We start from the raw sequence: 55,138 nt of genomic DNA, 5'->3' as shown, positions 1-55,138 counted from the left end.
GCACCGGGCGGTTGGCCGGGAGGGCCGACGGCTCCCCGGTGACCAGGGAGAAGGCCGAGCCATGCTTCCAGCACTCGATCTCCCGGGTGGCGCACAGGACCTCCCCCTCGGACAGGGAGACGCGCTGGTGCGAGCAGGTGTCGCCGATGGCGTAGAGGTCGTCGCCGATGCGGACCAGGGCGACGGGGTGCCCCTCGGCCACGACCCGCAGGGCGCCGCCGTCAGGCACGTCGCCGGCCGTGGCCACCCGGGCCCGGGTGGTGGTGGCTCCGTCGCTCACGACCCGCTCCCGATCTGGACCTGGCGGTCGAGGCGCTCCTCGATGGCGGCCTGGATCACGGCCAGCACCGGGGCCGGGGCCGGCATGCGGGCCAGGACGTCGGCGAAGAAGCCCGACACCACCAGCCGCTCGGCCACCTCGGGGGGCACGCCCCGGCTCTCCAGGTAGAAGCGCTGGTCCTCGTCGATGGGCCCCACCGTCGAGGCGTGGCTGCAGCGCACGTCGTTGTTCTGGATCTCCAGGTTGGGCACCGACTCGGCCCAGGCCTCGTCCGACAGCTTCAGGTTGCGGTTGGTCTGGTAGGCGTTGGTGCCCCGGCCCTCGGGTCGCACGGTGATGAGCCCGGTGTAGATGGACCGGCTCTTGCCCCCCACCGCCCCCTTGAACAGGAGGTCGGAGGTGGTGTCGGGGGCCCGGTGGTCCTGGAAGGTGCGGAAGTCGAGGGTCTGGGTGTCCTCGCCGAAGTAGGCGGCCAGCAGGTCGCCGGACGCGCCCCGACCCTCCAGGCGGCAGTCGGTGCGGACCCGGGTGTAGTCGCCGCCCAGGGCCACCAGGGCGGCCACCAGGTGGCCCTCCTGTCCGACCCGGCCGACCAGGTTGGCCATCTGCCACACGGCGGGGCCGTGCTCCTGGGCACTGGTGTGGGCCAGCCGGGCCCCGGGGGCCACGTCCAGCTCCACCAGGGGCAGGACCAGCGCGGTGCCGGCCACCGAGGTCTGGTGCTCGACCAGCGAGACCGAGGCCCCGTCCTCGACCACGACCACGACGCGGGGGGCCGACAGGCCCGACTCGGTGGCGGCCACGGTGCGGATCAGGATCGGGGCCGCCACCTGCGCCCCCCGGCGCACCCGGATGGTGACCACGGCCGGGGCCAGGGCCAGGGTCAGCTCGGCCAGGGCGTCGTGGGCCGGGCCCATGACGGTGCCGACGGCCGGGGCGGCATCGGTGTCGACGGTGACGGCGTCGTCGCGGACAACCACCTCGCCCACCCACCCGTCGACCACGGTGACCTCGGCGGCCCACGGCCCCTCGTCCTCGGGCAGGGCCGGCGGGGGGCCGGGGACGTGGCTCGGCGGGGCCAGCACCGGGGCGAAGCGGTCCAGGTCGAGCTCGTCGACCCGGCTGTAGCGCCACTCCTCGGCCTCCGGCGTGGGCAGGCCGAGGGCCTCGGCCCGACCGGCCGCCGCCACGCGGGCTCCGGTGTCCCCGGGGAGGGCGGCGAGGTCGTCGGGGGTGGGGCTCAGGGGATGGTCTCCGGTCGTGCGGGGCCAGGGTGGCCGACGTCCCAGGCTACCGGGAGCCGCCCGGCGGCCCCCATCCCGGCGACCGCGGCCGCTGGCGCCCTCAGCCCTTGTCGCGCCGGAGGAACCGGCGCACCCGGCCCTTGCGGTCGGCCTTGGCCCGGTCGCGTTGCACGGCGGCCACGGCGTCGGGCACGGCGGCGTTCACGATGTCCTCGGCCGCGTCGAGCAGGGCGGCGATCTCGGCCCCCCGCTCGTCCAGGCCCGGCGGCTCGTCGGGCGTGGCCGGCGTGACCAGCGACCCGTGGGACCAGTTCACGTCGGCCAACCGGGGCTGGAAGGCGGGGCAGTCGGCCGGGCATCGCCACGGGGCCTCGGGGGCCAGGTCGAGGTCGCACTTCCGCACCGTCTCGCCGTTCCGGTACGTCCGCGACTCGAAGAACTTGCAGTCCTGGCGCATGGGCACCGGCCCATTCTGCCCGCCTCGCCGCCCGGGGGGACGGTCGGCGCCCGGTCCGGGGCCGGGACGTCAGGTCGGGCTCCGGCGGCGGGCCAGGAGCACGAGGCCGAGGGCGGCGAGGGCCACGACCCCGCCCGCCCCGACCAGCACCGGCCCGAAGGTGTCCCAGGTGCTGGGCTCGATCACGTCCCCCTCGGGACCGCCGATGGGCGGCCACGTGGTGGGGGTCGCCTGGGACGCCGTGCCCTCGTCGCCGTCCCCGTCGTGGGGCGGCGGGGTGGGGGCCCGGCCCTCCCCCAGCTCGGCCGGCACCGGCGAGCCGGTGGGCAGGGCGGTGGTGGCGCTGCACAGCGACGTGTTGATCCGCTCCCCGTCCTCCTGGCTGCCGTAGACCAGGTAGCGGCCGGGGGCGAAGGCGTAGCCGCAGGAGGAGGTGTCCTCCACCCCCATCACGATGACCTCGGCGGCCACGTCGCCCTTGTAGACCCGGTCCACCTCCACCGTGTGGTCGAGGTTGCCGGCGCCGCTGGGGTCGTCGGCGGGCACCGGCCGGGAGGCCACCACGGTGCCGGTGAAGACCACCTCGGCCCGGGCCACCTCCTCGGCCGGGGTGGACTCGGCGCAGGAGCAGGCCCCGGCCAGGGACGGCGGTCGCCCCAGCACCAGGGCGGCGGCCAGGACGACGAGGACGATGAGGCGACGCATGCCCGGTGAGATGTCGCCCGGCGTCCCCTGGTTCCCGCCCCCGGCGGGGCCCCCTACCCGACCGAGCCCTCCACGTCCTCCGACCCCACCCACCGCCCTGAGGGGGTCGGCTGGGCTCGCTGGCGCTCGCTCAGCCGACGCTGCCTTCCATCTGGAGCTCGATGAGGCGGGACCACTCGACGGCGTACTCCATGGGCAGGGTGCGGGTGACGGGCTCGATGAAGCCGTTCACCACCATGCCCATGGCCTGCTCCTGGGTGAGGCCGCGGCTCATCAGGTAGAAGAGCTGCTCGTCGGCCACCCGGGACACGGTGGCCTCGTGGCCGATGCGGGCGTCGCGGGCCCCCACCTCCATGTAGGGGTAGGTGTCCGACACCGACTCGGGGTCGAGGATGAGGGCGTCGCACTGCACGTGGCTCTTGCAGCCGTAGGCGTCGTCCTCCACCCGGACCAGGCCCCGGTACGAGGTGCGGCCCCCGTGGGACGAGATGGACTTGGACACGATCTTGGAGCTGGTCTCGGGGGCGGCGTGGACCATCTTGGCCCCGGTGTCCTGGTGCTGGCCGGCGCCGGCGTAGGCCACCGAGAGCACCTCGCCGGTGGCCTTGGGGCCCACCAGCCACACCGCCGGGTACTTCATGGTCAGGCGGCTGCCGATGTTGCCGTCGATCCACTCCATGTGGCCCTCGGCCTCGACCTTGGCCCGCTTGGTGACCAGGTTGAAGACGTTGTTCGACCAGTTCTGGATGGTGGTGTAGGTGACCCGGGCCGACGGCTTGACCACGATCTCGACCACGGCCGAGTGCAGCGAGTCCGACGTGTAGGTGGGGGCCGAGCAGCCCTCGATGTAGTGCACCTTGGAGCCCTCGTCGGCGATGATGAGGGTCCGCTCGAACTGGCCCATGTTCTCGGCGTTGATGCGGAAGTAGGCCTGCAGCGGCATCGAGACCTCGACGCCGGGGGGCACGTAGATGAAGCTCCCGCCCGACCACACCGCCGAGTTCAGGCTGGCGAACTTGTTGTCGTTCTTGGGGATGACGGTGCCGAAGTACTGCTTGACGATCTCCGGGTGCTCCCGCAGGGCGGTGTCCATGTCGCAGAAGATGACCCCCTGCTCCTCCAGATCCTCACGGTTCCGGTGGAAGACGACCTCGGACTCGTACTGGGCGGTGACACCGGCCAGGTACTTGCGCTCGGCCTCGGGGATGCCCAGCTTCTCGTAGGTGTTCTTGATGGCGTCCGGCAGCTCCTCCCACCGGTCCACCTGCCCCTCGGTGGGCTTGATGTAGTAGTAGATCTGGTCGAAGTAGATCTGCGACATGTCGCCGCCCCAGTTGGGCATGGGCCGGCGCTGGAAGCGGCGGAAGCTGTCCAGGCGGTACTGGAGCATCCAGTCGGGCTCGCCCTTCATCCACGACATCTCGCGGATGATGTCCTCGTTCAGGCCCCGGCGGGGCTTGAACACGTAGTCCTCTTCGTCGGCCCAGCCGAGCTTGTAGCGACCGAGGTCGAGATCCTGGACGGCCATGGCGGCGATGCCTCCTGCCGGTTCGCGGCGTGTCGGGCGGATTTCTCCTATGACGATGGTAGCAATCCCCCTCCCCGACCCCTCGGGTCGGGCCCGGGATCTTGGCCGAACCTCGCGCGCCTCCCGCCCCTTTTCACTACTGAGTATTGACTACTCAGTAGTTAGGGAGCAGGATGCGGGCATGTCGGTCCCGGACGGCCTCCTCGTCCTCCTGCGGGAGGACGCCAAGCACGGCTACCAGCTGGCCTCCGACTTCGCCGACCGCACCGCCGGCCGGTGGACCCTCAACACCGGACAGGTGTACACGACGCTCGACCGGCTGGCCCGGGACGGCTTCGTGGAGGAGGACGGCACCGACCCCACCGACGAGCGTCGCCGCCGGGTCCGCCTGACCCCCGCCGGCCGGGACCGGGCCGAGGCCTGGCTGACCACCACCCCCGACACCACCGCCACCCGCGACGAGCTGGTCCTCCGCATCCTGCTCAGCGCGGCCGCCGACCCCCGGGCCGCCCTGGACCTGGTGACCGGGCAGCGGGCCGAGCTGGTGGCCCGCCTCCAGGCCCGCCGCCGCGACCAGCGGGCCGCCGGGTCCGACCTGCTCCCCCGCATGGCCGCCGACGCCGGTGCGGTGCGGATCGAGGCCGAGCTGCGCTGGCTCGACCTGTGCGAGGAGCGCCTGCACGCCCACCTGCGGGAGAGCCGCCCCCCCACCCCCGCCCCACTGCCCGACCCCTCGGAGGATCGATGACCACCCCCACGCCTCGGCTCCGCCTGCACGGCGTCACCGCCGACCGGCCCGCCCACCCTTTCCCCCGACGGGTGGTCGACGACGTCTCCCTCACCGTGGCCCCCGGCCAGCTGGTGGCCCTCATGGGCCCGTCGGGCTCGGGCAAGACCAGCCTGCTCCAGGTGGCCTCCGGCCTCCTGGCCCCCACCGCCGGGACGGTGGAGGTGGACGGCGCCCTGGCCGACGCCAGCGACCGGAAGGCCTGGGCCCGGCGCCGCCGCCGGACCATCGGCATCGTCCACCAGCGCCTCGACCTGCTGCCCGGCCTGACCGTGCTCGACAACGTGGCCCTGCCCCTGCTGCTCGACCGCCGGCCGGTGCGCGAGGCCCACCACCGCGCCCGGGCCAGCCTGGACCGGGTGGGCCTGGGCCACCTGGCCGACCACTCGCCCACCACCCTCTCCGGCGGCGAGCGCCAGCGGGTGGCGGTGGCCCGGGCCGTGGTCGGCGAGCGGCGCCTGGTGCTGGCCGACGAGCCCACCGCCGCTCTCGACACCGCCGCCGCCGAGGGCGTGGTCGAGCTGCTGGCCGAGCTGGCCGCGGCCGGCACCTCGGTGCTGATGGCCACCCACGACAGCCGCCTGGCCAGCTGGGCCGACCGGGTGGTGGTGCTGCGCGACGGCCGGGCCGTCGACGCCGTCACCCCCGCCCCCGGGAGCGCGCCGTGATCCGCCTGGCCCTGGCCCTCACCCGGGCCGACCTGCGGGCCGCCCCCGGTCGGGCCGTCACCGTGGCCGTCCTGCTGGGCGCCGCCGCCCTCCTCCCCCACCTGCTGACCGTCGAGCCCGCACTGGGGGTGGTCCTGGCCGCCGGCGTGGCCGCGGCGGCCACCGCCGGGGCCGTGGCCCAGGGGCACCGCCGTCACCAGGTGCTCGACCTCAACGGCGGGCCCCGCTCCCTCGAGGCCGCCGTCGCCGCCCTGTCGGTGGCCGGGCCGGGCCTGATCGGCGCCCTGGCCGCCACCGCCGTGGGCCGCCTCCGGGGCACGCCCCCCGACCTGGCGACGGCCCTCCTCCTGGCCGCGCTGGTCCCCGTGGCGGTGGCGCCGGTCGCCGCCGTCGCCGCCCAGCCCCTCGACCGACCCCGCCGGAGCCGGCGGCGCACGCTGCTCCTGATCCTGGTCGTGGTCGTCCTGACCCCCACCGTCATCGTGCCCCTGGCCGCCGGAGCCGCCCTGGTGGGGCGGCAGCTGGCCCGCTGCGGTCGGGCCGCCCGGCTGGTCGGGAGCCTGGCCGCGGCCGGCGTGGCCGGGGGCATCGCCCTGACGCTGGGCACGGCCGAGTCGTGGTTCGACCTCTCCATCCTCCTGTTCCTGGGCGCCGTGCCCCTGGGGCTGTCCGTGGCCTGGCTGGGCCACGGGGTGCTCGACCTGGTCGAGCCGGTGGTGCGCCGCCTGGGGCCCACGGCCCGCCTGGCCGTCGTGCCCCTGGCCGAGCGTCGGCACCTGCTGGCCCCCGTGGCCGCAGCGGTGGCCCTGGTCACCACCCTGGCCGCCTTCGAGGGGGTGGTGGGCGCCAGCTTCGGGGCCCGCGAGGCCGACCGCCGGGCCAGCTCCCAGGGTGTGGGCCGGGCCGGAACCGGGCCGGATCAGGCCATCGCCGTGGTGAGCGGGGGCTCGGCCCTCGCCGTCCACCGAGCCGCGGCCGGCGAGGCGGCCCGGACCGGCCTGCGGGTGGCGGTCATCGATCGTCTCGGGCCCGGGGGCACCCAGATCGGCGGGGACCGCATCGATCTGGGTGCGCCGCCCTTCCTGGGCCAGCGCTACGACATCAGCCCCACCTGGCGCCTGACCGGCGTGTCGGCCCCGTCATGGGTCGGCGTGGTCGAGCCGGCCGACCTCGCCGTTCTGGGCCTGGGCCACCTGGCCCCCGCCCTGGCCCGGGGCGACGTGGTGGTGCTGCCCACCGGGCGGGCCCGCCCCGCCACCGCCGACCTGCGGGGGCCGGACGGGTCCCGGACGCTGCCGGCGGTGGCCGCCCCCGGCCGCGAGCGGGCCCTGTCCCTCCCCGCCGCCCTGGTCTCGCCGGCCCGGGCCGCCGAGCTCGGCCCCGACGTGCGGGGCGGGCGGGTGGTGGTGGGGCCGGGGCCGGTCCCGGCCGGCCCCGAGGCCCTGGTCGGGGCGGCCGGCCGCATCCGCGACGCGGTGGCCGCCACCGATGCCCCGGCCGCCGCCGACGACGACGGGACGGCGCTGCTGGCCGCGGTGATCGAGGCCGGCGAGCCGGTGGTGACCGGCGACGAGGTGGTGTACGCCGATCGCGGTGGGCCGCTGAACGAGGTGCCCTTCCTGGCCCGGACCCGGGACGAGGCCCGCGGCCAGGCCCTGGCCCTCGGAGCCCTGGCCCTCCTGGTGAGCCTGGCCGGCGCCCTCCTGGCCCTGGAGGGGAGCCGGTCCGACGACGCCACGCTGGAGGCGCAGGGCGCGCCGGCCCGGGTCCGGGCCGTGACCGCCGCCGTCCAGGCCGCGGTGCTCACCGGCACCGCCGCCACCCTGGCCGCGGTGCTGGGCGTCGGGCTGCCGGCCGTGGGCTTCGCCCTCTACAACAGCCGCCCCCGGGCGGCCACGACCCTGGACATCCCCCTGGTCGTGCCCTGGGAGCTGGGGGCGGTCCTGGTCGCCCTGCCGGTGGTGGCCGCCGCCCTGGCCGCGCTGGCCACCGTGGCCCGACGCCCGCCCGATCCGGCCACCCTCGACGACCTGGCCTGGTAGCCCCGGCCCTCAACGGGTCAGGCGTCGTCGGTCGGGGGAGCCTCGTCGGGGAAGCGGACGGTGACGGTCCGCTCCTCGGTGGCCCGCAGGACGGTGATCGCCACCTCGTCCTGCTCGGCGGTGGCGTCCAGGGCGTCCCACAGGGCGTCGACCGAGGGGACGGGGGTGGCGTCCACCGCGGTCAGCAGATCACCCTCGGCCAGCCCGGCCTCGGCGGCCGGGGAGCCGGCCACCACCTCGCGGATCAGGAGGCCGGCGGCCTCGGGCAGGCCGACCCGGCGGCGGAGCCGGGCGGCGTGGGGCCCGGGCACGATGACCACGCCCAGGCGGCGGGTGCGGAGGTGACGCCCCTCGACCAGGGCGTCGACCCGGGAGCGGAGGTCGGCATCGGCCGGGAGGGCCAGGTAGAACCCCTCCCCCAGGCGGTGGGTGTTGAGGCCCACCAGGCGGCCCTCGGCGTCGACCAGCGGCCCCCCCGAGGAGCCCCGGGCCAGGGGGGCGGTGTGCTCGACGGCCCCCGCCACCCGTCGGCCCCGGGGCCCCCGGAAGGCCAGGCCGACGGCGGACACGAAGCCGGTGGTGGCCCGGTCGCCGCCCCGGTGGCGGGCCACCGCCACCACCGCGTCGCCCACCGCCAGCGGGACCTCGGCCCAGGCCAGCGGGGCGACGTCGCCGGTGGGCACGTCGAGCACCACGATGTCGTGGTCGGGATCGGAGCCGACCAGGGCCCCCTGGACCTGGCTCCCGTCGGCCAAGGTGACCTGGGTGGTGCGGTCCCGGAGGTTGTGGGCGCTGGTCAGCACCCGGTCGGGGGCCACCACGACGCCGACGCCGCGGGGGTGGCGGCCGATGGCGACGGTGGCCGGGGCGGCGGCGTCCCGGGCGGTGCGGGTGGCCTGGGCCAACTCGACGAGGGCGGACATGGGGACCTCCAGGACAGACGAGTGACTTGCGAAGTGCAAGTGACTGTACCCGGCCGATCGCCACCTGCCACCGCGCCCGGAGGGCCTCGGCGACCCCGGGGCGGGGGCCGGTGCTCAGACCTCGTAGGCGGCGGTGGCCTCGTCCCCGTCGACCGGGCGATCACAGGTGGGGCACCAGGGTCGCAGCTCCACCGCCGTCCCGCACCGGGAGTGGAACGGCGCCGCCCCCCGGCCCCCCCGCCGGCGGGCACCCCACTCGGCCAGGGAGCCCAGAGCCGCGCCCAGCTCCCGCCCGGCCCCGGTCAGGTCGTACTCCAGCCGGACCGGGCGCTCCTGGTAGGGCCGGGCCACCACCAGGCCGTCGTCGGCCATCTGGCGCAGGCGGGCGGTGAGGATGTTGGGGGCCACACCCAGGCCGTCGGCCAGGTCACCGAAGCGACGGGGACCCTCCAGCAGGGCGGCCACGATGAGCAGGACCCACCGGTCCCCCACCCGCTCGACGGCCCGCACCAACCCGGGCTCGGGGGCGCCCACCCCAGGAGCGGGCACGGATCGGCGGGGGGGCACGGACGCCAGTCTCGCCGCTCGATGCCGAGATCCACCGGACCGCGGGGTCCGCCGACCCTCCGTCCCCTGCGTCGTCACCGTCCGAGGGGCGAAGGGATGGGTCGTCAGGCCAGGCGGTGGTAGCCGGGGACCTCGGCGTGGGGGGTGTCCAGGTACACCTTGGCCTCGGGGTGGCCGCTGAAGCGGCCGTGGCTCCACCGCACCTCCACGTGGCCCCGGACCGACACGTCCTCGCCCGCCTCCCGGTCGGTCACGTTGGCCTGCCAGCGGACCACGGCCTGGCCGGCCGGCTCGGGCCACACCTCGAAGGCGGTCAGGCGGTAGCGCTGGAGCCAGTCCCAGGCGGTGTCGATGCGCAGCCGCATGGGCAGCGAGGCCGCCGAGGACGACGACGCCCCCAGCACGAAGTACGGGGCGCCCCCCAGGCGGAGCAGGCGCCACAGCAGGCGCTCCCGCTGGGCGCGGTCGCCCAGCCCGGCCCGCCAGCGGTCGGCCGACCGCTCGGCCACCACCCGGGCCAGGGCCCCGTAGGCCTCCGGCGCCCCCTCCGGCCACCCGGCCCGCAGCACCGGCTTGAGCACGTCCCGGTGGCCCCGGGCCAGGTCGGCCACCCGCTCGGGCAGGTCGCCCCACCCCTCGACCCCTCCGATGGCGCCCCCCCGGAGGACGGCGGCGTAGAGGGCCTGGTGCTCGTCGGGGGCGACGGCGGTGAACCAGTCACCGGGGCGGGCCGGGGCCCCGGTCAGGCCGGCGTCGAACAGGCCGGCCGGGGAGACGTTGTGCAGCACCTTGGACAGGTACTTGCACGACACCAGGTACACCCGGTCCACCCGCAGGTCGGCCGGCACGTCGGAGGGGAGGGGCAACCGGTCGGGCCCCTTCCACTCGATGCGGGCCGCCACCCGGCTGCGCAACCCCTCCTCGGCCCGCAGGAAGGCCAGGCCGTTGTCCCAGGCCCGGCGGAAGTCCACGTCGTGGCCGGGCTCGTACCGCGCCACGGCCAGCCGATCCCACACCGCCTCCCCCACGCCGACCAGCTCCGGCGGCCGGGCGGCCAGGGCCCAGTCGAGGTCGCCCAGGCCGAGCATGGCCAGCCCGGTGACGATCTCGGTGACCTCGGTGCGCAACGACGGCATGGGCCCGCAGCGTGGCACGCCGCCGACGACACCGGAGACGCCTGCTCGGTCCTGGGGCCCGGCGCTGCGCCCGCCGTGCCCTCCGCCGGCAGGACCGGGGTCAGCCCGCGGCGCCGTCCCAGCGATCGAGGTCGGCCGGCCGCCAGAAGCCCTCCAGAGGGGCACGGAGCCGGTGGCCGAAGCCCCCGGCGGCGTAGCGCTTCAGACGCTTGAAGTCCTCTTCCTCCAACATGGCCACCGCGTCGTAGAAGGCGTTGGGTCCGGCGGCCCGCAGGGCCCGGTCACCCTCGCTCTTCTCGACCGGGAGGTGGGAGGTCAACAGCACCAGGTTGGCGTGGCGGTGCTCCTCGCTGCGGGCCAGGACGTTGGCCCGACCGAGCGCCTTCCACATGGTGTCGGTGCGACGCAGCCCCCCCCGGGGGCTGGAGAAGGCCCCGGAGACGTCGAAGAACCAGGTCTCGCCCCCTCCCTCACCGTCCCCCCCGCTGTCGGTGGCCACCACGTTCATGGTCATCCCCAAGCCCCGCAGGCGGACGTTGGTGTCGACCACCTTGAAGCCGGCGTGCGTGACCACCTCCAGGGCCAACGCCTGGGCCGCCTTGCCCTCGGCGTTGGCCCGACGCGGGAAGTCGAGGCCGGCGTCGACCACCGGCGCCGTGACCTCGACCGGAGGGGGCGCCGAGACCTCGGCGTCCATCTCCTCGGCCTCTTGCTGCCGCTGTCGCTCCTCCTTGACCCGGGCCCGAGCGATGTCGAGGTAGTCCGGGTCCAGGTCGTAGCCCACGAAGCGGCGCCGCTTCCGGACGGCGGCCACCGCGGTGGAGCCCGACCCCATGAACGGGTCGAGGACGAGGTCGCCCTCGTAGGTGTAGAGCTCGACCAGCCACTCCGGCAGCTCGACGGGGAAGGGCGCCGGGTGGCCCACCCGGGAGGCGCGCTCCGGAGGGATGTGCCACAGGTCGTTGGTGGCAGCCATGAACCGGTCGGCGTTGATGCTGGCCACGTGCGGGAGCCCCCGTGCCGCCCGCACCTTGGGGGTGAGGGCCCGGTCGAAGCGGCCCTTGCTGGCCACGATGACCCGCTCGGTGGCATCGCGCAGCGAGGGGTTGGAGGGGGAGCGGTAGGACCCCCAGGCGCAGCTGCCGCTGGAGCCCTCCTGCTTCTGCCAGATGATCTCGCCCCGCAGGAGCAGCCGAAGCCGGTCCTGCAGGATGGTGGTGACGTCGCCGGCCAGGCTGCGGAAGGGCTTGCGGCCCAGGTTGGCCACGTTCACGGCGATGCGCCCGCCGGGCTCGAGGGTGCGGACGCACTCGGCGAAGACGTCCTCCAGCATGGCCAGGTACTCGCGGTAGGAGCCCGGCACCTCGCCCTGGCCCAGCACCTCCTCGTACTGCTTGCCGGCGAAGTAGGGCGGGGACGTCACCACCAGGGCCACCGAGCCGGTGGGGACCTGGGCCATGTCCTTGGCGTTCCCGGCGATCAAGGCCTCCTCGCCGATGTGCTCGTCGACCACGGTGGGGTCCAACACCGTCTCGTCGCGGCTCACGTCAGGGGCGGCGAAGCGGGCGTAGAAGGCACTGGCGTCGTGGCTCTCCCGCCGTCCGACCCCGAAGGCCGAGGTTGCCGTGGCGCGGCGCTCGCGGGGTGCTCCCTGGCTCACGACCGCCACCCTACCGGGGGGGTCTGACAGCCTCCGGGCCCACCGTTCGGTACCGGCCCCACCGTCCCCGCCCTCCGGCCCGTCAGGACGCCTCGACCGCCACCTCCTTCTCGGTCCAGAACCCGGGCAGGGGGGAGTTGACCGTCCCCGAGGCGTAGCGGGCCAGGCGGCGGCGACCCTCGGGCGAGAACACCTCGACCACGTCGAAGAGGGCCGACGGTCCGGCGGCCCGCAGGATCACGTCCACCGGCGACTTGGGCTCCGGCAGCTGGGGCACGAAGAGGATGGGGGGCTCCCCGGTGGCCCCGGCGATGACCGCCCCCCGGCCCACTGCGGCCAGGGCCGCGTCCACCCAGTCCAGCCCGGTGGGCACCACGGTGAAGGCGCCCGACATCTCGAACAGCCAGCGCCGGCCCGAGGCGTCGCGGGCCGCGGCCGGGGCGACCAGGCTGACCTTGGCCACCTTGGCCTCCTCCCGGATGCCGGTGAAGCCCACCTCGGCCAGCACCTCGGCCAGCAGCTTGCGCATGGCGCTGCCCCGCACCCGGGCCTCGTGGAAGGCCAGGGTGACCGGGTCGTCCACCCGGCCGGCGTGGGCGGCCTGCTCGGCCTCGACCCGCCGGCGGGCGGTGGCCACGTGACCCGGGTCGACGTCGTAGCCGGCGAAGCGACGCCCCGAGCGCACCGCCGCCACCGCGGTGGTGCCCGAGCCCATGAACGGGTCCAGGACCAGGTCATCCGCGTAGGTGTACAGCTCGACCAGGCGCTGGGGCAGCGCCACCGGGAAGGGGGACGGGTGGTCGACCTCGGAGGCGGCCTCGGGGGGGATCTCCCAGAAGTCCAGGGTGGCCTCCTGGAACTCGTCGCTGGTCAGGGTGATGGCGTGGGGCAGTCCCGCCGCCTTGCGGGAGGCGGCGTCGACGGCCCGGTCGAAGCGGCCCTTGCCGGCCAGGATGACCCGCTCGGTGACGTCGCGCAGGACGGGGTTCTTGGGGCTGCGGTACGACCCCCAGGCGCAGTTGCTGCCTGCCCCCCGGGCCTTCATCCAGATGACCTCCCCCCGGATGAGCAGGCCCAGGTCGTCCTGGAGCAGGCCGATGACGTCGGCCGAGAGGGACCGGTAGGGCTTGCGGCCCAGGTTGGCCACGTTGACCGCCATGCGCCCCCCGGGCTCCAGGACCCGGACGCACTCGGCGAACACGTCGCGCAGCATGTCCATGTAGGCCACGTAGCCGTCCAGGACGGCCGGGTCGCCGGGTTCGGTGATCTCGTAGGGCCCCACGAAGGCCGGAGGGGCGGTGACCACCAGGGCCACCGAGCCGTCCTTGATGTCGCCCATGTCCCGGGCGTCGCCGTGGGCCAGGGGCTCGGGCGGGCTGTGGCGGACGACGGTGTCGTCGTCGCTCAGGATCGGGGCGTTGTAGCGGTCGAGGTAGGCCGCGGCGCCGCGGCCCGCGACGACGGCCGGAGCCGTCGTGGGATGACCTGCCGAGTCAACCACGCCCCGGAGGCTACCGGCCGCGGCGTGCGATGTCTCCGGCCGTCAACGGATCACGGCGGTGGCTGCCAGTGGAGCCACTCGGCGTGGGGGTGGGCCCAGCCCCACACCGTCCCTTCCCGCTCCACGCCCCGGCGCCAGCGCCGGGCCCCCAGCACGGTGGTCCCGACCGGGTCGGCGTCGTCATCGGGGATGGGGGGCAGGCCGGGGGCGCAGCCGGGCGGCTCGGCGGTGAGCCACGACACCGGCCGCCCGTCGGCGGCCAGGTCGGCCAGGGCCCCGGCCACCTCCGCGCGCCGCTCCCGGGCCACGTAGGTCAGGGCCCAGGAGCTCATGACCACCAGGTGCACCTCCTCGGGCGCCGTCCCGGCGGTGGCGGCGGCGATGGCCCGGGCGGCCCGGCCCACCGGGCCCACGTCGTCCACCATGTCGCCGGCCACCAGGTCAGGCGGGTCGGTGGTCACCAGCTCCACCGCGGCCCGGAACCGCTCCAGCCGACCCGGCACGTCGGGCCACAGGCACGCCTCCAGCCAGCGTCGGGCGTCCCGGTCGGCGAAGGCCACCGGGGACCGGTCGAGGCCCACCCTCTCCACCACCCGGGGCAGGCGCAGGTCGACCAGCCCCGCCCCGCCGGCTCGCACCTCGGCCCGGCACCGCACCGGTGAGGACGGGTCGCCCAGCACCACCGGCCCCTCCCCCGGCGGGGCCAGCTCCACCCGGTAGCGGTCCAGGCCCAGCAGGAGCCCGGCGCTGCACCCCAGCTCCACCAGGGCCACCGGGGCATCCGGGAGGTCGGCGCACGCCTCGGCCAGCAAGGGGGCCAGGTAGGCGGCCCGGTTGACCTCGTTGGTCTGGGTGGAACGGGTGGCGATCACCTCCCGCAGCTCGGAGGCGTGGGCCAGGGCGGTGGCCCGGACCTCGGGCCACGGGTCGCCGGCGGGGACCGGCCCGCCGGTCACGCTCGGGTACCAGCGGGCCGCCGCCAGCTCGGGCCGGCGCAGCACCAGGTCGTGCAGGGCGGCCAGCAGCAGCACCGGCCGGGCCTGGCCCGGCGCCGCCCGGGCCAGCAGGGCGGCCACCTCGTCGTCGGCCGCCGCTCCCTCGCAGATGCGTCGGTACAGGGCCAGTTCCGGGTACGAGCGGGCGAACTCGGCCAGGCGCCCCTGGACCCGGGTGACCTCGTCGGCCGGGGGCGGGCCCTCCACCGCCGGCCTACTCGATGCCGACGTAGTAGGGGTACAGCGGCTGGCCCCCGTGGTGGACCTCCTGCTCGAGGTCGGGGTGGGCCTCGGCCAGCCACTCGGTCACCCGGCGGGTGCTGGCCGCCGAGGCCCCCTCGCCCTCGATGAGGGTGATGATCTCGTGCTCCTCGGTGAGCAGGGCCCCCAGGAGGGTGCAGACCGCGTCGGCCAGCTCGGCCTCCACGGCCCGGATGCCATCGCGGGCGATGCCCAGCCAGTCGCCCTCCCGGATGGGGCCCAGGTCGCAGGAGCTGGCCCGCACCGCCCGGGTCACCTCCCCGGCCACCACGGCGTCGGCCGCCGCCCCCATCTGGGTGGCGTTGGCCTCCGCCGAGGCCTCGGGGTCGTAGGCCACCAGGGCGGCCAGCCCCTCGGACACGCTGCGGGTGGGCACCACTCTCACCGCCTTGGCCGTGAGGCCCGCGACCTGCTCGGCCACGGCGACGATGTTCTTGTTGTTGGGCAGCAGCACCACCTCGTCGGCCGCGGTGGCCTCCACCGCGGCCACCAACTGCTGGGTCGACGGGTTCATGGACTGCCCCCCGGCCACCACCTGCTGCACGTGCAGGGCCCGGAACAGCCGGCCCACGCCGTCGCCGGTGGCCACGGCCACCACCGCGGTGGGCACCGGCTCGGGCGGGGCCTCGGGCGCCCCCGGCTCGGCCGCCCCCTCCCGGACCCAGCGCTCCTCCTCCACCTGCTCCATGAGGTCGGTGACCCGGATCTTGCAGGGCCGGCCGATGTCGACGGCGGCCTCGATGGCGGCGCCGATGTCGTCGGTGTGGATGTGGCAGTTCCACAGGCCGTCGCCCCCCACGATCACGATGGAGTCCCCGACGGTGGACCACACCTTCTTGAACTCGGGGACGGTCTCGTCCGGGGCCTCCAGCAGGTACATGACCTCGTAGCGGAGGTCGCCCACGTCGTGGCCGTCGTGGTCGCCGGCATCGGCGTGCTGGCGCAGGGCATCGAGGTCGGGCCCGGCGCCGTCGTCGTCGGGCGGCTCGGGCAGGGGCCGGCCGTCGACGACGTGCAGCAGGGCGTCGAGCAGGAGCAGCAGGCCCGTGCCCCCGGAGTCGACCACCCCGGCCTCGGCCAGCACCGGCAGCATCTCCGGAGTGCGCCGCAGGGCGTCGTGGCCCTGGGCTCGGGCCGCCTCGCCCACCGCGGCCAGGGGGGCGGCCGGCTCGGCCTCGACGGCCGCCTCGGCCGCCTCGGCCGCCTCCCGGACCACGGTCAGGATGGTGCCCTCGACCGGGCGGGGCACGGCGGCGTAGGCGCCGTCGGACGCGGCCCGCAGCGCCCGGGCCAGGGTGGGCCCGTCCAGGCCGCCGGCCTCGTCCACGGTGACGGCCACGCCCCGGAGGATGCCGGAGAGCAGGACCCCACTGTTGCCGCGTGCCCCCATGAGCGAGCCGTGGCTGATGGCCTTGCAGGTGGAGGCCAGGTCGTCGCCCGCGCTGTCCAGCTCGGCCACCACCGACTCCAGGGTGAGAGCCATGTTGGTGCCGGTGTCGCCGTCGGGGACGGGGTAGACGTTCAACCGGTTGACCAGGGCCTGGTGGCTCCTCAGGGCGTCGCGGAAGGCGGCCACCACGCGCCGGATCTCGTCGGCCCCGAGCCGATCGGTCGTCATGCCGGCGCATGCTACCGAGCGGTCGAAGGGCGCCCCGTGGTCCGCCGGCCGGGCCACGGCTTGGCGGGTGCGGGGGCCACGTCGTAGCGTTGCCCGGTCCCCGGACGTGACGAGCAGAGGTTCAGGTAGCCATGGCATCGACGTGTGAAGTCTGCGGCAAGAAGCCGTCGTTCGGCATGAGCGTCAGCCACTCGCACCGGCGCACCAAGCGGCGCTGGAACCCGAACGTGCAGCGCATCCGGGCCGTGGTCGGTGGCACCACCCGCCGGATCGACGTCTGCACCGGGTGCATCCGGGCCGGCAAGGTCCAGAAGGCGTCCCGGGCCCGCCGGCCGGTCGAGGCCTGAGCGACGTCGCAGCGCGCCGGCGTGCGCTGCCCTCCCATGGAAGCCTCGCCCGACCCCGCCGGTAGGCTGCGACCAGCCGTCCCCGCGTGAAACACGAGAGGTAGCCCCCGCGTGCAAGGCGTGATCAAGTCCTACGACCCCGGCACCGGTGACGGCGTCATCGTCCGCGACACCGACCTGTCGGAGTACGACCTGGCCCCCGGGGCGCTCGACGGCTCCGTCTTCCGCATGCTCCGCCAGGGCCAGCGCGTCGTGTTCGATGCCGACCCGGCGGGAAGGGCGACCCGGCTCCGTCTCGGCTCGGAGCGCGACATGGGCACCCCGGGCTTCCCGCCCGCCGACCAGACCCTGCCCGGCCCGATCGAGCCGGCCTGACCGGCGCCTCCAAACCGACCCTTCCCGGAGACACAGATGACCGCCACCACCGGTAACCAGAAGCTGAAGGACTGGGTCGCGGAGTGGAGGGAGATCCTCCAGCCCGCCGAGGTCCACTGGTGCGACGGATCGGGTGAGGAGTACGACCGGCTGTGCGCCGAGCTGGTGGCCGGGGGCACGTTCCAGACCCTGAGCGAGGCCAAGCGGCCCAACAGCTACCTGGCCCTGTCCGACCCCGGCGACGTGGCCCGGGTCGAGGACCGCACCTTCATCTGCTGCGAGGCCGAGATCGACGCCGGGCCCACCAACAACTGGCGGGCGCCGGAGCGGATGAAGGAGGAGCTGCTGGCCCTCTACCGCGGATCGATGCGGGGCCGCACCCTCTACGTGGTGCCGTTCTCGATGGGCCCGCTGGGCTCGCCCATCGCCCACATCGGGGTGCAGCTCACCGACTCGCCCTACGTGGCGGTGAGCATGCGGATCATGACCCGCATGGGCCAGGGCGCCCTGGACGTGCTGGGCGAGGACGGCGAGTTCGTGCCCTGCGTCCACTCGGTGGGCTACCCGCTGGTCGACACGCAGGGGAACGAGCGGCCGGACGTGCCCTGGCCCTGCGACGCCGAGAACAAGTACATCAGCCACTTCCCCGAGACCCGGGAGATCTGGAGCTACGGCTCGGGCTACGGCGGCAACGCCCTCCTGGGCAAGAAGTGCTTCGCCCTGCGCATCGCCTCGACCATGGCCCGCGACGAGGGCTGGATGGCCGAGCACATGCTCATCGTCGGGATCACCAACCCCGAGGGCGTCAAGCGCTACGTGGCCGCCGCCTTCCCCTCGGCCTGCGGCAAGACCAACATGGCCATGCTCATCCCCACCCTGCCCGGCTGGACGTGCGAGACGGTGGGCGACGACATCGCCTGGATGAAGTTCGGCGACGACGGCCGCCTGTACGCCATCAACCCCGAGGCCGGCTTCTTCGGCGTGGCCCCCGGCACCGGCGAGAAGACCAACCCCAACGCCCTGGCCACCCTGCACGCCAACTGCATCTTCACCAACGTGGGCGCCACCGACGACGGCGACATCTGGTGGGAGGGGCTCACCGAGGAGACCCCGGCCCACCTCACCGACTGGAAGGGCAACGAGTGGACGCCGGCCTCGGACACCCCGGCCGCCCACCCCAACGCCCGCTTCACCGCCCCCGCGGCCCAGTGCCCGTCCATCGCTCCCGAGTGGGAGGACCCGGCCGGCGTGCCCATCTCGGCCATCCTCTTCGGTGGGCGCCGGGCCACCAACGTCCCCCTCGTCACCGAGGCCTTCGACTGGCGCCACGGCACGTTCCTGGGCTCGATCATGAGCTCGGAGAAGACGGCCGCCGCCGCCGGCACCATCGGCGAGGTCCGCTTCGACCCCTTCGCCATGCTCCCGTTCATGGGCTACAACGCCGGTGACTACATGAAGCACTGGCTGGACATCGGCCAGGCCACCGAGGCCGACAAGCTGCCCCGGCTCTACTGGGTCAACTGGTTCCGCAAGGGCGACGACGGCTCGTTCCTGTGGCCCGGCTTCGGCGAGAACAGCCGGGTCCTCAAGTGGGTGTTCGAGCGGCTGGACGGCACGGCCGAGGCCGTCGACACGGCCATCGGCCGGGTGCCCACCCCGGCCGCCCTGGACACCGACGGGCTCGACGTGGACGAGGCCACCGTCACCGAGCTGCTGAAGGTCGACAACGAGGCCTGGCGGGGCGAGATCCCCCTCATCGAGGAGCACTTCGCCTTCATCGGCGAGCGCCTCCCCGAGGACCTCTCCGACGAGCTCCGCGAGCTGGAGAAGCGCCTGGCCGACTGAGGTCGCCGGACCGCCCGGCCCCTGGGCGGATCGGCGGGTCGGGTGGATCAGCGCATCGGGCGGACCTGGTCGGGCCGCAGCAGGCCCCGGTCCTGGAGCTGGACCACCACCTGGCAGACCTCGGCCAGGTAGGCGGTGCGGCTCAGCTCCCCGGCCCCCCGGCGGGCCCGGACGTCGTGGAGCACGGCCGCGGCCAGCGTCGTGGTCAACCGGTCGAAGATCCGGTCGGCCAGGGACGGGACGGCCCCCAGCAGCGGGAGGAGGCTCAGCACCTCGTCCAGCTCGGCGTCCAGCTCGGGCGGCAACCCGGGGGCATCGCTCATGGGGGGACGGTTCGACGCGCCGGGACGCCGTCCTGCCAGCCGGCGGGCCGAGCCGGCCGCCCACTACCATCGCCCCACCCCGCGACCGGTGCTCCGGCCCCGCCGCCCGGGACCGCCACCCCCGAGGAGGACCCTCCGATGGCCGTCAGCGCGTACATCCTCATCCAGACCGAGGTGGGCAAGGCGGCCCAGGTCGCGGAGGAGGTGGGGGGGATCCAGGGCGTGGTCTCGGCCGAGGACGTGACCGGGCCCTACGACGTGATCGCCCGGGCCGAGGCCGACACCGTCGACGAGCTGGGGAAGATGGTGGTGTCCCGGGTCCAGATGATCGCCGGCATCACCCGCACCCTGACCTGCCCGGTGGTCCACCTCTGACCGTTCGGCCGGTGGCCGGCCGGCCGGTGGGCCTCGGCCCGTCGGCTCAGCGGTGCAGGACCATGGCCCGGATGCCCATGCCCATCAGGAACAGGCCGCCCAGCCCGTAGAGCAGGTGGGTCCGGTCCCGGAGCTGGTTCCGGTACGAGTAGATGATCGCCACCGCGAACAGCGAGGCGAAGCCGTACAGGGTGTGGAACGAGGTGGGCTCGATGTCCTCGGCGTTCTGGTAGGCCACGCCCAGGGCCACCTGGACGAACAGGGCCACCTCCACCGCGATGGTGAACCACCACAGGGGCCGGACCCGGAGCGCCGGGCGCCAGTGGGCGCCCAGGGCCCACAGCCCGGCCGCGCCGTTGCCCACGACCACCACCCAGGCCAGGCCCACGTGGGCCGAGCCGAGGGCGGACCCCAGGACCAAGCGCTAACCCCCCGCCGGCCCGGACCCGCCGGCCGGGGCGAAGGCCCACACCTCGCTGGCCACCGAGACGGGCTGCGGGGCGTCGCCGCCCGAGCGCTCCTGGGCCGAGCGGTGGCCGTGCCCGAAGGCCGGGGAGGCCATCCACGCCTCGAACGACTCCTGGTCGCGCCAGCGGGTCACCACCAGCCACTGGTCGCGCCCGTCGGTGGGCTGGAGCAGCTCGAAGCCCTCGAAGCCCTCCTGGCCGTCGACGGCCCCGGCCCGGGCCGCGAAGCGCTGGGCCAGCTCGTCGCCGCTGTCGGGCGGCACGGTGATGGCGTTGATGATGACGATGCTCACGAGGCCTCCTCGGGGGGCGAGGACCCGACGGTAGACGCGCCGGACCCGGCGGCCGGCAGCCAGACGGTGAAGGTGGAGCCGCCCCGGCCGTTGGCGGCCATCCGGACCTGGCCGCCGTGGTCCTCGGCGATGTGGCGGACGATGGCCAGGCCCAGGCCGCTGCGCCCCTCGGCCCGCGACGGCCGCCCACCGGCCCGCCAGAAGCGCTCGAAGATCAGGTCCCGCTCCACCTCCGGGACGCCGGGCCCGGCGTCGTCGACGGCGATCCAGGCCCAGGCGCCCTGGGCGCCGCTGGCCACCCGCACCGCGGTGCCCTCGGGGGCCAGGCGCACGGCGTTGGCCACCAGGTTGGCCACCACCTGGCGCAGGGCCACCCGGTCGCCGTCGACGTCGCTCGGCGCCGCCACCTGGGCCTCCAGGCGCAGGTGGCGGGCCGCGGCGCTGGCCTCGAACTCGGCCACGGTGTCGTCGACCACGCCGGCCAGGGCCACCCGGGTCCGCTCGCGGGCCGGGGCACCCTCCCGGGCGTAGGTCAGCAGGTCGTTGACCAGGACGGTCATGCGAGCCACCGAGCGGTCGACCACCTCGGCCGTGGCCCGCAGGTCCTCGGGGGTGGCGTCGGGGTCGGCCAGGGCCACGTCCAGGTTGGTGCGGATGACGGCCAGCGGGTTGCGCAGCTCGTGCGAGGCCTCCTGGATGAAGCGGCGCTGCTGCCGGAAGGCCTCGTCGAGGCGGCCCAGCATGTCGTCGAAGGTGTCGGCCAGGTCCTTCAGCTCGTCCGCCGGGCCCCGCAGGTTGATGCGGCGGGACAGGTCGGTGGCCTGGATGTCGCGGGCCACGGCGGTGATGCGGTCGATGGGGGCCAGGACCCGCCCGGCCACCAGCCAGCCCACCCCCAGGCTGGCCACGAACAACAGGCCCAGGGCCGAGAAGGTGTAGGTCCGCAGCAGCTGGAGGGCCCGGCGGTTCACGCTCTCCTCGATGGTCCGGGTGTCGACCGGGACGGTGCCCTCCTGCACGATGGCCCCGCCGTTGGGCAGCGGCTGCACGTACACCACCGGCACGTCCCGGGAGATGGGGCTGTCGTCGAGCCGGGCCGCCAGGGCCAGGTAGATGCCCGCCACCAGGGTGGCGGCCAGGCCGAAGAGCACGAGGGAGTACAGGGCGGTGAGGCGGAAGCGGATGGAGCCCATCCAGTCGGGCAGCCGGACGGCCATCCGCTCGATGCGGGGCGTGGTCAGGCGGCCCGAGGTCGTCGGGGGGCCCGCGCCGTCGGTGCCGGCCACCGCCCCCCGGGTCACGGCGACGACGCCCCGGGCCCGGCGTCGCCCTCGTGCTCGACCAGGCGGTAGCCCCGGCCCACCACCGTCTCGATCAGGGCCGGCTCGTCACCCACGTGCAGCTTGCGGCGCAGGGTCCCGACGGTGACCCGCACGGTGTTGGTGAACGGGTCGGCGTGCTCGTCCCACACGTGCTCCAGCAGCCGCTCCTGGGACAGGACGTGGCCGGGGTGGGCCATGAAGTAGCGCAGGAGGGCGAACTCCTTGGCCGTGAGGTCCAGGCGGCGGTCACCGCGCCACGCCTCGAAGCGGGCCGCGTCCAGGCGCAGCGGCCCCACCCGGAGCTCGGAGCCGGTGCGCCCGGCATCGCGCCGGAGCAGGGAGCGGACCCGGGCCGAGACCTCGGCGAACGAGAACGGCTTGACCAGGTAGTCGTCGGCCCCCTCGTCCAGGCCGGCCACCCGGTCGTCGACCGAGTCCCGGGCCGTCAGCATCAGCACCCGGGGCGCCGGGACGTCGGGGTCGGGCACCAGGGTCGTGTCGGTGCGCAGGCGGCGGCACAGGGTGAGCCCGTCGGTGTCGGGCAGGTTCAGGTCCAGGCAGACCAGGTCGTAGGCGGTGAGCTGGAGCCGGGACACGGCCTCGGACCCGTCGTTGGCCACGTCCACCGCGTAGCCCTCGCGGCGCAGGCCCCGGGCCAGGGCCTCGGCCAGGTCGACCTCGTCCTCCACCACCAGGAGCCGCATGGACCGCAGGGTACGGCGTCGGGGGGGTGACCTCCCCTCGGGTGCCGGCCGGGCCGGGGTGGCCGCCCTCTAGCCTGGCTCCACCCCGCCCCGCCACGCCCACCGCCGGCGACGGGCACCGACCCGGAGGACCGATGTCCGACACCCCCGCCGACCCGTCCAGCTCGCCCGTCCCGCCGTCGCCGGCCGAGGCGGCCCGGCTCCTCGACCGGGTGCAGTCGGAGGTCCGCCGGGTGATCGTGGGCCAGGACCGGGCCCTGGAGCGCCTGGTGGTGTGCCTGCTGGCCCAGGGCCACGTCCTGCTGGAGGGGGTGCCGGGCCTGGCCAAGACCCTGGCCGCCGAGACCCTGTCCCGCACCGTGGGCGGCAGCTTCGCCCGCATCCAGTTCACCCCCGACCTCCTGCCCGCGGACGTGATGGGCACCCGCATCTTCCGGGCCAGCAAGGAGGAGTTCGACATCGAGCTGGGCCCGGTGTTCGTCAACTTCCTGCTGGCGGACGAGATCAACCGGGCCCCGGCCAAGGTCCAGTCCGCCCTGCTGGAGGTCATGGCCGAGCGCCAGGTGTCCATCGGCGGCCAGACCTTCCCGGTGCCGGAGCCGTTCCTGGTCCTGGCCACCCAGAACCCCATCGAGTCCGAGGGCGTCTACCCGCTGCCGGAGGCCCAGCGCGACCGGTTCCTGATGAAGGTCGTGGTCGACTACCCGACCGCCGGCGAGGAGGTCGACATCGTCTACCGCATGGGGGTGCGGCCCCCCGAGGCCGAGGAGGTCCTCTCGGTCCAGGACCTTCTGGGCCTGCAACGGGCCGTCGACTCGGTGCGGATCGACCGACCGGTGGTGGACTACGCGGTGACGGTGGTGCTGGCCACCCGCTACCCGGCCAACTACGCCCTGTCCGACATCGAGCCCCTCGTCACCTACGGCGGCTCGCCCCGGGCCAGCCTGGGCCTGGTCCGGGCCGGGCGGGCCCTGGCCCTCCTGCGGGGCCGCGACCACGTCGTCCCCCAGGACGTGTTCGACATCGCGCCCGACGTCCTCCGCCACCGACTGGTGCTGTCCTACGAGGCCCTGGCCGAGGGCGTCACGCCGGACCAGGTGCTGGCCCGGGTCCTCTCCACCGTGCCCGCCCCCCGCCAGGGGACGGCCCCGCTCCAGGCGGCACCGTCCGGCCCGCCGCCCGACCCGCGCCTCGGGGCCTACGGGGCCGCCACCGGCACCTACGGCCCCGGCCCGTCCGGCCCCGGCTCGACGCCGTGGGGCCCGTCCGACCCGACCCGCCCGAGCTGACGGCGCCGGTGACCGCTCCCACGTCCGCCCACGCCCCGCCCCGGGTCCGGGGCAGCGATCCGGCCGAGGTGCTGCGCCGCCTCGACCTGGTGGTGCGCCGCCGCCTCGACGGCCTGCTCCACGGCGAGTACACCGGCCTGGTGCCGGGGCACGGCTCCGAGCAGGGGGAGACCCGGGTCTACGCCCCCGGCGACGACGTGCGCCGCATCGACTGGAACGTCACCGCCCGGATGCTCGAGCCCCACGTCCGGGAGACCATCGCCGATCGCGAGCTGGAGTGCTGGATCCTGGCCGACGACTCCCCCAGCCTCGACTTCGGCACCGCGTGGTGCGAGAAGCGCGACCTGGCCGTCTCGGCCGCGGCAGCCGTCGGGTTCCTCACCCACCGCACCGGCAACCGCCTCGGCGCGGTGCTGGCCGGGCCGGACGGGGCCCGGATCGTGCCCGCCCGGGGGGGCAAGGACCACCTCCTGGCCGTGCTCCACCGCCTGGTCACCGCGGCCCGCCACCCGTCGGGCTCCACCGACCTGGACCAGGCCCTGCGCACCCTGGCCGGCGTGGCCCGGCGCCGGGGCCTGGCCGTGGTGGTGTCGGACTTCCTGGCCCCGCCCGAGGTGTGGGAGCGGCGCCTGGCCCAGGTCGCGGTGCGCCACGAGACCCTGTGCATCGAGGTGGTCGACCCCCGCGAGGTCGAGCTGCCGTCGGTGGGCGTGCTCTCGCTGGTCGATCCCCGCACCGGCGAGGCCCTGGAGATCCAGACCGCCAACCCCAAGGTCCGGGAGCGCTACGCGGCGGCCGCCGCCGCCCAGCGGGCCGCCATCGCCGATGCCATCCGGCGGGCCGGGGCCGACCACCTCCAGCTCCGCACCGACCGGGACTGGCTGCTCGACATCGTCGGCTTCGTGGCCCAGCGCCGCGACCGCGTCCGGGGCGTGGCCCCCCGCACCTCCGCATGACCCCTGCCCCCGAGACCCCCATGCTCGCCATCACCTACCTCGCCCCGAGCCGCCTGTGGTTCCTGCTCGGCGTGGCCGCCCTGGCCGCCGTCTACCTGGTCCTCCAGTCGCGGCGGCGCACCTACGCGGTGCGCTTCACCAACCTCGACCTGCTGCAGAGCGTCGCTCCCCGGTCGCCGGGGTGGCGCCGCCACCTGCCGGCCGTGGTCCTGCTGCTGGCCCTCTCGGCCCTGGTGGTGGCCCTGGCCCGCCCGGCCCGGGAGGAGAAGGTGCCGCGCGAGCGGGCCACCGTCATCCTGGCCATCGACACGTCGCTGTCGATGATGGCCGAGGACGTCCCCCCCGACCGGCTGACCGCGGCCCAGAGCGCGGCCCGCACCTTCCTCGAGATCCTGCCCCCCAAGATCAACGTGGGCCTGGTCAGCTTCAACGGGGTGGCCACCATCGAGGTGCCGCCCACCACCGACCGGGCCCGGGTGGTGGACGCCATCGACCGGCTGGAACTGGAGGAGCGGACCGCCATCGGGGAAGGGATCTTCGCCTCCCTCCAGGCCGTCGAGCAGGCCCCCCGGGCCGCCGGGGACGACCCCGACGAGCCGGTGCCGGCCCGCATCGTCCTCATGTCCGACGGCAAGACCACCTACGGCCGGCCCGACACCGCGGGGGCCAACGCCGCCCGTGAGGCCGACGTGCCGGTGAACACCATCGCCTTCGGCACCGACCAGGGCTACATCGTCCTGCCCGGGGAGGTGGAGCGCATCCCCGTCGACGTCGACCGCGAGGCCTTGGAGGCCATCGCCGACGCCACCGACGGGAAGGCCTACACGGCCGCCACCGAGGGCGAGCTGCGCGAGGTCTACCGCAACATCGGCTCGTCGGTGGGCTTCAGCATCGAGTTCCGGGAGATCGGCCTGTGGTTCGTGGGCGTGGGCCTGGCCCTGCTGTTCGCCAGCTCCGCCCTCTCCCTCCTCTGGTTCAGCCGCCTGCCCTAGCGGCCGGGCACCGACGCCGCAGGCCGGTTCAGCCGGCCGGCCCCCACGACAGCGCGCCAGACCAGCGCGGTGACCAGGATGCCGGCGAGGGCGCCCAGCCGCGGAGCGGGCCACGTCGCCGGCCGTGACCGGTGCCCGCCGGGCCGGAAGCTGCGCAGCCAGGCCAGGGCCGAGGGGGTGAGGGTCACGGGCGGAGATGACACGGAGGTGAGCCCCTTCTGGCGATCTGGGAACACGGCGCCACCGGGGTGGCCGGGGCCGTCATACTTGACCGGGTGATGCGCCGCACGAAGATCATCGCCACCATGGGGCCGGCCTCGGAGTCCGAGGCGGTGCTGAAGGACATGGTGGAAGCGGGGGCCGACGTCATCCGCATCAACCTCTCCCACGGCTCCCTGGACGAGGCCATCGAGCGCTACCGGCGCCTGCGCCGGATCGAGGAGTCGATCGGGCGGCCCCTCGGCATCCTGGTCGACCTGCCCGGCCCCAAGGTGCGGGCCGGCAGCTTCCCCGAGGGCGGGGCCCTCCTCCGCGACGGCGAGGACCTCCGCCTCGTCCCCGGCGAGGAGAGCAGCACCGCGGCGCTGGTCCACGTCGACCACGAGGGCCTCCTGCGGGACATCCATGCCGGTGACCGCCTCACCTTCGGCGACGGCGGGGTGGTGATCGAGGTGACCGACGCCGAGGGCGACGCCCTCCGGGCCCGGGTGCTGCACGGCGGGCTCCTCCAGGGCCGGCCCGGGGTCCACATCCCCTCCGAGCGGCTCCGCATGGCCACGCCCACCGACCACGACCTGCACCTCCTCGACGCCTTCGTCACCGAGGGGGCCGACATGGTGGCCGTCTCGTTCGTGCGCTCGGCCCACGACATCCGCCGGGTCGGCACCGAGCCCCACCCGGCGGGGCCGATGGTCATCGCCAAGATCGAGACCCGCGCCGCGGTCGAGAACCTCGACGGCATCATCGAGGCCGCCGGGGCGGTCATGGTGGCCCGGGGCGACCTGGGGGCCGAGATGCCCCTGGAGGAGCTGCCCCACCTCCAGAAGCGCATCCTCCACCGCTGCATCGCCCTGGGCCGGCCGGCCATCACCGCCACCCAGATGCTGGAGTCGATGGTGTCGGCCCCGTCCCCCACCCGGGCCGAGACCTCCGACATCGCCAACGCCGTCTTCGACGGGTCCTCGGCGGTGATGCTCTCGGGCGAGACGGCCATCGGCCACGATCCGGCCCTGGCCGTGGCCACCATGGCCCGCATCGCCCGCCGGGCCGACGAGGAGTTCGACTACGACGGGTGGGCGGCCAAGGTCAACCGCCTCAACCGCGACCTGAGTGGCTCGGTCGACGACGTGGTCACCAACTCCATGACCAACGCGGCGTGGCGGGCGGCCTCGGAGAGCGAGGCGACGTCCATCATCTGCATCACCCGCACCGGGTTCACCGTGCGCTCCATCGCCCGCTACCGGCCCCGCATGCCCATCCTGGGCTTCTCCACCGACCCCCGCACCCTGCGCCAGCTCACCCTGTCCTGGGGGGCCACGCCCATCGAGCAGCCCGGCCCCTACGACCCCGCCCGCCAGGTGGGCACAGCCATCGAGATGGCCAAGGGCCGGGGCCTGCTCCGCACCGGCGACCTGGTGGCCGTCCTGTCCGGGTCGCCGGACTACAAGGGCGTCGCCACCGACTCCCTGCGCCTCGTCCACATCTGACCCGTCGCCCGTGCTCCTCGCCGATCGCACCGTCCTCGTCACCGGCGTCCCCACCCCCTCGTCCATCGCCTTCGCCTGCGCCCGCCGGGCCCAGGAGCAGGGCGCCCGGGTGGTGCTGACCTCCTTCGTCGGCGGATGATCGCCAGCGACCGGACGACAGCGGGGGCCCGGCCCCGGGAGCGGGCGGCCGCGGTGTCCACCTGGGCCGGCCAGCACCGGGGGGAGATCGCCCTCGCCCTGGTCGTGGTGGCCCTGGGGCTGGGCCTCCGGGCCTGGGTGGGGGCGGGGCCGACCGGCACCCTGAACCTGGACGAGGCCACCGTCGCCCTCCAGGCCGAGCAGATCCGCTCCGGGCAGCTCTCGGTCTTCTTCCCCAACCAGGGCTACGGCGGGACGTTGGAGCCGATGCTGGTGGCCCTCTCCTTCCTGGTGCTGGGGGCCACCCCCCTGGCCGTGCAGGTGGTGCCGGTGGCCTGCGGCCTGGCCACCGCCGTGGTGTGCGTGCGGGTCGCGGCCCGCCTGGGGCTGGGGCCGGTGGGGCAGGCCGCCACCGGCATCCTGGCCTGGTGCTGGCCCGCCTACGCGGTGGCCTTCTCCATCGAGGAGCGGGGCTTCTACGGCGTGGCCCCCCTGATCGGCATGGTCCAGGTGCTCCTGGTGCTGCGCCTGTCCGGCGACGGGCGCGACCGGTCCGTCGAGCGCCGCGACCTCCTGGCCCTCGGCCTGGCCCTGGGCCTGGGCTGGTGGCAGACCCCCCTCTCGGTCCTGGTGGCGGTGCCGGCCGGGGCCTGGCTGGTGGCCCGCCGGCCCCGGGTGGTGCTCCGGAGCGGTTGGGCGGCCGGGGCGGCGGTGGTCGGGGCCGCCCCGTGGCTGGCCTGGAACCTGGCCCACGACTGGGCGTCCTTCGATCGCGCACCGGGCCTCGGGCTGACGTGGTGGGACCGGGTGGTCGACTTCTGGGAGCGCCTCTCCACGGCCACCGGCCTGGCCACCCCCTTCGACCCCGACCGGGCCCTGGTGGGCTGGTCGTGGGCCGGCGCCGTCCTGGTGGTGGCGGTCCTGGCCGTGGCCACGGCGCGCACGCTCGACCGGGCCCCGGGCCTGCTGGCCGTGCTGGTGGTGGGGCACAGCCTCCTGTACGGGATGAACAGCCTGGTCGACGCGGTGGGCCCCGACATCCGCTACCAGTCGCTGGTGCTGCCCGTCCTGGCCGTGGCCGGCGGGGCGGTCGTGCCCGAGGTGACCGGCCGGGGGGCCCGGACCGCGCTGCTGGGGGGGCTGGCCGCCGGAGCCGTGGCCCTCGCCGTCTGGGGGATCACCGGGTTGGGGGCCTACGCCGAGAGCGACGACGTCTCCCTCCTGTTGGGCTCGCAGGACCTGGAGCGGGTCGCCGCCCTGCTCGACGAGCGGGAGGTGGGCACCGCCGTCACCGACGTGGCCGGCGCCCAGATCACCTTCCTGACCGACGGGCGGGTCCGGGCCTCGTCCTTCGCCGTGCCCCGCTTCCCCGACCTGGAGCGGGCGGCGCGGCGCGACCGCACCTCCACCTACGTGCTCGACGACCGCCAGCTCGGCAACCACGACCGGCTGCGGGCCCACCTGGAGGCCCGGGGGGTGGGGTACGAGGAGGTGGTGATCGGGCTGTGGCACGTGGTCTTCGTCGACGGCCGGGTCCTGCCCGAGGAGGTCCCCATCGCCACCTTCGGCGACCTCGGCGGGTGACGGCCCGGCAGGGCCAGGGCACCATCGCGACGCGACCTAGGGTCCATCGATGGACCCCGTCGCCGCTGCCGCCGCCACCGCCCCGGTGGTCGGCAACCTGTCCACCCACTTCATGATGGACCTCGCCACCTACCAGCGGGGAGCGGAGCTGGGCTTCACCGGGGCCGACTTCTACACCGTGGGCCGGGGCGGGGCGCTCGGCGACGTCCACGCCGACGTGGTGGCGTCGGCCTTCGTGTTCTTCGCCCCGGCCGCGGTGGCCGAGACCTGGGACCGGGGCCGGGCCGTGATGGCCCCCACCGAGGCCGCCGACCACTTCCTGGCCGTGGGCCACGACTGGGCCGAGGGCCACCTGGGCGACGACGCCGACCTGCCCCGCCTGGCCGACCTGGTGGGTCGGCTCACCGCGGCCGCCAACCCCGCCAGCGCCCCTCTGTTCGCGGCGTGGCGGGCCCGGCCCGAGCCGGGGGCCGACCGGCCCCGGGCCCTGGCCTTCCACCGCCTCAACGTGCTGCGCGAGCTGCGCGGCGCCCTCCACGGGGCGGCCGTGCTGGCCCACGGACTCGGCCCCCACGAGGCGGTCACCCTGCGCAGCCCCCACATGCTGGGCATCTTCGGCTGGGACGGGCCCCACCCCGACGCCGGCAAGCGGGGGGAGCGGCCCGAGTGGGCGGCGGCCGAGGCGGCCACCGACCGGGCCCTGGGCCGGGCCTACGCAGCCCTCGGCGAGGCCGAGCGGGTCGAGCTGTGCGACCTGGCGGCCACCCTCTACGCCCCGCTCCAGGGCTGACCTCCTCGGCCCGCCACCGGCGGCGGGCAGGGGCCGGCGGGCCTCAGCGGGGCGCCAGGTCGCGGGCCGCCTGGACCGGGTCGAGGCCGAAGGGCAGCACGGCCAGGGCCGGGCAGGTGACGCCGTTGGCCACGTAGCGGCCGATGTGCTCCCGGCACGCCTCCGGGGAGCCGTGGACGATCAGCGCGTCGACCACCTCGTCGGGGATGGCCTCCAGGGCGGCCTTGCGGTCGCCGCCCTTCCAGGCGTCCCACATGGGGGCCAGCACCTCACCCCGGCCCAGCCACTGGTGGAAGGCGGCGTAGACCGGGACGTTCAGGTAGGCGGCGATGGCGTAGCGGCCCATGGCCCGCACCGTCTCGGTGTCGGTGGTGGGGGCGACGAAGATGCGGGCCACCACCTCCTTGCCCTCGCCCCCGGCGTGGACGTGCGGGGTGACGGTGGGGACGTCCTCGGCCGCCAGCCAGTTGATGATGGCCCCGTCGCCCTCCCGGCCGGCCAGGCGGAGCATCCCCTCCCGCAGGGCGGCCACCAGGATGCGGGGCTGGTGCTCGGGCACGACGCCCAGCTTGAAGCCGTCGACGGCGAAGGTGTCGTAGCGCTCCTTGACCTTGCCGCCGGCCAGGGCGGTGCGCAGGAAGCGCACGGTGTCGCGCACCTTCTTGTAGGGCTCGTCGAAGGCCAGGTCGTTCCACCGCTCGACGATCACGTCCGACGAGGTGCCGATGCCGAAGGCCACCCGCCCGGGCGCGGCGTCGGCCAGGGAGGCCACGCACTGGGCCAGGGTGGCCGGCCCCCGGGTGTAGGCGGGGACGATGGCGCTGCCCAGGCGCAGCGTCGGGGCCCACACCGAGGCCAGGGCCAGGGGGGTGAAGGCGTCGGCCCCGTTGGCCTCCGACGACCACACGTCGGTGTAGCCCAGGTCGGCCAGCTCGGCCACGGCGTCCCGCTGGGCGTGCAGGGGGATGCCGTCGAAGGGGATCGTCATGCCGTAGCGCTGCATGCCGGCGACCGTACCGGCCCCCGGCGCGGTCAGCGCAGGGCCGGGTGCTGACGGGCCAGGAGCGGCACCAGCACCTTCTTGGGGGCCAGGCGCCCGGCGTAGGCGCCGACGGCGTTGGCGGCGCCGGGGATGACCACGGCCCGGCCCCGGTCCAGGCCGGCCACCGCGGCCTTGGCCACGTCCTCGGCCGTCTCCCACATGAAGCGGGGCAGGGCGGCGTCGGACTCCTCGCGGGAGAGGCCGGCCGTCTCCCCGAACTCGGTCCGGACCGGGCCCGGGCACAGCGAGGTGGCCGACACGCCGGTGCCCTTCAGCTCGGCGTGGAGGGCGTCGGTGTAGGAGAGCACGAAGGCCTTGGAGGCGGCGTAGCCGGCCTGGCCGGGCAGGGGCTGGAAGGCCCCGGTGGAGGCCACGTTGAGCACCGCGCCCCGACCCCGGTCCACCATCGGGCCCACGAAGCGGACGCACAGGTCGACCACGGCCTCCACGTTCACCCGCAGCATGCGCAGCTCGGCCTCGGCCTGCGCCGCTCGCACCGGGCCCATGGTGGAGAACCCGGCGTTGTTGACCAGCACGTCCACGGTGAGGTCCCGCTCGGCCACCGCGTCGGGCAGGGTGGCCCGGCTGCCGGCGTCGGCCAGGTCGACGGCCACCACCTCGGCCCGGACGCCGTGGGCCTCGGCCAGCTCGTCGGCCAGGGCCTTCAGGCGCTCCTCCCGCCGGGCCACCAGGGTGACGCCGTGGCCCCGCCGGGCCAGCTCCCGGGCGATCTCGACCCCGATGCCGGACGAGGCGCCGGTGACGAGGGCGGTGGAGGCGGCGGACGGTGCGGGCAGGGCCATCGCCGCAGCGTAGAGCGCCCGCCGCCGGCCCTGTCAGTCCCAGGCGCGAGCGATGATCGACTGGCTGGCGGTGGCCAGCAACGTGCCGTCCTGGGCCCACAGGTGGACCAACCCGTGCCCGAAGCCCCGCTCCACGGCGTGGACCCGGATGTCGAGCAGCACCCACTCGGTGGGGACCAGGCGCACCACCCGGAGCGTGTTGTCCAGGCTGTTGCCCCCGACCGGGCGGCCCAGGGCCTGGCTGGTGCCGAAGGGGACGTAGTCACCCAGGACGGCGAGCTTGGCCGCGGTGGTCTCGGGCAGGTCCGCCATGCGGGCCCACAGCGCCGAGCGGCCGTCGTCGCGGGGGGTGCCGTCGAACTCCTCGAACTGGCGGCCGCGGGCCAGGCGCAGCTCGATCCGGCGCATGATCGTGTCGCGGTCGGCGTCGAAGCGCGACGGCCGGAACGGGCAGTCCTCCGGCCCCGGCACGTCGGGCATGGCCTGGAACTGGCCCCGGTGCTCCAGGTCCCGGTGGCCCAGGGCGGCGTTGACGGTGAGGATCTCGGTGTCGCCCACCTGCGCCACGGCCCGGGCCTGGCTGACCGTCTTCCCGCTGACCGGGACGGTGACGTCGATGTCCATGACCGAGGGCGGGTTGGCGTAGGCCAGGTACTGGGCCGTGGCCCAGATCACCGGCCGGCCCGTGGTCCGCTCCAGGGCCTCGATGGCCGCCCCCAGCCCGCAGCCCCCGAACAGGAAGCCGTGGCCGGTGCAGAGGTGGGGCGCCACCGGCAGGCGCCAGCGGTGGGGGTCGTCGGTGGCCTCGAGCCCGAGGAACGGCAGCGGCTCCATGACCGGCGACGCTATTGCCGGGCCGGGGCGTGCTCCCAGCGCAACCCGCCCGACCCGGTGCGGGGGTACCGTCGGGCCATGGACCTCGGGCTCTCGGGCAGGACGGCAGCAGTGGCGGCGGCATCGGCGGGCCTCGGCCTGGCCGCGGCCCGGGCCCTGGCCGACGCCGGGGTGGCGGTGGCCGTGTGCGGGCGGGACCGGGCTCGCATCGAGGCGGCGGCCGGCGCCCTGGGCGACGAGGCGGTGCCGATCGTGGCCGACGTGAGCACGCCGGACGGAGCCGCCGCCTTCGTCGAGCAGGCGATCGCCGCCCTCGGCCATGTCGACGTCCTGGTGCCCAACGCCGGGGGCCCGCCGGCCGGGACCTTCGCCACCACGCCGCTGGAGGCCTACATCCCGGCCCTGGAGCTCAACCTGCTCTCGACGGTGGCCATGTGCCAGACCGCGGTGCCGGCCATGGCCGAGCGGGGCTGGGGCCGGGTGGTGGCCATCACCTCGGCGTCGGTCCGCCAGCCCATCCCCACCCTCATCCTGTCCAACACCGCCCGGGCCGGCGCGACCGGCTTCCTCAAGACCCTGGCCCTGGAGGTGGCGCCCCGGGGGGTGACGGTGAACTCGGTCCAGCCGGGCATCCACGCCACCGCCCGCTTCCGCCAGCTCCACGGCAACGACCCCGACGACGTGGCCGCGGTGGCCGACAACATCCCGGCCCGCACGGTGGGCCGACCCGAGGACTTCGGCGAGGTGGTGGCCTTCCTGTGCTCGGACTCGGCTCGGTTCATCACCGGGGCCGCCCTGCCCGTCGACGGGGGGGCCAGCCGGGGGCTGCAGTGACGGCCGGGTACGGTCGGCGGCCGTGCTGACCCACGTGGTGATGATTCGGTTCGTCGACGACGCCACCGACGGGCAGGTGGCGGCCCTCGTCGAGGGGTTGCGGGCCCTGCCCGACCAGATCCCCGAGATCCGGTCCTACACGGTGGGTCGGGACATGGGCCTGGTCGACGGGAACTGCGACCTGGCCGTCGTCGGCCAGTTCGCCTCGGCCGCGGACCTCCGGACCTACCTCGACCACCCGGCCCACGTCGCCCTGGTGGCCGACCTGTTGGAGCCCGTCTCGGCCAGCCGGACCCGGATCCAGTTCCCGTCCCCCGACCGCGAGCCCTGACGTAGTCTCCGTCGCCATGGTCGACACGCCGTGGTTGGGGGATGCCTGTTCGCTGGTCGAGGCCTTCCGGTCGGGGGAGCGCTCGCCGGTCGAGGAGCTGGAGGCCGCGCTGGCCGCCGTCGAGGCCTCGGACCTGAACGCCTTCTCGTTCGTGGACGCCGACGGGGCCCGGGCCGCCGCCACCGGGGCCGACACCTCGCTCCCCTTCGGGGGGGTGCCGGTGGGCATCAAGGAGCTGGACAACGTGGAGGGTTGGCCCTCCACCGAGGCCTCACTGGTGTTCGCCGACCGGCGGGCCACCTACACCGGCACGATGCTCTCCCGGTTGCGGGACCGGGGCGGGGCCACGTTCGTGGGCCAGACCACGGCCAGCGAGTTCGGCGGGCTCAACGTCTCGGTGACCAAGGAGAACGGCGTCACCCACAACCCCTGGCAGCACGGGCGCACGGCCGGGGGCTCGTCGGGCGGGTCGTCGGCCGCGGTGGCCGGGGGGCTGGTGAGCATCGCCAGCGGCGGCGACGGCGGGGGCTCGATCCGCATACCGGCCGGTTTCAACGGCCTGCTGGGCATGAAGGGCACCGCCGGGCGCATCCCCCGCGGTCCCCGCACCCTGATCCACCCCATGACCGTGGTGACCGGCTGCCAGGCCCGCTCGGTGCGCGACGTGGCCCGTTGGTACGACGTGTGCTCCGGCTACGACTCCCGGGACCCGTACTCGCTGCCCCGCATCGACGGTTGGGAGCGGGACCTCGGCACCCACGACCTGCGGGGCCTGCGGGTGGCCATCTCCCCCACCCTCGGCTCGGCGGTGGTGGCCGACGGCGTGCAGCAGCGGGTGGTGGCGGCCGGTGAGGCCCTGGCCCGGGACGCCGGCCTGGAGATCGTCGACGTCGAGGTGAAGATGCCGGCCCTGGACCTGGCCTGGGCCCTGGGCAACCTGGTGGGGCTGAAGATGGAGCTGGGCGAGCTGTGGCCGGGCTGCAAGGACGAGCTGACCACGGAGATCGCCTTCGGGCTGGAGATGGCCGAGGCCCTGGTCGACCTGGACAGCTCGGCCCGCAGCGAGGCGGCCCGCACCATGGCCAACGAGGCCATGGCCGACGTCTTCGACCGGGTGGACCTGGTGATCTGCGCCACCAACCCGGACGTCGCCTTCCCAGCCGAGGTGACCGCCAACACCCGGGTCGACGGCCGCAAGGTGGAGCTGGGCAACAACGGGGCGCTGACCATCCCGGCCAACGTCAGCGGCAACCCGGCCGTCTCGATCCCCGTCGAGACCATGGACGACCTGCCGGTGGGCATGCAGATCATGGGCCGGCACCACGCCGATGCCCTCCTCCTCGACCTGGCCGCCATCGTGGAGCGCGAGCGCCCCTGGCCCCTGGTCGCCCCCCTGGCCCCGACCTGACCGACACCCGGCCGCGGACCAGCGCGATCACGGCGCCCGAGGGCGGGTCGGGCCGGCCGCGGCGGTCCCGTCGGGACGAGATGGGGCGAGGCGATGGCGGTGTCGGGCCGCCGGCCCGCCGCCGACCTCGGCCCCGCCATCCTCCTCGGAGGGGCGTGACCTCTCGCTCGCACCGGACGAGCGGCCATCGCCGGGCTGAGTGAGCTCCGCTGGTGGGGGGAGCCCGAGGAGGGCTCGGGTGCGGGTGGTGGTTTGGGGGCGGATGGGTTGGCGGGTGCTGGTCATGGTGCGGCCGGTGGGGCTGGTGAAGGTGACTTGGTCGTCGGGGTTGCCGGTGACGGTCCAGCCGCCGTCGTGGACGAGGTGGTGATGGGCCCAGCACAGGCCGAGCAGGTTGGGGGCGTCGGTGGGGCCTCGGTGGGCGGTCCAGTGGCGGATGTGGTGGATGTGGCGAATGGCCCGTTCGCAGCCCGGGAACCGGCAGGTGCGGTCGCGGTGGGTGATGTGGCGGCGGAGCCAGCGGGGCACGGTCCGGGATCGTCGCCCGATGCCCACCGCTCGCCCCTCCGGGGTCTCGATGACGTGCTCGATGCCGGTGTCGCACAGGTAGCGCAGCACCGCGGACCGCCCGACGCTCATGTCCCCGGCCAGGCCGTTGCCCCCGACCCCACCGGCCACGACCTCCGCGTCCACATGGACCACCACGGTGGTCTCGGTGCTGTCGCCGTCGCAGAGGCCGTGGAGGGCATCGGCGCAGCGGGTGGCGAAGGGGTCCCACAGGCCGGTCTCGGGGTTCGGGCCGGCCGCCTCAGCCAGACCGGTGAGCATCTCGTTGACCGCCACCGCCTGATCGGACGGGAGGAACCCCCGGTAGCGGAACCCCCCGGCGTCGTGATCGGGCCGCCAGTGCAAGCACCGCCGGACCCGCGCCTCGCAGACCTCCGCGTCCTTGACCGGCCGATGCTGACGGGCCAACGCCTCCACCTGCGCCGCGGACAGCCCCGGCAGCCGGTCGGCCATCTCCTCATCGGTGGCCGGCGTCGCGAACCGGGTCGCCGGGCGGACCTGGTCGAACGACACCGCCCCTGACGAGAACACCTCCCGTAGGGCCGGCAGCTCCTCCAGCGCGTGCGCGACGCGCACCCACTCCCGGGCATGCGCGGTGGTCAGCCCGCAGCGTGCCACCAGCCACGAAGCCATGTCCGTGGCCCCATCCTCGGCCCAGTCCCGCGCCGCATCAGCCGCCACGATCACCGACCCCAACACCGCCTGCGTCGCCGCCACCACCCCCGCCAACTCCACGATCACATCCCCCCGACCCCCCGCCCCCACCGCCGCGAAGTCCCCCGCCGACACCCCACCCGGCCGCTCCCCGCCCAGGCCCTGGGTCGCCTCGCTCACCTCATCGGACACAGGGCTCACCTCCGGACCAGCCACGCGCACCACACCGGCACGCTCCAACGACGATCACGGAGGACCGAACCAACCCCGGTCCCCGAAGGGAACCACCACTCTACCCGAACACCAGTTCGACAACCCGCGAGTCACCCGCAGCTCGACCGATGCCTTGCTGTCGCACCGGCGAGGGCGTGGCCCGGCTGCGGGCGTCTCAGGTCGGGTCGGGGCGGGTGTTGAAGCGGGCCATGGCCCGCTCGATGCCGTCGGCCACGATGGCCTCCACCGCGTCGGCGGCCTCGGCGATGACCACGTCCAGCTCGACCCGCTCGGCCTTCCCGGGGCGGCGGAGCACGTGGTCGGCGCCCTGCTGGCGGCCGGGGGGCTTGCCCACCCCGATGCGGACCCGGACGAAGTCCTCGGAGTGCACGTGGGCCACGATCGACTTGAGGCCGTTGTTGCCGGCCAACCCCCCGCCCGCCTTCACCTTCAGGCGTCCGGGCGGCAGGTCGAGCTCGTCGTGCACCACCACCAGGTGGTGGAGGTCGTCGATGCGGTGCCGGCGCAGCAGGGCCCCCACGGCCAGACCCGACTCGTTGTAGAAGGTCTGGGGGACGGCCAGGGCCACCCGGTGGCCGCCCAGGGTCACGTCCACGGTGAGGGCCCGGTCGTTGCGCAGCCCCGGGCGCAGGTCGGCCCGGCACCGCTGCGCCAGCTCGGCCACGGTGTCGGCCCCGACGTTGTGGCGGGTGCGGGCGTACTGGGCCCCGGGGTTGCCCAGCCCGACGACGAGGAGGTCGGCGGGCACGGTCGGGGGCGCGTCGGGGGACGGGTCAGGACGACGGCGGCGCCACCCCAACAGGGGGGATCAGCCCTCGCCGCCCTCGGAGGACCCGCCGCCCTCGGCCGGGGCGTCGCCCTCGGCCTGCTCGGCGGCCAGCTCGGCGTCGGCGGCCTCGATGGCCTCGGACTCGATGGCGGCCCGGGAGACCTGGGCGCTGGCCACGGCCTCCTCGGGGTCGACGTCGGTGGAGACGCCGGCCGGGAGGTCCAGGTCGGCCACGGTGATGGTGTCGCCGACGGCCATGCCCGAGATGTCGTAGGTGAGCTGGTCGGGGATGCTGCCCGGCTTGGCGTTGATGGACAGGGCCTGCATCAGGTGCTCGATCATCCCCTGTTCGTGCATGACCTGCTCCGCCTCGCCCTCCAGCACGATGGGCACGTCGACGGTGATCTCACGGTCCCGGCGGATGAGCAGGAAGTCGACGTGGTCGACGGAGCGGCGGATGGGGTGCCGCTGCATGTCCTTGATGATGGACAGCTGGGCCTCGCCCTCGCCCTCGATCTCCAGGTCGATCAGGGCGTTCACGCCGGCGTCCGTGATGAGCGCGGCCCGCAGGGACCGCCACTCCACGGTGACGGCCAGCGGCTCGCGGCCCAGGCCGTACACGACGGCGGGCACCTTGCCCTCGGCCCGCAGGCGGTTCGAGGACCGGCTGCCGGTGGGGCGGCCAGTGGTGGCGGTGAGGGTGATCTCGGCCATCGGGGGCTCCTACGTCGGAGATCGCGCCGGAGCGCAAGGGTGGTGGACCGGACGAGGGTACCGGCCCCACGGCTCCGCCCCCAAGCGGCCCGCCGTCAGCTCTGGTTGAGGCCCCCGAAGACCTCACTCACCGACGTGTCCTCGAACACCGAGGTCACGGCCTGGGCGATGATGGGCGCCACCGACAGGACCTCGATCTTGTCCAGCTGCTTCTCCGGCGGGAGCGGGAGCGTGTCGGTGATGACCACCTTGGTCAGCGACGAGTTCTTGAGCCGGTCGATGGCCGGGCCCGAGAGCACCCCGTGGGTGGCCATGGCCCACACGTCGGTGGCGCCCTCGGCCCGGAGCAGGTCGGCCGAGGCGCAGATGGTGCCGGCCGAGTCGATCATGTCGTCGATGAGGACGCAGCTCCGGCCGGCCACCTCGCCGATGACGTTGGCCGCCACCACCTCGTTGGCCGTGCCCCGGGGCCGGAACTTGTTGACGAAGGCCAGGTCGGCCCCGACCTCGTTGGCGAAGCGCTTGGCCGCCTTCACCCCGCCCGAGTCGGGCGACACCATCACCAGGTTGCTGGGGTCGGTGTGGGCCCGGAGGTAGTCGACCTGGAGGGGCATGGCCACCAGGTGGTCGACCGGCATGTCGAAGAAGCCCTGGATCTGCCCGGTGTGGAGGTCGACCGACACCACTCGGTCGGCGCCCGCCGCGGTGAGCATGTCGGCCACCAGCTTGGCCGTGATGGGCTCGCGCCCCTCGGCCTTGCGGTCCTGGCGGGCGTAGCCGTAGAAGGGGCACACGGCCGAGATGCGCTTGGCCGACGCCCGCTTGGCGGCGTCGATCATGATGAGCTGCTCCATGAGCGAGTCGTTCACCGACTGGCCGGGCTCGCCCGAGTGGGTCTGGACGATGAACACGTCGGCCCCCCGGATCGACTCGCCGAAGCGGCAGTGCATCTCGCCGTTGGCGAAGCGCCGCAGGTTGGGGTCGCCCAGCCCGACCCCGAGGTGGGAGGCGATGGCGGCGGCCAGGTCGGGGTGCGACGAGCCGCTGTAGAGGTGCAGGCGCTTGGTGGTGTAGGTCTCCATGGCCTTCTCCGCCGGCGGCGGGGGGTCGAGGTGGGGGTCGGTGTCGGGATCGGGTGGGGGCACCTCAGCGGACGTCCCGGGCCGGCAGGGCGAAGAACGGGCCGGTGACGGTGCCGTCGGGGACGGCCTCGCCCGGGGCCAGGTGGGCGTAGGGGCCGACGTGGGCGTCGGCCCCGATCTCGGCGTCGCGGGCCGTGGCCTGCTCGACGGTGGACCGGGCCCCGACCACGCAGTCGACCAGCCGGGTGTTGGGCCCGACCTCGGCCCCCTGGCCGATGACGGTGTGGCCCTGGAGGATGGTGCCGGGGAAGAGGGTGACGTCGGTGGCCAGGTCGACGGTGGTGTCGACGTAGGTGCGCTCGGGGTCGAGCATGGTGACGCCCCGCTGCAACCACCGCTGGTTGGTGCGGTGCCGCAGCTCGGCCTCGGCCGCGGCCAGCTGGGCCCGGTCGTTGACCCCCTGGGTCTCGGCCGGGTCCTCGGCCTCGACCGCGGTGACGCCGTAGCCGGCGTCGTGGAGCACCTCGACCACGTCGGTCAGGTAGTACTCGCCCTGGGCGTTGGCGGGCTGGATGCGCCGGAGGGCCGGGGCCAGGACGCTGCGGCGGAAGCAGTAGATCGACGTGTTGATCTCGTCGATGGCCCGCTGCTCGTCGGTGGCGTCGCGGTGCTCGACGATGCGGGCCACCCGGCCGTCGCGGCCCCGGAGGACCCGGCCGTAGCCGGTGGCGTCGTCCAGGCGGGCGGTCAGGACGGTGCAGGCCGAACCGGAGGCGCGGTGGTGCTCGACCAGGCGGCGGATGGTGGCCGGCCGCAGGAGCGGCGTGTCGCCGGGCAGGACCAGGACGTCGGCCCCGTCGTCGTCGCCGGGCTCGTCGTCGGGGAAGGCGGTGAGGCCCACGGCCACGGCGTCGCCCGTGCCCTGCTGGCTGTGCTGCTCGACGAAGTCGAGGATGAGATCCGGCTCCTCGGCCTGGAGCTTCTTGGTGACCCGCTCGGCCCCGTGGCCGACCACGACCACCACCCGGTCGACGGCGCAGTCGGCCAGGGAGTCGAGGACGTAGCGCACCATCGCCCGCCCGCACAGGAGGTGGAGGGGCTTGGGCCGCTCCGACCGCATGCGGGTGCCCTCGCCGGCGGCGAGGACGACAGCGGACAGCAGGCGCTCGGCCATGGCGCCAGGTCTAGCGCGCCCGGGGCCCGGTCACGAACCAGATCCCGCTCTCGCTCGGGGGGCAGGGCTCGAACCTGCGACATCCGGATTCAAAGTCCGGTGTTCTTCCAGCTGAACTACCCCCGACTGCGCCCGCCAGCCTAGGGCCGGGCCCCCAGCTGGCGCCCAGGCCCCAGGCCGAGGTTGCGGCGCCCCCGGGGGCCACCGCTAGGTTTGCGGACCTCATGGGATCTCTGGTGAAGAAGCGCCGCAAGCGCATGCGGAAGAAGAAGCACAAGAAGATGCTGAAGCGCACCCGCTGGCAGCGCCGCGCCGCCGGCAAGTAGCCGGCCCAGCTCCTCGTCCGACGACCGCCCTCGAGCTCCAGGCTCGGCCGGCGGTCGTCGTCGCGTGCGGGCCCGAGGGCCCGGGCCCGAGGCGACGGTCACTGAGGGTGTTTGAGCCGGGCCTCAGCGGGCAACGCCAGGCGTCCCGTCGTCGCACCAAAGGACCGTTGCCGTGGAGTACAGCCTGGTCGGCATCCTTGTGGTCATCCTCCTCGTGGTCATGATCGTGTACTTCCTGCGCCGGGCCTGAGCGCTCGCCGGCGGGCGGGCCGCCGCTACCGTCGCCGGGGTGACCACCGCTCCCCTCGGCTTCACCTACGCCAGCCTCATGGGCCTCGGGCCGGCCTACGCGGTGGACACGGCCCGGCGGGCCGCCGAGCTCGGCTACCGCTCCTTCTGGACGGCGGAGACCACGGGGCCCGAGGCCTTCTCCCTCCTGGCCGCGGCGGGCGCCGCCGCGCCCGGCCTGGCCCTGGGCACCGGGGTCCTGGCCCTCCAGCTCCGCACCCCGCCGCTGGCCGCCATGTCGGCCGCCACCCTGGCCGCCCTCGACCCTGACCGCGACGTCCTCCTGGGGGTGGGCATCTCCTCCCCGGTGGTGACCAGCCGGTGGCACGGCGCCCCCTACGGCGACGCCCCCCTGGGCCAGGTGCGGGAGTACGTGGCCCTGGTGCGGGAGTGCCTGTCGGGCGAGAAGGTCACCTTCGCCGGCGACCACTACGCCGTGTCGGGCTTCCGCCTGGGGCTCCGCCTCGGGGAGCGGCGCCCCCGGATCGTGGTCGGCGCTCTCGGCCCCCGCATGCTGGCCCTGGCCGGCGAGGTGGCCGACGGCGTGCTCCTCAACTACCTCCCTGCCTCCCACGTGGCCTGGTCGGTGGAGCAGGTCCGGGCCGGCGAGGCGGCGGCCGGGCGGAAGCCGGGGGCCTGCACGGTCTACGCCTACGTCCACGCCGGGGTGGCCGACCGCCACACGGCCCTGGACCGGGGCCGGCGCGACCTGTTCTCGTACGCCGTGGTCGACGCCTACGCCCAGAGCTTCACCCGGGCCGGCTTCGGCGACGCCGTGGCCGAGGTCCGGGCCCGCCACGCCGCCGGCGACCGCGACGGGGCGGTGGCCGCGGTCAGCGACGAGATGGTCGATGCCATCGACGTGGTGGGCGACGCCGACCTGGTGCGGGACACCATCGCCGCCTACGCCGAGGCCGGCGTCGACCACCCGGTGCTCATGCCTCTGCCCTGGGGCGACGACCGCCGCCAGGTGGTGGAGGACACCCTCCGGGCCGCCATCGGCTGATCGCGGTCGCCGCCCTGGGTAGCGTCGGCGCCATGAGCTCGCTGGACGGGACGACCTGCCTGATCACCGGAGGGGCCCGGGGCATCGGGTACGCCCTGGCCGACCGCTTCCTGGCCGAGGGGGCGGCCGGGGTCGCCGTGGTCGACCTCGACCAGGGCGACTGCGACACGGCCGCCGCCCGCCTGGCCGAGCGCCACGGTGACCGGGTCCTGGCCCACGCCGCCGACGTCAGCGATGAGGGGGCGGTGCGGGACGCGGTGACCGCCACCGAGGAGCGCTTCGGGCCGGTGGACCTGTTCGCGGCCAACGCCGGCATCGGCACCGGCCTGGGCCTGGACGCCGACGACGACGTGTGGGAGCGGACGTGGCAGGTCAACGTCATGGCCCACGTGGTGGCGGCCCGGGTGGTGGTGCCGGACATGCTGGCCCGGGGCGGGGGCACGTTCCTGGCCACGGCGTCGGCCGCCGGGCTGCTGGCCCAGATCGGCGACGCCCCGTACTCGGTGACCAAGCACGCCGCCGTGGCCTTCGCCGAGTGGCTGGCCATCACCCACGGCGACGAGGGCCTGCGGGTCCACTGCCTGTGCCCCCAGGGCGTCAACACCGACCTCCTCCGGAGCGGCATGGGCCTGAGCGACGCCGTCGAGACGGTGGCCATCCACGGGGTGATCGAGCCCGAGCAGGTGGCCGGGGACGTGGTGGCCGCCCTGGCCGAGGGGCGGTTCCTGATCCTCCCCCACCCCGAGGTGGCCCAGTACCAGCAGCGCAAGGCGGCCGATCCCGACCGCTGGCTGGCCGGCATGCGCCGCCTCCAGGCCCGGATCCGGGGCGGCTCCTGACCGGCATGGGGGCGGACGGCGCACCGAGCCTGCTCGAGGTCGGGCTGCACGCCGGCGACGTGGTCCGGTTCCGGCCCCAGCCCCAGGCCCGCTGGCAGGAGGCCACCGTCGAGCGCCGCGAGCGGGACGGCTCGGTCGGCGTGCGCGACGGCCGGGGCGCGGCCCGGGCCCTGGGCCTCCACCGCCTGGAGGTGCGCGCCGTCGGCCCCCGGGGCGCCCGCACCTGGGAGCCGGTGACCGAGCGGGCGGCCCGGGAGGAGCAGCTCGACCTGTTCGTCGACACCGCCCCCGCCGAGGCCCGTCCGACCGGGCGGCGGCGCCGGTGACCCTCGACCGGGAGACGGTGGCGGCCTACGAGCGCGGCGTCGGGACCTACGTGGCCCGGGGCACGCCGCCCGATGCCGAGCGGGCCACGGCGCTGGCCGCCGGGGCCGGGGGCGGGCCGGTGCTGGACCTGGGGTGCGGCCCGGGCAAGGACCTCGGGGCCCTGGGCCCCGGAGCCATCGGGCTCGACCCGGTGGCGGCCATGCTCGACGAGGCTCGACGGGCCCAGCCCACCGTGCCGTTGGTGCGGGCCGCGGCCGGGGCCCTCCCGTTCCGGCCCCGGTCGCTGGCCGGGGCGTGGGCCAGCAAGAGCCTCCAGCACGTGGCCGCCCCCCGACCTGCCCCTGGCCCTGGCCGACCTGCACCGGAGCCTGGCCGTGGGGGCGCCCCTGGCCGTCCGGGTCTTCGCCGGGGACGGCACGCACCGCTCCGACGGCGACCTCCCCGGCCGCCGGTTCACGTTCTGGGACCCCGACCGGTTCACCGACCTGGTCGAGGGGGCCGGCTTCGTGGACGTGGCCCAGGAACCGGTGGACACGGCCGTGGCCCAGGACTGGCGGGAGCTCCGCCTCGCCGCCACCCGGGGCCGGACCCTGGCCGACACGGTGGGACCGGGGATGCGGCTGCTGGCCTGCGGCCTCAACCCCAGCCTCCACGCCGCCGATGCCGGGGTGGGCTACGTCGGGCCCGGCAACCGCTTCTGGCCGGCCCTGGCCGCCGCCGGCCTCCTGCCCCCGGGGGCCGACCGGGACCCGTGGCGACTGCTGGCCGACGGGGGCATCGGCATGACCGACCTGGTCAAGCGGGCCACGCCCCGAGCCGCGGAGCTGGCCCCGGCCGAGCATCGGGCCGGCGTGGCCCGCCTCGACCGGCTGTGCGCCCTGCTGGCACCGGCCGCCGTCCTGGTGGTGGGGCTGGCCGGGTGGCGGGCCGCTGTCGACCGCCGGGCGGGGCCGGGGTGGCAGGCCCGACGGCTGGGGCCCTCGCCGGCCTACGTCATGCCCTCCACCAGCGGGCTCAACGCCGCCACCAGCCTGGCCACCCTGGTCGAGCACCTGCGGGCCGCAGCGGCCGGCCCCCCGGCCTGAGCGGGCTCAGGCGTCGGCGGCGGCCTTCTCGGCCAGGACCTGGCTGGAGCCGCCGGGCTGCATGGTGACGCCGTAGAGCAGGTCGGCGGCCTCCATGGTGCGCTTCTGGTGGCTCACGATGATGAGCTGGGCGTCGGCCCGGAACTCGGCCACCAGGCCCAGGAACCGGTGCAGGTTCACGTCGTCGAGGGCGGCCTCCACCTCGTCCATGACGTAGAAGGGCGAGGGCCGGGCCCGGAACACGGCGAACAGGTAGGCCAGCGCGGTCAGCGAGCGCTCGCCGCCGGAGAGCAGGGAGAGCTTCTTCACGTTCTTGCCCGACGGCTTGGCCTCGATCTCCACGCCGGTGGACAGCAGGTCCTCGGGGCTGGTGAGGGTGAGCCGGCCCTGGCCGCCGGGGAACAGCGTCTCGAACAGGTGGCGGAAGTTGGCCTCCACATCGGCGTAGGCGGCGGCGAAGACGGTGACGATCTCGGCGTCCACGGCCCGGATGACCTTGGCCAGGTCGCGGCGGGCCGCCTTCACGTCGTCGAGCTGGGCCTCGACGTGCTCGTGGCGCTCCTGGAGGGCGGTGAACTCCTCCAGGGCCAGCGGGTTGATGGGCCCCAGCAGCCGCAGCTCGCGCTCCAGGTCCCGGACCCGGGCCGGCGCCGTGGTGCCCTCGGGGACCTCGGGGGCGGGGGCGGCCAGGGCGGTGTCGGGGTCGACGTCCAGGTCGCGGCGCATGGCCTCGACCGCGGTCTCGATGCGGAGGGTGACCTCGGAGATGTCCAGCTCGGCTCGCTGCAGGCGCTCGCGGGTGCCGGCCAGGCCCCGCTCGGCCTCGACCCGGTGGCGACGGGTGGACTCCAGCTCGGCGGCCACCGCCCGGGCCGCGTCGGACTGGCGCCGGCGCCGCTCGCGCAGGCCGGCCAGGGTGGCCTCCACGCCGTCCAGGCGGCGGGCCACCAGGTCGGCCAGGCGGCCCACGGCCACCTCCTGGCGCTCCAGGTCGACCCGGCGGGCCTCGGCCTGGGACCGGGCCGCCTGGTTGTGGGACAGGCGCTCCTCGACCTCGGCCCGGCGCCGGCCGAGGAGCTGGTGGCGCTCGTCCAGGCCGGCGGCCCGGACCTCGATGTCGCTGCGCAGGGCGGCCACCTCGGTGGCCCGCTCCTCGAGGCGGGCCCGGCTGTCGGCCGCGGCCCGGGCCCGATCCGCCCGCCGGGCCTCCTCGGCCTCCAGGCCGGGCAGATCGCCCGCCAGGGCCGCCACCCGCTCGCCGTCGCGGCCGACCCGCTCGTCCAGCTCGGTGGCGTGGGCCTGGAGGGACTCGCCCTCGCCGGCCAGGTCGCGACGGTCGGCGTCGGTCCGCGCCAGGGCGTCGCCGGCCGCCGCCATCCGGCTGTCGTTGCGGTCGAGGGCCCGGCTGGCCTCGGCCTCGGCGGCCCGGGCCCCGGTGACGGCCCGTCGCCGCTCGGCGACCTCGGCCGCCGCCCCGTCGGCCTCCACGGTGGCCGAGGCGGCCCGCTCCCGGGCCTCGGCCAGGGCGGCCCCGGTGGCCCCGGAGCCGGCGGCCCCGACCCGCCAGCCGTCGGGGGCGAAGCGGTCGCCGTCCCGGGTGACGACCACGGAGCCGGGGTGGGCCAGGGCCACGTCCACCGCCACCGGCCATCCCTCGACCACCACCACCGACCCGGCCAGGCTGTCCAGCAGGGGCTCGACCCCCGGGTCGAGCGCTCGCACGTGGGGCCGGAGGGGCGCCCCGCCGGCCACCGCCGGTGGCGGGGTGGCGGCCACGCCGGCCAGGGCGGGGACGACGGCCCCGGTCAGGCCCCCGTCGACCAGCGTGCCCAGGGCCCGACGGGCGCCTTCCACCCCGTCGACCACCACGGCGGACAGGGCCGGGCCGGCCGCCGCCTCGAAGGCCGCCTCCCAGCCGGCGTCCACGGCCACCACGTCGAGGAGGGTGCCCAGCACGCCGGGCACGCCGGCCAGCCGCTCGGCCCCGGCCGCGGCCCGGGCCTCGTCGAGCGCCAGGGCCAGGGCGTCGGCCCGGGCCGACCACCGGTGGCGCTCGCCGTCCGCGCTCCGGAGGCGCTCCTCGGCCTCCTCCACCGCGGCCTCGGCCCCGGCCCGGCCCGCGGTGGCGGTGTCGACCGCGGCGGCCAGGGACCCCGCGGCCTGCTCGGCAGCGGCCAGCTCGGCCCGGAGCCGCTCGGACTCCTGGTCCAGGCGGGTGGCCTTGGTGGCCACCGCCTCCAGGCGGGCTGCCACCCGGCGGCGCTCGTCCTCGCTGCGCTCCTGCGAGGCCCGCACGGCCAGCAGCTCGCCCCGCACCTCGGCGGCCCTGCTGGTGGTGGCCGGGCCGGCCTCGGCCCCCTTCCGGTCGGCGGGGTCACCGTCGCCGGCCGGGGCGCTCCACCGCTCGGCCACCTCGGCCCGCTCGCGGGCCAGGACCTCCTCGGCCTCCTCCAGCCGCTCGCGGTCGGGCAGGAGGCGGGCCCGGTCCTCCCGGACGGCGTCGAGCTCGGCGTCGAGCCGGGCCGCCTCGGCCTCCAGCGAGGCGATGACGGCCTGGTCGACCGCGGCGCCCCGCTGGCGCTCCAGGCCCCGGCGCCGCTCGACCAGCACCGCGGCCAGGCCCCGGGCCCGCTCCCGCAGGGCCTCGCAGCGGGCCAGGTCGTCGCCCAGGTCGTCGCCGCCCAGGGCCGACAGGCGGGTCTCGGTGGCCAGCACCTCGGTGTCGAGGCGGGCCAGGGTGGCCTTGGCCTCGGCCTCGCCGGCCCGCAGCTCCCGGCGGGTCCGGTCCCCGGCCTCCAGGCGGGCGCGGAGCCGGGCCAGCTCCTGGCCGGCCAGGTGCACCCGCAGGGCGGTCAGCTCGGTGACCAGGTCGCCGTGGCGGCGGGCGGCCTCGGCCTGGCGCTCCAGGGGCCGGAGCTGGCGGCGGACCTCCCGCAGCAGGTCCTGCAGGCGGGTGAGGTTGGCCTCGGTCCCGGCCAGGCGGCGCTCGGCCTTCTCCTTGCGGCGCCGGAACTTCAGGATGCCGGCCGCCTCCTCGATGATGAGGCGGCGCTCCTCGGGCCTGGTGTTGAGCACGGCGTCGATCTGGCCCTGGGAGATGATGACGTGCTGCTGGCGGCCGACCCCGGAGTCCGACAGCAGCTCCTGGATGTCGAGCATGCGACAGGGCACGCCGTTGATGGCGTACTCGCTGTCGCCGGAGCGCCAGAGGGTGCGGGTCAGGGTGACCTCGCCGAAGTCGATGGGCAGCAGGCCGGCCGAGTTGTCGATGGTCAGGCTCACCTCGGCCCGGCCCAGGGCCGGCCGGCTGGCGGTGCCGGCGAAGATGACGTCGTCCATCTTCTGGCTCCGCACCGCGCTGGGGGCCTGGGCGCCCAGCACCCAGGCGATGGCGTCGACCACGTTGGACTTGCCGCTGCCGTTGGGGCCGACCACCACGGTGACGCCCGGCTCCATCTCCAGGCTGGTGGCGTCGGCGAACGACTTGAAGCCCTTCAGGCTGAGGGTCTTCAGGAACACGATCGCTCCTCGGGGCGGGCCGTCAGACCTGGCAGTCCGGGCACATGAAGAGGGTGGACTTGGCGTAGCGCACCTTGGTGACGGTGCCCCGGCAGCGGGCGCAGGCCTCGCCGGCCCGACCGTAGACCTGGAGCATGGACTGGTAGCCACCGGGCTTGCCGGACAGGTCGTGGTAGCCGCCGGGGGGCAGGGTGGTGCCCCGGTGCTTGGTGGCGTCGTGGAGGGTCTCGACCAGGGCCCGGTACAGGCGGCGCATCTCCTGGGAGGTCAGCAGGTGCGACTCGCGGTCGTGGCGCAGCCCGGCCTGCCAGGCGATCTCGTCGGAGTACACGGCGCCGATGCCCACCACCGCGGTCTGGTCGGTGAGGACGGTCTTGATGGGCTGGGCCCGGCTGAGCAGCAGGTGCCCGAACGTGGTCCAGGAGATGGGCTCGTCGACCGGGTCGAGGCCCAGCTCGGTCAGCACCGGCTCCTGCTCCAGGAGCTCGTCGGGGGTGGCCACCCAGGTCGCCATGACCCCGTCGGGGTCGACCATGCGCAGCTGGCCGCCCTGGGTGAAGGAGATGATGACCTGCGTCCCCTTCTGCACCTCCTCCTTGGGCGTGGTGCGCCGCAGGTTCCCCCCGTCCCGCAGGTCGAGGACCAGCAGCTCGGCGCTGTCCAGCTTGAGGGTCAGGAACAGGCCCCGCCGGTCGGCGCCGGTGATCTTCACCCCGTCGAGCCGCTCGGCCAGCTGCTTCTTGGTGATGCGCTTCACCGCGGTGCGGCCCAGCACCTCGACCGCCTTGACGCGCTTGCCCCCCACCTCCCGGTCGAGGTCGCGGCGCAGGGTCTCCATCTCGGGCAGCTCAGGCATTCTCGGTCTCGTGGGTCGGGGCGGACAGCGTGTCGGCCGGGGGGGTCTCGGGGGGTGCGGCGTCGTCGCCGTGGGCGGCGGCCAGGACCTCGTAGGCCTGGCGGGCGGCCCGCTGCTCGGCCTGCTTCTTGGACCGCCCGGAGCCGGAGCCCCACGCCTGGCCGTCGAGGCGGACGGTGGCCACGAAGGTCTTGTCGTGCTCGGGGCCGCTGTCGGTGACCTGGTAGCCCACCGGCTGGCGCAGCACCCGGCTGGCGTACTCCTGGAGGCGGCTCTTGTCGTCGAGGTGGCCGGGCTCGCCGGAGGCGACGCCCAGGCGGTGGCCCAGCAGGTGGAGGATGACGGTCCGGGAGGCGTCCCGGCCGGCGTCGAGGTGCACGGCCCCGATCACCGCCTCCAGGGCGTCGGCCAGGATGGACGGCTTCTCTCGGCCGCCGGTGGCCTCCTCGCCCTTGCCCAGCCGGACCTCGGCCCCCAGGCCCAGCTCCTCGGCCGTGTCGGCCAGGGTGCTGGCCCGCACCACCGTGGCCCGGGCCCGGGACAACCACCCCTCGTCGGCGTCGGGGTAGCAGCGGTACAGCTCCTCGGCCACCACCGCGCCCAGCACGGCGTCGCCCAGGAACTCCAGGCGCTCGTTGGACGTGCCGCCGGGGTTCTCGGCGCACCACGACCGGTGGCACATGGCCACCTCGAGCAGGCCGGGGTCGGCGAAGCGGTGGCCTATGCGGTCGACCAGGGACGGCGACAGGGAGGTCGGGGGCTCGGTCAGGACGCGACGTCGCCGCTGACGCGGGCGTGCACGTAGTCGACGGCGTCGCGGACCGTCTTCAGGTCCTCGAGGTCCTCGTCCTCGATGCGGAACCCCACGGTCCGCTCGCCGATCTCCTCCTCCAGGGCCTCGACCAGCTCGATGAGGGCCAGGGAGTCCGCTTCCAGGTCATCGGCGAAGGAATCGCCCTCGTGGACCTCGGAGGCGTCGATCTCGAGGATGTCGACCAGGCGGTCGCGGATGAGCTCGAACACCTCCTGGCGGCTCATGGGGCCCTGCTGGGTGTGGGTCTCGGCGGGCAACGCAGCTCCTGGATGGCTCGGCGAACCCTCCGACCATAGTCGACACCCAACTTTGTGCGCTTGTGAACGGAGGCCCTCCGTTCAGGAAGGGCCGGTCCCCACCGCGGCGGCGATGGCGCCGACCAGGTCGGAGCGGACGGCCTCGGCCGCCACCCGGCAGGCGTTCACGATGGCGGTGGCCGACGAGGAGCCGTGGCTGATGACGCAGACGCCGTCCACCCCCAGCAGCACCGCCCCGCCGGTGGCGTCGGGGTCGAGCTGGCCGTAGAGGGGCAGCAGGGCCGGCATCAGCACCTCGGCGGCGGCCCGGGTCGCGTCGTCGGTGTCGAAGGCGCCCAGGATGGCCCCCACCAGGGCGCGCATGGCCCCCTCCAGGGACTTCAGGGCCACGTTGCCGGTGAAGCCGTCGGTCACCACCACGTCCACCCCGGGGGTCATGAGGTCGCGGCCCTCCACGTTGCCGGCGAAGGTGGCGCCGCAGGCCTCCTGCCAGGCCCCGTCGGCCAGCAGCGCGTGGGCCTCCTTGCGCAGGGCGTCGCCCTTGCTCGGCTCCTCGCCGATGGAGAGCAGCCCCACCCGGGGGGTGGCGGTGCCGAAGCGGTCCCGGGCGAACACCGCGCCCATGCGGGCGAACTGCACCAGCCACTCGGCCTGGCAGTCGGCGTTGGCCCCGGCGTCGAGGAGCACCAGGGGGGTGTCGTGGCCGGGGCGGGGCAGCGGGGTGGCGATGGCCGGGCGGGACACACCTCGGGTGCGGCCCATGCGGAGCAGGGCGGCACCCCAGGTGGCGCCGGTGTTGCCGGCGCTGACCATGGCCGAGGCCCGGCCGTCGCGCACGGCCTCGGCCGCCCGGACGAGGGACGAGTCCTTCTTGCGGCGCACGCCCTTGCCCGGGTCCTCGTCCATGGCGATGACCTCGGAGGCGGCCACCACCTCCAGGGAGGTGCCGGCCAGGCGCTCGGGGTCGCCGACCAGGACGACGGGCAGCCCCAGCTCGGCCGCGGCCTGCTCGGCCCCGGCCACGATCTCGTCAGGAGCCCGGTCGCCGCCCATGGCGTCGACCGCGATGGGGGCGGGGAGGGTCATCGAGGGCTCGACCCGGCCGGCGGGCGGGCGCTCAGTCGACGTCGAGGGCCTGGCGGCCCTTGTACCAGCCACAGGTGCCGCACACCCGGTGGGGCAGCTTCACCGCGGCGCAGCGCGGGCACGAGCTGCGGCTCGGGGCGTCGAGGCGCCACGCCCCGGCCCGGCGGCTGCGGCTCTTGGCCTTGGAGGTCTTCTTCTTGGGGACGGCCATCGCAGTCGTTCCTGGTGCTCAGCGGTGAGGGATCCCGGCAGAGTGCCCGGGCACGGAGAGGCGATGCTAGCGGTCGCCGGAGTCCCCGGGCGAAGTCGGCGGTCGGTCGAACCGGAGCTGGTCCAGGGCGGACCACCGCGGGTCGCCCGGCGGCTCGTCCCGCGGGCCGTCGCCCTCGACCACGGCCGGGAAGCGCTCCGGGTCGGGGCCGGCGCAGTCGTCGGAGCACAGCGGCACCAGGGGCAGGGCCAGCAGGACCGCCTCCCGCAGCACCGGCCCCAGGTCGATCGTGTCACCCTCGACCGGCCACGTCTCGCCCTCGACCGGCTGGGGCGTGAAGACCTCGCGCAGGTCGGCCTCGACCCGGCCGGCCACGGGCCGCAGGCAGCGCCGGCACTCGCCCTCCCAGTCGAAGGAGAGGGTGCCGGTGACCACGATGTCGGCCCCGGTGGCCTCGGCCACGGCGTCCAGCTCGACATCGGAGCCGGCGGGCACCAGGGAGGTGGTGGTGGCCAGGTCGCCCAGGGCCGCGGCGGGCACGGCCCGGCCCACCGGGCGGGGCGCGCCGGGCCGCCGTCGCAGGTCGGCGACGTGCTCGACGGTGCGCACCCGGCTCACGCCGCCACGACCCGGGCCCGGCCGCTCAGGTCTCGTCCTGGTCGAAGAAGCCGGCCTGGCCCTCCTCGACCGGGGCGGGGGCCGGCGCCTCCTGGGGCCGGCCGAAGCCGCCGGGCGGCACCGCGGCCGGGGCCACCGGGACCTGCTCGCTGATCGGCTCGTCGGCGGCCCCGGCCTCGACCTCGGCCTCGGGGGCGGCCATGGGGGTGGCGTTGAGCTTCTCGCGGCCGGCGTGGACCATCTTCATGGTCCGCTCCAGCACGATCTCGAACTGGGCCAGGCGCTGGTCGCAGAAGTCCTCGCACTCGTGGCGGAGGCGGCGGGCCTCGTCCTCGGCCGCCTCCACCATGCGCCGGGCCCGCTGCTCGGCCGCCTTGACCACCTCGGTGCGCTGGACCATGGACTCGGCCTTGGCGCTGGCCTGGTCGAGGATCTCGTCGCCCTCGCTCTGCACCCGGGCCAGGAAGTCGTCGCGCTCCTTGAGCAGCCAGCGGGCCTGGCGCAGCTCGTCGGGGAGGCGGTCGATGGCCTCGCCCAGCAGGTCGAGCACCTCGTCCCGGTTGATCATCACCGACGACGACAGGGGCATGGGCCGACCCGAGGCGATGACGTCGGCGGCCCGCTTGAGGAGGGCGTCGGCCTCGGGGCCGGCCAGGGGGTCGCGGGAGCGGCGGGGGGTGGCCTGCGGGTGCTGGCCGCTGGCCTCGCCGGCGGTGGGCACGTCGTCGCGGAACGTCATCGGTCGAACCTCTCTGCGAGTCGCTTGGCCACCGGGGCCGGCACCATGGACGTGACGTCGCCGCCGAAGCGGGCGATCTCCCGGATCAGCTTGGAGGCGACGAAGGAGTGGGCGGTGGCCGAGGGGACGAACACGGTGTGGACCCCGGAGATGGCCAGGTTCATGTGGGCCTGGTGCATCTCGGACTCGAAGTCCGACACGGCCCGGAGCCCCTTCATGATGAAGTCGGCGTCCACGTCTTGCGCCACCTCCACCACCAGCTTGGCGAAGCCCACCACCCGGACGTTGGCCAGGTGGGCCACCGAGTCCTCCAGCAGGGCCGACCGCTCGGCCAGGTCGAACATGGGCTCGCCCTTCTGCGGGTTGCGCAGGACGGCCACCACCACCTCGTCGAACAGGCCGGCCGCCACCTCGATGATCTCGATGTGGCCGTTGTGCACGGGATCGAAGGACCCGGGGTACAAGACGATGGTCACGAGGAGGGCCCGGGGCCGGGGACGAGCATCTGCACCACCGTACCGCCGTAGCGCTTCTCCCTGATGACCCTCCACCCGCCGTCGAGCTGGCCGCCGTCGCCGATGATCGGGCGGTCGGACTCCACCACCACCACCGCGTCGCGGTCCAGGCGGGCCGCCACCAGGTCGAGGAGCGCCGGCCAGGCGTCGGTGGCGTGCGGCGGGTCGAGGAGGACCAGGTCGAACCGCTCGGCGGTGGCGGCCAGGTGGGCCAGGGCGTCGCCGTCCACGAGACGGGCCCGGCCGTCCACGCCGGTGGCGGCCAGGTTGGCCTCGACCACCCGGCGGGCCGACCGGTCGCGCTCGACGAAGGTGCACCGCGCGGCCCCCCGGGACAGGGCCTCGATGCCCAGGGCACCGCTGCCGGCGAAGGCGTCGAGCACCACCGCCCCGGCCACCGCGCCCCGGCTGTCGAGGGCGTTGAACGTGGCCTGGCGCACCCGATCGGCGGTGGGGCGGGTGGCCGTCCCCCCGGGGGCGGACAGGCGGCGGCCCCGAGCCGAGCCGGCGATGACGCGCATGGCGGGAGCGTAGGTTCGGGCCCATGAGCGACGCCGACACCGAGGTCCCGGACGGGGTGACCGTCGTCCGCATCGGGCGGCCGGAGCGCCGCAACGCCATCGACAGCGCCACCGCCCAGCGCCTCCACGACGAGCTCATCGCCTTCGACGAGGATCCGGACCTGCGGGTGGCGGTGCTCACCGGTGACGAGCGGGCCTTCTGCGCCGGCGCCGACCTGAAGGACCTGCCCGCCCTGCGGCCGTCGGGGCCCCTGGGCCCCACCCGGCTCCAGCTGTCCAAGCCGGTCGTCGCCGCGGTGGAGGGCTGGTGCGTGGCCGGCGGGATCGAGCTGGCGGCCTGGTGCGACCTGCGAGTGGCCGGGCAGAGCGCCCGCTTCGGCTGCCTGGAGCGGCGCTGGGGCGTGCCCCTGGTCGACGGGGGCACCTACCGGCTGCCCCGCATCGTGGGCCTGGGCCGGGCCCTGGACTGGATGCTGACCGGCCGGGAGGTGCCGGCCGCCGAGGCCGAGCGGGCCGGGTTCGTCACCCGCCTGGTGCCCGACGGGCAGGCCCTGGCCGCGGCGCTGGACCTGGCCGCCGGCATCGCCTCGGCCCCCTGGGCCTGCGTGGTCCACGACCGGGCCGCGGCCTACGAGGGCCTGGGCCTGGGCCTGGAGGAGGGGCTGGCCAACGAGGACCGCCACGGCCGGGACGTGATCTTCGCCGAGGGGTTCGCCGAGGGCGTGGCCCGCTTCGGGGCCAACCAGGCCCGCCGGGCCGAGGCCGGCCAGCGGGGGGCCGGGGCGTGAGCGAGGACGTCCCCCTGGTCCCCGAGGTGATCGACTGCATCGACTGCGGCGGCCGGGCCCACCGCCTCTCCTTCCCCCCCGAGGAGGGCGACTGGGAGCCCGGCGAGGTGGTGGCCTACCGCTGCGAGGACTGCCTCGACCGCTGGGACCTGGTCGTCCCCGGAGCCGAGGACGACGAGTAGCCCTCAGCCCTTGAGGAGGAAGTCCTGCTCGTCCTCGCCCAGGAACAGGGCCACCTCGTCGGCCAGGAGGGGGTGGGCCGAGAGGTCGGGGTCGCCGTCGACCAGGGCGATGGCCACGTCGCGGGCCTTGGCCACCCACTCGCGGTCGCGGCGCAGGGAGGCCAGCTTCAGGTCGCTGCGCCCCTTCTGGCGCTCGCCCATGAGCGTGCCCTCGCCCCGCAGGTCCAGGTCGACCTCGGCCAGCTCGAAGCCGTCGGTGGTGCGGACCAGGGCCTCCAGCCGGGCCTCGGCCTCCTCGGTGGAGCCGGCGGCCACCAGGTAGCAGGTCGAGCGGTGGCTCCCCCGCCCCACCCGCCCCCGGAGCTGGTGGAGCTGGGCGATGCCGAAGCGGTCGGCGTCGAGGACCACCATCACGGTCGCGTTGGGGACGTCGACGCCGACCTCGATCACCGTCGTGGCCACCAGCACGTCGGTCTGCCCGGCCGCGTACCGGCCCATCACAGCGTCCTTCTCCTCGGCCGGCAGCTGACCGTGGAGCATCTCGACCTTCAACCCCGCCAGCGGTCCGGCGGTCAGCCGCGCAAACACCTCTTCGACGGCGGCGGCGGGCGGCAGGTCCTCGGCCTCGGGATCCAGCCAGGTCGGACTGTCCGGCCCGGGCTTGTCGGTGCTGGAGATCCGGGGGCAGACGACGTACGCCTGCCGACCCTGCTCGACCTCCTCCAGCACGTGGGCCCACGCCGACGCCTCGGCGATCGGTCCCTGCGCCCACACGGTCGTGACGGACCCGCGCCGCGGCGGGAGCTCCTTGATCACGCTGACGTCGAGGTCGCCGTA

Annotated in this window: 61 protein-coding genes and 1 tRNA gene (1 of these 62 cut by a window edge); 24 read left to right on the top strand and 38 right to left on the bottom strand. The window is 75.3% G+C overall.

Features of this window, described 5'->3' with window-relative positions:
* From VEW93_15195 to sufB, 5 genes are all read right to left on the bottom strand, one after another.
* On the bottom strand, nt 1-280 hold the 5' portion of the coding sequence (locus tag VEW93_15195) for a non-heme iron oxygenase ferredoxin subunit (protein HYI63136.1). It extends 56 nt beyond the left edge of the window; only the first 280 of its 336 coding nucleotides appear in the window; its start codon is at nt 278-280; its stop codon lies beyond the left edge, outside the window.
* A complete protein-coding gene (gene sufD / locus VEW93_15190) occupies nt 277-1,470 on the bottom strand; it encodes a Fe-S cluster assembly protein SufD (GenBank protein ID HYI63135.1) in 1,194 nt (397 codons plus the stop codon). The genes VEW93_15195 and sufD overlap by 4 nt, the downstream gene beginning before the upstream one ends.
* Nucleotides 1,471-1,624: 154 nt before the next feature.
* On the bottom strand, nt 1,625-1,987 hold the full coding sequence (locus VEW93_15185) for a hypothetical protein (GenBank protein ID HYI63134.1): 363 nt from the start codon (nt 1,985-1,987) through the stop codon (nt 1,625-1,627).
* A 63-nt stretch (nt 1,988-2,050) separates the two neighbouring features.
* On the bottom strand, nt 2,051-2,686 hold the full coding sequence (locus VEW93_15180) for a hypothetical protein (GenBank protein HYI63133.1): 636 nt from the start codon (nt 2,684-2,686) through the stop codon (nt 2,051-2,053).
* A gap of 130 nt (nt 2,687-2,816) precedes the next feature.
* A complete protein-coding gene (sufB, locus tag VEW93_15175) occupies nt 2,817-4,214 on the bottom strand; it encodes a Fe-S cluster assembly protein SufB (protein HYI63132.1) in 1,398 nt (465 codons plus the stop codon).
* A 181-nt stretch (nt 4,215-4,395) separates the two neighbouring features.
* Between sufB and VEW93_15170 the strand changes: the two genes are divergently transcribed.
* Genes VEW93_15170 through VEW93_15160 form a run of 3 tightly spaced genes read left to right on the top strand, consistent with a single transcriptional unit; the run spans nt 4,396 to nt 7,711 of the window.
* Nucleotides 4,396-4,962, top strand: coding sequence for a PadR family transcriptional regulator (locus VEW93_15170; protein HYI63131.1), 567 nt, complete (start codon nt 4,396-4,398; stop codon nt 4,960-4,962).
* Entirely contained in the window at nt 4,959-5,669 is a 711-nt protein-coding gene (locus VEW93_15165) for an ABC transporter ATP-binding protein (protein ID HYI63130.1), read from the top strand. Before VEW93_15170 ends, VEW93_15165 begins: the two co-directional genes overlap by 4 nt.
* Nucleotides 5,666-7,711 (top strand): hypothetical protein, encoded by a 2,046-nt coding sequence (locus VEW93_15160; protein HYI63129.1) that lies wholly within the window; start codon nt 5,666-5,668, stop codon nt 7,709-7,711. The genes VEW93_15165 and VEW93_15160 overlap by 4 nt, the downstream gene beginning before the upstream one ends.
* Before the next feature lie 17 nt (nt 7,712-7,728).
* Here the strand turns inward: VEW93_15160 and VEW93_15155 are convergent, their stop codons facing one another.
* The 7 genes from VEW93_15155 to VEW93_15125 form a co-directional block, all read right to left on the bottom strand.
* Nucleotides 7,729-8,634 (bottom strand): S1C family serine protease, encoded by a 906-nt coding sequence (locus VEW93_15155; GenBank protein ID HYI63128.1) that lies wholly within the window; start codon nt 8,632-8,634, stop codon nt 7,729-7,731.
* A gap of 114 nt (nt 8,635-8,748) precedes the next feature.
* Nucleotides 8,749-9,201, bottom strand: coding sequence for a helix-turn-helix domain-containing protein (locus tag VEW93_15150; GenBank protein ID HYI63127.1), 453 nt, complete (start codon nt 9,199-9,201; stop codon nt 8,749-8,751).
* Between the two features lie 104 nt (nt 9,202-9,305).
* Nucleotides 9,306-10,337 carry a hypothetical protein gene (locus VEW93_15145; protein ID HYI63126.1) on the bottom strand — a complete coding sequence of 344 codons (1,032 nt, stop codon included), beginning with the start codon at nt 10,335-10,337 and terminating at the stop codon, nt 9,306-9,308.
* Between the two features lie 100 nt (nt 10,338-10,437).
* On the bottom strand, nt 10,438-11,997 hold the full coding sequence (locus tag VEW93_15140) for a site-specific DNA-methyltransferase (GenBank protein HYI63125.1): 1,560 nt from the start codon (nt 11,995-11,997) through the stop codon (nt 10,438-10,440).
* An 82-nt stretch (nt 11,998-12,079) separates the two neighbouring features.
* Nucleotides 12,080-13,498, bottom strand: coding sequence for a site-specific DNA-methyltransferase (locus VEW93_15135; protein HYI63124.1), 1,419 nt, complete (start codon nt 13,496-13,498; stop codon nt 12,080-12,082).
* A gap of 50 nt (nt 13,499-13,548) precedes the next feature.
* Nucleotides 13,549-14,700 (bottom strand): DUF2332 domain-containing protein, encoded by a 1,152-nt coding sequence (locus VEW93_15130; protein ID HYI63123.1) that lies wholly within the window; start codon nt 14,698-14,700, stop codon nt 13,549-13,551.
* Between the two features lie 7 nt (nt 14,701-14,707).
* On the bottom strand, nt 14,708-16,372 hold the full coding sequence (locus VEW93_15125) for a DAK2 domain-containing protein (GenBank protein HYI63122.1): 1,665 nt from the start codon (nt 16,370-16,372) through the stop codon (nt 14,708-14,710).
* Nucleotides 16,373-16,503: 131 nt separating this feature from the next.
* Here VEW93_15125 and rpmB point away from each other — a divergent pair, with 131 nt between their 5' ends.
* The 3 genes from rpmB (at nt 16,504) to VEW93_15110 (ending at nt 18,939) form a co-directional block, all read left to right on the top strand.
* Nucleotides 16,504-16,719, top strand: a complete 216-nt coding sequence (gene rpmB / locus VEW93_15120; protein ID HYI63121.1) for a 50S ribosomal protein L28 — start codon at nt 16,504-16,506, stop codon at nt 16,717-16,719.
* Nucleotides 16,720-16,830: 111 nt separating this feature from the next.
* Nucleotides 16,831-17,094 carry a hypothetical protein gene (locus VEW93_15115; protein ID HYI63120.1) on the top strand — a complete coding sequence of 88 codons (264 nt, stop codon included), beginning with the start codon at nt 16,831-16,833 and terminating at the stop codon, nt 17,092-17,094.
* A 36-nt stretch (nt 17,095-17,130) separates the two neighbouring features.
* The gene (locus tag VEW93_15110; GenBank protein HYI63119.1) at nt 17,131-18,939 is read left to right on the top strand and encodes a phosphoenolpyruvate carboxykinase (GTP); all 1,809 of its coding nucleotides are present in this window, start codon (nt 17,131-17,133) and stop codon (nt 18,937-18,939) included.
* Between the two features lie 47 nt (nt 18,940-18,986).
* Here VEW93_15110 and VEW93_15105 read toward each other — a convergent pair whose 3' ends face one another.
* Complete coding sequence (locus VEW93_15105; protein HYI63118.1) at nt 18,987-19,262, bottom strand: hypothetical protein; 276 nt, start codon at nt 19,260-19,262, stop codon at nt 18,987-18,989.
* 138 nt (nt 19,263-19,400) lie between these two features.
* Here VEW93_15105 and VEW93_15100 point away from each other — a divergent pair, with 138 nt between their 5' ends.
* Nucleotides 19,401-19,637, top strand: a complete 237-nt coding sequence (locus tag VEW93_15100; GenBank protein HYI63117.1) for an Lrp/AsnC ligand binding domain-containing protein — start codon at nt 19,401-19,403, stop codon at nt 19,635-19,637.
* Nucleotides 19,638-19,683: 46 nt separating this feature from the next.
* Here the strand turns inward: VEW93_15100 and VEW93_15095 are convergent, their stop codons facing one another.
* From VEW93_15095 to VEW93_15080, 4 genes are read right to left on the bottom strand one after another with little or no spacing between them, the layout of a single operon-like run.
* Nucleotides 19,684-20,058: a hypothetical protein gene (locus tag VEW93_15095; protein ID HYI63116.1), complete on the bottom strand. Its 375-nt coding sequence runs from the start codon at nt 20,056-20,058 to the stop codon at nt 19,684-19,686.
* Nucleotides 20,059-20,061: 3 nt separating this feature from the next.
* Nucleotides 20,062-20,397: an antibiotic biosynthesis monooxygenase gene (locus VEW93_15090; protein HYI63115.1), complete on the bottom strand. Its 336-nt coding sequence runs from the start codon at nt 20,395-20,397 to the stop codon at nt 20,062-20,064.
* A complete protein-coding gene (locus tag VEW93_15085) occupies nt 20,394-21,698 on the bottom strand; it encodes a HAMP domain-containing sensor histidine kinase (protein HYI63114.1) in 1,305 nt (434 codons plus the stop codon). Before VEW93_15085 ends, VEW93_15090 begins: the two co-directional genes overlap by 4 nt.
* Nucleotides 21,695-22,423 (bottom strand): response regulator transcription factor, encoded by a 729-nt coding sequence (locus VEW93_15080; GenBank protein ID HYI63113.1) that lies wholly within the window; start codon nt 22,421-22,423, stop codon nt 21,695-21,697. The genes VEW93_15085 and VEW93_15080 overlap by 4 nt, the downstream gene beginning before the upstream one ends.
* Nucleotides 22,424-22,557: 134 nt before the next feature.
* Here VEW93_15080 and VEW93_15075 point away from each other — a divergent pair, with 134 nt between their 5' ends.
* The 3 genes from VEW93_15075 to VEW93_15065 are packed head-to-tail and all read left to right on the top strand — an operon-like array spanning nt 22,558 to nt 25,660.
* A complete protein-coding gene (locus VEW93_15075) occupies nt 22,558-23,712 on the top strand; it encodes a MoxR family ATPase (GenBank protein HYI63112.1) in 1,155 nt (384 codons plus the stop codon).
* A gap of 8 nt (nt 23,713-23,720) precedes the next feature.
* The gene (locus VEW93_15070; protein HYI63111.1) at nt 23,721-24,668 is read left to right on the top strand and encodes a DUF58 domain-containing protein; all 948 of its coding nucleotides are present in this window, start codon (nt 23,721-23,723) and stop codon (nt 24,666-24,668) included.
* Nucleotides 24,665-25,660, top strand: coding sequence for a VWA domain-containing protein (locus tag VEW93_15065; protein HYI63110.1), 996 nt, complete (start codon nt 24,665-24,667; stop codon nt 25,658-25,660). Before VEW93_15070 ends, VEW93_15065 begins: the two co-directional genes overlap by 4 nt.
* Here the strand turns inward: VEW93_15065 and VEW93_15060 are convergent.
* Nucleotides 25,657-25,848: a hypothetical protein gene (locus VEW93_15060; protein ID HYI63109.1), complete on the bottom strand. Its 192-nt coding sequence runs from the start codon at nt 25,846-25,848 to the stop codon at nt 25,657-25,659. The two genes, VEW93_15065 and VEW93_15060, sit on opposite strands and share 4 nt — an antisense overlap.
* A 90-nt stretch (nt 25,849-25,938) precedes the next feature.
* Between VEW93_15060 and pyk the strand changes: the two genes are divergently transcribed.
* The 4 genes from pyk to VEW93_15040 are packed head-to-tail and all read left to right on the top strand — an operon-like array spanning nt 25,939 to nt 29,878.
* Nucleotides 25,939-27,366: a pyruvate kinase gene (gene pyk / locus VEW93_15055; GenBank protein ID HYI63108.1), complete on the top strand. Its 1,428-nt coding sequence runs from the start codon at nt 25,939-25,941 to the stop codon at nt 27,364-27,366.
* Between the two features lie 10 nt (nt 27,367-27,376).
* Nucleotides 27,377-27,505, top strand: coding sequence for a hypothetical protein (locus tag VEW93_15050; GenBank protein ID HYI63107.1), 129 nt, complete (start codon nt 27,377-27,379; stop codon nt 27,503-27,505).
* Nucleotides 27,502-29,088, top strand: coding sequence for a hypothetical protein (locus VEW93_15045; GenBank protein ID HYI63106.1), 1,587 nt, complete (start codon nt 27,502-27,504; stop codon nt 29,086-29,088). The genes VEW93_15050 and VEW93_15045 overlap by 4 nt, the downstream gene beginning before the upstream one ends.
* A 49-nt stretch (nt 29,089-29,137) precedes the next feature.
* The gene (locus tag VEW93_15040; GenBank protein HYI63105.1) at nt 29,138-29,878 is read left to right on the top strand and encodes a hypothetical protein; all 741 of its coding nucleotides are present in this window, start codon (nt 29,138-29,140) and stop codon (nt 29,876-29,878) included.
* 43 nt (nt 29,879-29,921) lie between these two features.
* Here the strand turns inward: VEW93_15040 and VEW93_15035 are convergent, their stop codons facing one another.
* From VEW93_15035 to VEW93_15025, 3 genes are read right to left on the bottom strand one after another with little or no spacing between them, the layout of a single operon-like run.
* On the bottom strand, nt 29,922-30,881 hold the full coding sequence (locus VEW93_15035; protein ID HYI63104.1) for an LLM class F420-dependent oxidoreductase: 960 nt from the start codon (nt 30,879-30,881) through the stop codon (nt 29,922-29,924).
* 29 nt (nt 30,882-30,910) lie between these two features.
* Entirely contained in the window at nt 30,911-31,723 is an 813-nt protein-coding gene (locus VEW93_15030; GenBank protein ID HYI63103.1) for an SDR family oxidoreductase, read from the bottom strand.
* Nucleotides 31,724-31,756: 33 nt separating this feature from the next.
* Nucleotides 31,757-32,557, bottom strand: a complete 801-nt coding sequence (locus VEW93_15025) for an acyl-CoA thioesterase domain-containing protein (protein HYI63102.1) — start codon at nt 32,555-32,557, stop codon at nt 31,757-31,759.
* 78 nt (nt 32,558-32,635) lie between these two features.
* On the opposite strand from VEW93_15025, the gene VEW93_15020 reads away from it, so the two are divergent.
* The 3 genes from VEW93_15020 to VEW93_15010 are packed head-to-tail and all read left to right on the top strand — an operon-like array spanning nt 32,636 to nt 35,130.
* A complete protein-coding gene (locus VEW93_15020) occupies nt 32,636-33,391 on the top strand; it encodes an SDR family oxidoreductase (protein ID HYI63101.1) in 756 nt (251 codons plus the stop codon).
* Nucleotides 33,392-33,413: 22 nt separating this feature from the next.
* Nucleotides 33,414-33,722, top strand: coding sequence for a Dabb family protein (locus VEW93_15015; protein ID HYI63100.1), 309 nt, complete (start codon nt 33,414-33,416; stop codon nt 33,720-33,722).
* Nucleotides 33,723-33,738: 16 nt separating this feature from the next.
* Complete coding sequence (locus tag VEW93_15010; GenBank protein ID HYI63099.1) at nt 33,739-35,130, top strand: amidase; 1,392 nt, start codon at nt 33,739-33,741, stop codon at nt 35,128-35,130.
* A gap of 27 nt (nt 35,131-35,157) precedes the next feature.
* On the opposite strand, the gene VEW93_15005 is transcribed toward VEW93_15010, so the two are convergent.
* From VEW93_15005 to VEW93_14980, 6 genes are all read right to left on the bottom strand, one after another.
* Complete coding sequence (locus VEW93_15005; protein HYI63098.1) at nt 35,158-36,543, bottom strand: DUF222 domain-containing protein; 1,386 nt, start codon at nt 36,541-36,543, stop codon at nt 35,158-35,160.
* A 196-nt stretch (nt 36,544-36,739) separates the two neighbouring features.
* Nucleotides 36,740-37,333: an aminoacyl-tRNA hydrolase gene (pth, locus tag VEW93_15000; protein HYI63097.1), complete on the bottom strand. Its 594-nt coding sequence runs from the start codon at nt 37,331-37,333 to the stop codon at nt 36,740-36,742.
* Nucleotides 37,334-37,393: 60 nt separating this feature from the next.
* Nucleotides 37,394-38,068, bottom strand: a complete 675-nt coding sequence (locus VEW93_14995; GenBank protein ID HYI63096.1) for a 50S ribosomal protein L25 — start codon at nt 38,066-38,068, stop codon at nt 37,394-37,396.
* 95 nt (nt 38,069-38,163) lie between these two features.
* Complete coding sequence (locus VEW93_14990; protein ID HYI63095.1) at nt 38,164-39,213, bottom strand: ribose-phosphate diphosphokinase; 1,050 nt, start codon at nt 39,211-39,213, stop codon at nt 38,164-38,166.
* 1 nt (nt 39,214) lies between these two features.
* A complete protein-coding gene (gene glmU, locus VEW93_14985; protein HYI63094.1) occupies nt 39,215-40,324 on the bottom strand; it encodes a bifunctional UDP-N-acetylglucosamine diphosphorylase/glucosamine-1-phosphate N-acetyltransferase GlmU in 1,110 nt (369 codons plus the stop codon).
* A 53-nt stretch (nt 40,325-40,377) separates the two neighbouring features.
* Nucleotides 40,378-40,450 (bottom strand) — tRNA-Gln (locus VEW93_14980).
* Nucleotides 40,451-40,548: 98 nt separating this feature from the next.
* On the opposite strand from VEW93_14980, the gene VEW93_14975 reads away from it, so the two are divergent.
* The 5 genes from VEW93_14975 to VEW93_14955 all read left to right on the top strand — a co-directional run bounded on the left by VEW93_14975 (nt 40,549) and on the right by VEW93_14955 (nt 44,195).
* On the top strand, nt 40,549-40,650 hold the full coding sequence (locus VEW93_14975) for an AURKAIP1/COX24 domain-containing protein (GenBank protein HYI63093.1): 102 nt from the start codon (nt 40,549-40,551) through the stop codon (nt 40,648-40,650).
* A gap of 289 nt (nt 40,651-40,939) precedes the next feature.
* The gene (locus tag VEW93_14970) at nt 40,940-41,944 is read left to right on the top strand and encodes an LLM class F420-dependent oxidoreductase (GenBank protein HYI63092.1); all 1,005 of its coding nucleotides are present in this window, start codon (nt 40,940-40,942) and stop codon (nt 41,942-41,944) included.
* Nucleotides 41,945-41,976: 32 nt separating this feature from the next.
* Complete coding sequence (locus VEW93_14965; GenBank protein HYI63091.1) at nt 41,977-42,783, top strand: SDR family oxidoreductase; 807 nt, start codon at nt 41,977-41,979, stop codon at nt 42,781-42,783.
* A gap of 5 nt (nt 42,784-42,788) precedes the next feature.
* Nucleotides 42,789-43,109: a hypothetical protein gene (locus tag VEW93_14960; GenBank protein ID HYI63090.1), complete on the top strand. Its 321-nt coding sequence runs from the start codon at nt 42,789-42,791 to the stop codon at nt 43,107-43,109.
* A gap of 375 nt (nt 43,110-43,484) precedes the next feature.
* Nucleotides 43,485-44,195 carry a mismatch-specific DNA-glycosylase gene (locus tag VEW93_14955; protein HYI63089.1) on the top strand — a complete coding sequence of 237 codons (711 nt, stop codon included), beginning with the start codon at nt 43,485-43,487 and terminating at the stop codon, nt 44,193-44,195.
* A gap of 6 nt (nt 44,196-44,201) precedes the next feature.
* On the opposite strand, the gene smc is transcribed toward VEW93_14955, so the two are convergent.
* The 10 genes from smc to rsmD all read right to left on the bottom strand — a co-directional run bounded on the left by smc (nt 44,202) and on the right by rsmD (nt 53,331).
* The gene (gene smc / locus VEW93_14950) at nt 44,202-47,714 is read right to left on the bottom strand and encodes a chromosome segregation protein SMC (GenBank protein ID HYI63088.1); all 3,513 of its coding nucleotides are present in this window, start codon (nt 47,712-47,714) and stop codon (nt 44,202-44,204) included.
* 22 nt (nt 47,715-47,736) lie between these two features.
* Complete coding sequence (locus tag VEW93_14945) at nt 47,737-48,570, bottom strand: DNA-formamidopyrimidine glycosylase family protein (protein ID HYI63087.1); 834 nt, start codon at nt 48,568-48,570, stop codon at nt 47,737-47,739.
* Nucleotides 48,563-49,294 (bottom strand): ribonuclease III, encoded by a 732-nt coding sequence (gene rnc, locus VEW93_14940; GenBank protein ID HYI63086.1) that lies wholly within the window; start codon nt 49,292-49,294, stop codon nt 48,563-48,565. Before rnc ends, VEW93_14945 begins: the two co-directional genes overlap by 8 nt.
* 41 nt (nt 49,295-49,335) lie before the next feature.
* Nucleotides 49,336-49,641: an acyl carrier protein gene (locus tag VEW93_14935; protein ID HYI63085.1), complete on the bottom strand. Its 306-nt coding sequence runs from the start codon at nt 49,639-49,641 to the stop codon at nt 49,336-49,338.
* Nucleotides 49,642-49,722: 81 nt separating this feature from the next.
* Nucleotides 49,723-50,727, bottom strand: a complete 1,005-nt coding sequence (gene plsX, locus VEW93_14930; protein HYI63084.1) for a phosphate acyltransferase PlsX — start codon at nt 50,725-50,727, stop codon at nt 49,723-49,725.
* 31 nt (nt 50,728-50,758) lie between these two features.
* On the bottom strand, nt 50,759-50,938 hold the full coding sequence (rpmF, locus tag VEW93_14925; GenBank protein HYI63083.1) for a 50S ribosomal protein L32: 180 nt from the start codon (nt 50,936-50,938) through the stop codon (nt 50,759-50,761).
* Between the two features lie 66 nt (nt 50,939-51,004).
* A complete protein-coding gene (locus VEW93_14920) occupies nt 51,005-51,556 on the bottom strand; it encodes a DUF177 domain-containing protein (protein ID HYI63082.1) in 552 nt (183 codons plus the stop codon).
* A gap of 25 nt (nt 51,557-51,581) precedes the next feature.
* Nucleotides 51,582-52,295, bottom strand: coding sequence for a hypothetical protein (locus VEW93_14915; protein HYI63081.1), 714 nt, complete (start codon nt 52,293-52,295; stop codon nt 51,582-51,584).
* A complete protein-coding gene (gene coaD, locus VEW93_14910) occupies nt 52,292-52,771 on the bottom strand; it encodes a pantetheine-phosphate adenylyltransferase (protein HYI63080.1) in 480 nt (159 codons plus the stop codon). The genes VEW93_14915 and coaD overlap by 4 nt, the downstream gene beginning before the upstream one ends.
* Nucleotides 52,768-53,331, bottom strand: coding sequence for a 16S rRNA (guanine(966)-N(2))-methyltransferase RsmD (gene rsmD / locus VEW93_14905; GenBank protein HYI63079.1), 564 nt, complete (start codon nt 53,329-53,331; stop codon nt 52,768-52,770). Before rsmD ends, coaD begins: the two co-directional genes overlap by 4 nt.
* Before the next feature lie 23 nt (nt 53,332-53,354).
* On the opposite strand from rsmD, the gene VEW93_14900 reads away from it, so the two are divergent.
* Together VEW93_14900 and VEW93_14895 are read left to right on the top strand one after the other, a co-directional pair.
* Nucleotides 53,355-54,119 carry a crotonase/enoyl-CoA hydratase family protein gene (locus VEW93_14900; GenBank protein HYI63078.1) on the top strand — a complete coding sequence of 255 codons (765 nt, stop codon included), beginning with the start codon at nt 53,355-53,357 and terminating at the stop codon, nt 54,117-54,119.
* The gene (locus tag VEW93_14895; protein ID HYI63077.1) at nt 54,116-54,301 is read left to right on the top strand and encodes a hypothetical protein; all 186 of its coding nucleotides are present in this window, start codon (nt 54,116-54,118) and stop codon (nt 54,299-54,301) included. Before VEW93_14900 ends, VEW93_14895 begins: the two co-directional genes overlap by 4 nt.
* A gap of 3 nt (nt 54,302-54,304) precedes the next feature.
* Here VEW93_14895 and VEW93_14890 read toward each other — a convergent pair.
* Nucleotides 54,305-55,138: helicase-related protein (locus VEW93_14890; protein HYI63076.1), on the bottom strand; the 834-nt coding region annotated here is incomplete at its 5' end.

The sequence above is a fragment of the Acidimicrobiales bacterium genome, from assembly GCA_035630295.1.
Classification (GTDB): domain Bacteria; phylum Actinomycetota; class Acidimicrobiia; order Acidimicrobiales; family Iamiaceae; genus Iamia.
Note: the sequence above shows the minus strand (reverse complement) of the source record. Positions and strands in the feature narration are given on the sequence as shown.

Coding starts and splice junctions, on each gene's coding strand:
- VEW93_15180 (HYI63133.1), bottom strand. CDS start 2,686: ATGCGTCGCCTCATCGTCCTCGTCGTCCTGGCCGCCGCCCTGGTGCTG.
- sufB (HYI63132.1), bottom strand. CDS start 4,214: ATGGCCGTCCAGGATCTCGACCTCGGTCGCTACAAGCTCGGCTGGGCC.
- VEW93_15170 (HYI63131.1), top strand. CDS start 4,396: ATGTCGGTCCCGGACGGCCTCCTCGTCCTCCTGCGGGAGGACGCCAAG.
- VEW93_15165 (HYI63130.1), top strand. CDS start 4,959: ATGACCACCCCCACGCCTCGGCTCCGCCTGCACGGCGTCACCGCCGAC.
- VEW93_15155 (HYI63128.1), bottom strand. CDS start 8,634: ATGTCCGCCCTCGTCGAGTTGGCCCAGGCCACCCGCACCGCCCGGGAC.
- VEW93_15145 (HYI63126.1), bottom strand. CDS start 10,337: ATGCCGTCGTTGCGCACCGAGGTCACCGAGATCGTCACCGGGCTGGCC.
- VEW93_15125 (HYI63122.1), bottom strand. CDS start 16,372: ATGACGACCGATCGGCTCGGGGCCGACGAGATCCGGCGCGTGGTGGCC.
- rpmB (HYI63121.1), top strand. CDS start 16,504: ATGGCATCGACGTGTGAAGTCTGCGGCAAGAAGCCGTCGTTCGGCATG.
- VEW93_15110 (HYI63119.1), top strand. CDS start 17,131: ATGACCGCCACCACCGGTAACCAGAAGCTGAAGGACTGGGTCGCGGAG.
- VEW93_15105 (HYI63118.1), bottom strand. CDS start 19,262: ATGAGCGATGCCCCCGGGTTGCCGCCCGAGCTGGACGCCGAGCTGGAC.
- VEW93_15100 (HYI63117.1), top strand. CDS start 19,401: ATGGCCGTCAGCGCGTACATCCTCATCCAGACCGAGGTGGGCAAGGCG.
- VEW93_15080 (HYI63113.1), bottom strand. CDS start 22,423: ATGCGGCTCCTGGTGGTGGAGGACGAGGTCGACCTGGCCGAGGCCCTG.
- VEW93_15075 (HYI63112.1), top strand. CDS start 22,558: ATGTCCGACACCCCCGCCGACCCGTCCAGCTCGCCCGTCCCGCCGTCG.
- VEW93_15065 (HYI63110.1), top strand. CDS start 24,665: ATGACCCCTGCCCCCGAGACCCCCATGCTCGCCATCACCTACCTCGCC.
- pyk (HYI63108.1), top strand. CDS start 25,939: ATGCGCCGCACGAAGATCATCGCCACCATGGGGCCGGCCTCGGAGTCC.
- VEW93_15045 (HYI63106.1), top strand. CDS start 27,502: ATGATCGCCAGCGACCGGACGACAGCGGGGGCCCGGCCCCGGGAGCGG.
- VEW93_15040 (HYI63105.1), top strand. CDS start 29,138: ATGGACCCCGTCGCCGCTGCCGCCGCCACCGCCCCGGTGGTCGGCAAC.
- VEW93_15035 (HYI63104.1), bottom strand. CDS start 30,881: ATGCAGCGCTACGGCATGACGATCCCCTTCGACGGCATCCCCCTGCAC.
- VEW93_15030 (HYI63103.1), bottom strand. CDS start 31,723: ATGGCCCTGCCCGCACCGTCCGCCGCCTCCACCGCCCTCGTCACCGGC.
- VEW93_15025 (HYI63102.1), bottom strand. CDS start 32,557: ATGGAGCCGCTGCCGTTCCTCGGGCTCGAGGCCACCGACGACCCCCAC.
- VEW93_15020 (HYI63101.1), top strand. CDS start 32,636: ATGGACCTCGGGCTCTCGGGCAGGACGGCAGCAGTGGCGGCGGCATCG.
- VEW93_15010 (HYI63099.1), top strand. CDS start 33,739: ATGGTCGACACGCCGTGGTTGGGGGATGCCTGTTCGCTGGTCGAGGCC.
- VEW93_14995 (HYI63096.1), bottom strand. CDS start 38,068: ATGGCCGAGATCACCCTCACCGCCACCACTGGCCGCCCCACCGGCAGC.
- glmU (HYI63094.1), bottom strand. CDS start 40,324: ATGGCCGAGCGCCTGCTGTCCGCTGTCGTCCTCGCCGCCGGCGAGGGC.
- VEW93_14975 (HYI63093.1), top strand. CDS start 40,549: ATGGGATCTCTGGTGAAGAAGCGCCGCAAGCGCATGCGGAAGAAGAAG.
- VEW93_14965 (HYI63091.1), top strand. CDS start 41,977: ATGAGCTCGCTGGACGGGACGACCTGCCTGATCACCGGAGGGGCCCGG.
- VEW93_14960 (HYI63090.1), top strand. CDS start 42,789: ATGGGGGCGGACGGCGCACCGAGCCTGCTCGAGGTCGGGCTGCACGCC.
- VEW93_14945 (HYI63087.1), bottom strand. CDS start 48,570: ATGCCTGAGCTGCCCGAGATGGAGACCCTGCGCCGCGACCTCGACCGG.
- plsX (HYI63084.1), bottom strand. CDS start 50,727: ATGACCCTCCCCGCCCCCATCGCGGTCGACGCCATGGGCGGCGACCGG.
- rpmF (HYI63083.1), bottom strand. CDS start 50,938: ATGGCCGTCCCCAAGAAGAAGACCTCCAAGGCCAAGAGCCGCAGCCGC.
- VEW93_14915 (HYI63081.1), bottom strand. CDS start 52,295: ATGACGTTCCGCGACGACGTGCCCACCGCCGGCGAGGCCAGCGGCCAG.
- rsmD (HYI63079.1), bottom strand. CDS start 53,331: ATGCGCGTCATCGCCGGCTCGGCTCGGGGCCGCCGCCTGTCCGCCCCC.
- VEW93_14900 (HYI63078.1), top strand. CDS start 53,355: ATGAGCGACGCCGACACCGAGGTCCCGGACGGGGTGACCGTCGTCCGC.